Origin of the sequence: Coxiella endosymbiont of Amblyomma nuttalli, assembly GCF_018107685.1 — a bacterium.
GTDB lineage: Bacteria > Pseudomonadota > Gammaproteobacteria > Coxiellales > Coxiellaceae > Coxiella.
In genome coordinates this window covers 807,401-865,071 of record NZ_CP064834.1, presented here as the reverse complement: position 1 = coordinate 865,071, position 57,671 = coordinate 807,401, and the positions used below count along the sequence as shown (strand labels likewise).

Genomic DNA, 57,671 nt, shown 5'->3' with positions numbered 1-57,671 from the left:
CAGATCAGGTAAAATATGAATTTGTTGTCGGTATTTAGTTATAATTTATAGTTATAATACACACATCCATTAATAACACTTGGTAGATGTGTCTAGATTTTTAAATATGCGTGAACATACAGAGGCATGCATTAATGAGTTAGCACATCAGCTGATTTACTTTTAAGTTTGGTTGAAGATATTTTGGGTTTTACTTGTCTTGAAGTGGAAAAATTGGAATCAAGGCATTCTTTTAATTGCTTTATGATAAAAATTTTTCGTCATCAAGTAAATCATACAAAAGAATTAGCATTAATGTGCATCACATTTCATTCTAACTAGTTATTTATTCATGGACTTAATTATATATTTTGTCACATATGTCTTGATTTAGTTAGTAAATGCAGTTAAGTCCACAAAACAGGATAGGAAAGCAGTATTCATATATTTATTGATCTTGTTAAAAATGGGGAATAGTAGAATTTTACTAAAATTCTAGTAGAAGATTCTGGCGAATACCTAATGAAATAAGAATACTTAATGAAATAAATTAATACTGCTTTGACGTTTTAGTCGAACAATGTCAGCTTATATCAACGCTTATGAGGGATTGTAACTAGAAATTTAGGCGTTGTGAAAAACTTACTATCGATTTTAAGTGGAGAAATTTATGTTGCGCTTTATCAATTAAATGAAAAGAAGGAAAAGATTAGGATATAAATAAAGATGTGTCATGTACGTTTACGTGGATATCAAAACCAAATGAGTGTGGTTCTGTCTTGGTACGTGAAATGCAGCAGTTAAAGAGTAATGAAAGCATATTTCAATTGTTTCGATGGTATCTCATGTGTTGAATTTGGAAAAGCATAAGTGTTTAGAAGTTGAGATGGATGGTTTTTTTTAATAAGCTACTATAACGAGTAGATTATAAAGGGCATTACTGGATGGTATATTTAACCTTAGTTACTGAATTGTATGCTTTAACCTTAAACCAAAAATCAAGGAAAGTTTTAGTGTGTCCGATTCATTTTAGTGTATCCTATATGAATTAATAATTAAAATATAAGTTATAAATAATCATTTGATGCTTATATGAAGAAGAATGTGACATTAATGTTGGAGCTGAGGTTGCTAGTAATTTAGTTTAGGGTGATTTTATGAAGTGGAATATATGTTAGATCTATAATAAAGTAAGAGGTATAAAGTAAGAAGCGAGACATGCAAATGCCGATATTTAGATTTATTAAATTGTTTAACTTAATCTATTACTGTTATTACGGATAGATATCCTGGTGAGCTATCAGCGTCGCAACAAGATAAACAAGATTATTTGCAGTAATAAAGCGAGTGCGATTATCTTTACTAATTCAGCTGTAGATACATCATTTTCGGGAGGAATAAAAAGTGGGAATAGTTTCTCCTGGTTATTATTTCCTGTTTTACAATTCGAAAGAGATAGAAGGAACAGAAAGTTCAATAAAGAATATTCACTTCGGTACGTGTTCATTTCACTTCCTGTATTAATTTTATTTCATTTCATTTTCATACGAGTGTGTTTATTAATTTTTATTCGGTCTTTTTAAGGATTACAAATAGGTTGTAAGGTTGTTAATTTTGCATGCATTAATAGGGTTTGGTATTTTTAATGTTTTTATGTGCTAGACTAATATGTTGATTAATGCACTTTATTGATGAATACAGATCCTTTCCTCTAATGTGCTCTTTTAGTATGTCTTTTGTGAAGAATAATTTTAATAGTTGGAGGTTTTAAGAGTTTATGACTATAACTATAATTGGCATCGCATTATAAATTTAGGAGTGTAAGAAATTTAGGAGTGTAAGTGAAATTACATTGATACTTATACCTCCTGTTGAGTTAGTATTTTGCACTAGGGTTTTGTAAGCGGTTTTTATTCTAAGTTTAGAAAGTTATCAGTATATGGTGACGCAATACGCTTAACAAAACAGAATCTTGTATCGGAGGATGTTAATTGTTGTCTCGTTATAGACTAACAAAGATTTGCGTTTATTTTAGTTTATTTTACATTAATGAATATCTTTTAATGAATATCTTTATGGTTAGAAATGTATTTTAATTATTTTCTAGTAATAATAACTGCTTAATTTAGTATGGGCATTACAACACAACCCATAATGATACTGTTTTCAGTCATTCTAGAATAAGTATTTTGTAATGGGGATTACATCGTTAATAACAGTAGAAATTGATTTAGCTTACTTCCGAAAAATTTAATTTACCTCTCCCAAAAACCTAAAAGGTGACGTAAGACATATGGTTTTGTGGTTATGAAAAATCTTTCTGTGATCTTATCAGGAAATTACATCTTACCATTGTCGTGGTTAATATAGGATGGCGCGATAATTTTAATTGACCGACAATGGTTATTGTATCATATAGTGGATAGAGAATTAGTGGATAGAGAATAAAATTTTTAAGTGACTGTTGTGTTTATTTATTAGTAGTAGAGTGAGGCTAGAAATGATGAAGAGATTTTTTAGAAATCGGTGTTGCACTTGTAATGCTTCTTCCTGTACGGTATCAATTTCTTAGCTGAGAATATTTTTATTCCTGTCTAATGATATTTCGTTAATTATCTCAACGAGATGAGTGTGCGAGACAAGATTTTCCGTCTTATTTAATTATTTCTCGAGTATGTTTTCGCTTTGCCATTTTCTAAATCTGTTGCGCTTAACTCAAATGTTTCTTCTATAATGAGACAGAATTTTTGCATGGGCACGATCACTAAACTTATCAGTACTAGGCGATTGCATAGAATTATCGGATAGTTGCCATACTATCATGTAATTAAGAAAATGAGGAAAATTTTTACGTAAAGATATAATTTCTTTAAAAGTCACAATTGCTTGTTATTTAATATATTGGCATTCGAGAGCAATTAGAATCTAAATAGGTTTTGATAGCTCATTTTCTTAGTGAGCTCATCAAGAAATCCTTTGGTGTTCCAATGTTTGCGTGTGGTACGGGAGAAATTCCGCCGATGAAAAATTAATTGGACCAATGGTTAATTTTAATCTCACTTAGGCATGAGTAAAACATTTAAAAAATTATCCGTATCCAGTAACGTATCAATACGATAAATATGTGGGTCTTTATTGATATATTTTAGGATATTACCTGTTTTTATAAGGAAGATATAGGAGCAAAATTAGACTTTGACATGAGCTAATTTTAAGTGAAACATTAACACCTTTAAAAAGCGAGCAATTTCACCACCAGTTATCAGACGATGATCACTCGTTACAGAAAGTGGTAATGTTCGATGAGTGGTAGGGGTGCCGTTTTCCAAAACAACTTCATTTCGTACACGTCCAACACCAATGATAGTTACAATCGGTGGAAGCAATATGGGGTTGGTGTAACGGCCAGCGACAGTGCCGAAATTAGAGAGCATGATAGTTGCGTCCCGAAGATCTTCTGGGAGAAAGGTTCGACTTTGAGCTTGTTCTTTGAATCGATTAATTTGTTGGCGTAATTCGACATCATTATGGTGGACAATATCTTTTAATACCGGAACATACAAACCATCTGGTGTATCCACCGCTATACCTATGTTAATAGACTTTTTTAATTGATATCCCATAGCTTCGCCATTAAAATAAGCATTCATGATCGGCACTTCATTACAAGCCGCTTCAATGGCGCGAATCAATCGAATAGTGATATCATGTTCCCCAACCCAACCATGTAAATCTGCATCATCCATTAAACTTACTGGCACCACATCTCGATGGGATTGAGACATGCTTTGTACCATTGCCCTTCGAACGTTCGATAAAGGGGTTAATTTTCCCTCGTATTTTTGATGAGAAGTCGTATTAAGTGACTGGATTATTTGCTTGACTTCCTCAGCAGTTATCATATTTCCTTTGGGCGTGATATGAGACAGGTCAACTCCCAATTGTTTTGCCAGCATACGAACGGCAGGAGTTGCTTTGATAACTTTTTTTTTAGCAAGTTGTACAGGTATGCTATTTACGTCTTCCTGTAAGGTAGTTTCACCAGCTTCAATTGTTCCCACAATTGTACCCGTATCTTTTAGTGTTTTAGACTCTCCAGCTTCTCCTTCAAACCCGATCAACGGATTCCCCGTTTCAATCGTATCGCCAGCTTCACCATATAACTTTTCAATTTTTCCTGCGAAAGGAGAAGGTACATCAACTAATGCTTTTGCTGTTTCCATCGCTACCAACGGATGATCAACATCTACTTTATCACCCACTTTGATGTACCATTCACGAATCACAGCATCTGGCAACCCTTCACCCAAATCAGGTAATTTAAATATTTTCATAAGGAGAACTCCAACACTGATTGTGCGGCCTTAATAATACGATTAGTGCTCGGCATGTACTTTTTTTCTAATTTGAAGTAAGGCATCACCGTATCATAACCAGCCACACGTTTGATAGGGGCTAACAATGATAATAATCCGTGTTCAGCAATACTCGCAGCGATTTCTGCACCAACACCGCAATTAAGAGGTGCTTCATGGATAATGACGCAGCGCCCAGTCTTTTCCACAGATTGTAAAATTGTCTCTATATCTAACGGCTTGATCGTGGCGATATCAATGACTTCAGCTTCTATTCCTTGAGCAGCAAGTGATTCTGCGGCTTCCCAAGTTTCTTTGATCATAGCACCCCAAGTAATTAAAGTGATATCATCTCCTTCACGCAATAAAAAACAGCGATCGAGCGACAATGCTTTGCCGTCATCTGAAACTTCTTGTTTGACTAAGCGATAAATGCGTTTTGGTTCGAGAAAGAGAACGGGGTCTGGATTGCGAATTGAAGCTAATAATAGACCATAAGCTCGGGCTGGCGAAGAGGGGATGACGACGCGTAGACCAGGGATATGAGCGAACAGGGCTTCCATGCTTTCAGAATGGTGTTCTGGTGCGTGAATGCCACCTCCAAAGGGAGCGCGATACACGATGGGACAATGCAATCGTCCTCGTGTCCGATTACGCATTCTTGCAGCATGATTGAGAATATGGTCTAAACCGGAGTAAATAAATCCCTCGAATTGAAATTCGGCCACGGGTTTTAATCCTTGAGTTGCCATCCCTACGGCAATACCAGCAATCATGCTTTCCGCTAAAGGAGTCTCTAAAACTCGTTCTGCTCCAAATTTTTCAAGTAAACCTACCGTTGCACGAAAAACACCGCCGTTAATACCAACATCTTCACCTAGAACGATAACAGAATCATCTTGCATCATTTCATAAGTGAGTGCTTGATTAACAGCTTCAATCAAGGTAATTTTACTCATATTTTACTCTCAGTAAGTTCTTCACGCTGTTTTTTAAGCGACTGTGGAAGTTCCGCATATAAATAATCAAATATGTCTGTTGATTTTGGCGGCGGTATATTCAAAAATTCTTCAACAATTTGTTCGACTTCTTGAGCTAGTTCTTTTTGTAGTTCCGTTTCTTTTTCTCTAGACCATAAATGTTGGGATTCTAGGTAGCATCCGAGGCGAGCGATGGGTTCCATTTTCCAAGCGGCTTTCGATTCTTCCAATGGTGTATAACGTGTCGCATCATCGGCGGTAGTATGGTCGCATAAACGGTATGTAACGGCTTCAATCAACGTGGGGCCGCCATCATAGCGAGCTTTTTCCAAAGCTTTTGAGACAGCATAACGTACCGCAATGACGTCATTGCCGTCGACTTGCAAACCTTCAAATCCACCAGCAATAGCTTTCTGCGCCAATGTTTGACAAGAAGTCTGTTGAGAGCGAGCTACTGAAATAGCCCACTGATTATTGTTAATTACAAATACTAAAGGTAATTGCCAACAGCCAGCTAAATTGATAGCTTCATAAAAATCTCCTTTAGAAGTTCCCCCATCACCACAGATGGTTAATACAGCCCGTTTTTGTTTACGATATTTTACTACATAAGCTACACCCGCTCCATGTAATAATTGGGCTGCAATGGGCACACAATTGGGAAGATCTTCTTTTACTTGAGGATTTGAATAATAATTTCCTCGCTCATCTCCACCCCAATAAGCTAAAAATTCCGATAATTTAATTCCGCGCTCAAGACAAGCTCCTTGATCTCGATAGTAAGGACAAAAAATATCTTCTGCCTGCATAGCATTACCCATTCCAACACCAACAGCTTCTTGTCCACGCGCTGAAGGGAAAGTGCCGATTTGACCAGTACGTTGCAAGTTAACAGCTTTGTTATCAAAACGACGAATTAGAGCCATTTGGCGATAGAGATGCAGCAAACTATCTGGATTCGCAAATTCAGGAAAGAGCTGAGTAGGGCAGCCGTTTGCGTCGAGAAATTGTAAATAAGAAATCGAAAAACTAGCTACTGTTGTTTTTTTCTCTGTCATATCATACAGCCTCCAACTTGTTGGAGGCTACTGCCAGTTTTTCTTTGGCCATTAAATCCGCTAATTCGGCGGTGGGAATATTCTCTTTTATTGAGCGATCGAATAATTCTAGAAGACGATCATAAATATTATGAATTAATTGATTGGCAATATTAATGTCGTGATAACGGTGAATGGAAGCTGCTTGAATTAAGCCTCCAGCATTAATTACATAATCTGGCACATACAGCAATCCTCGTTGATGAGCGATAATTCCGTATTTTCGATGGGCTAATTGATTGTTAGCAGAGCCTGCGATGATCGATGTACGAAGACGATTAAGTGTATTTAAGTTAATGACTCCACCAACAGCACAAGGTGAAAAGACATCACACGAAACATCATAAATTATTTCTGGTGCGATCACACGCGCCTGAAATTCATCTGCAAATTGTTGAGTGACTTCTGGTTTGGTATCACACATAGAAATGGTGACACCAGCTTGATATAACAAACGAGCTAAGTTGTAGGCAGTTTTACCACCGCCTTGGAGTACCACGTGTAATCCCTCTATTGTGTCGCGATTTAATTTAAATTTAACAGCTGCTTTTATGCCAAGAAAAATACCGCGTGCAGTAAATGATGAAGGATCGCTTTGTGATTTATCAGTTCCTGCTGCACCAATAACATGTGGCGTGCATTCTGCAACAATGTCCATATCTTGGGTGGTTGTGCCAATATCCATAGCTGTAATATAACGACCATTCATGCTGTGCACGAAATCCCCAAAAGAGCGAAAAAGCATCTCGCGATTTTTAATTGTAGAATGATTTAAAATGACTGCTTTTGCACCACCATTTGGCAAATCAGTGAAAGCTGCTTTCAAAGTCATCATATAAGAAAGTCGAATGGCATCTTTTAAGGCTAGATTCGTGGAAGAATACGAGTAGAAACGACACCCGCCAATGGCAGGACCACGCTTCGTACTGTGAATAGCAATAATAGCGTGCAATCCTGCAGTTAAATCAATTTTGGTATGAATGTCGCCAAAACCAAGCATTCTAGCATAGCGCATCAATCCTGCATAGGTGTGATAATGGTGATTGAATGTTTTATACATATTTAACCTTATTCAAGGAACCTGAAAAATTGTCACAATATTAACAAGGTTTTTAGTAGGATGTATAGAGATATAAGGACTGTTTTTAAGAAAAACAATGAAACTTTTAAATTAAAAAAGAACTGCCCATCTAAGTGTCCCTATTTAGATGCACTTGAAAATATACTAACTTCTTTTTACGGAGTAAAAAGCTATATACGAAACTGCTATAGGGTTTAATATCTAATTAATGCTTTCGGTAAGAAGCAATCATTTATTTTTTAGATCGTGGTTAGAGCCTCATAACAACGCCTGGTATAATTTGACGTTGAAGGTGATCCTATGGGCATGAATGTATCACACGATTGATTAGGCGATTAGTTTTAGTATAATGTTGGCCAATGAGTACAGTATTTTTGCATTGGGCAAATATTTATAAAAGCGATAAAGTTGAAAGTGAGACTAACATTGGATTGAAAATCGTGGGTCCAGATCCAGATACATAATCGTATTTCCGTTCATCCAAATTGTAGATAATGAATGCCTATTGGTGTGATCGAAAACGCTATTTTAAAATTTTATATTTTAATTAGTGTATTTAGAGTTAAAATGTCAGTTAACTAATTATTTTCCTATGGATTTTCCTATGGGGTTAATACGGCTTTAGCGATCATCTGCAATTACTTTAAGGGCAATGAATAATTTTCTGGTTACTTATTTAAAAAAAGCCTTGTCTTTAGCAAAAACGCGGCGCGGGTTTTGTGCGCCTAATCCTGCGGTTGGTGTGGTGTTGGTAAAAGAAGGTACAATCATCGCAACAGGTTTTCATAAAAAAAGTGGTTTTCCTCATGCCGAAGTAGAAGCTATCCGATCCGCTGGAGAAAGTGCAAAAGGTTGTGATTTGTATGTAACCTTAGAGCCCTGTTGTCATTACGGAAAAACGCCCCCCTGTACTAATTTGATTATTCAATCCGGTATTAAATCAGTTTATTATGGGTTTCGAGACCCAAATTCTGTTGTGTCAGGTAATGGAGCTCAACAATTAGAAAAAGCAGGTATCCGTTGTTTCTTTATCGAATTACCGGAAATTAATGCATTTTACGAAAGTTATCATTATTGGACAAAATATAAACGCCCTTGGGTGACAGCAAAATTGGCGTTAAGTTTAGATGGAAAAATCGCAGGACCTAAAGGAGAATCCCTGATTTTAACAGGAGACGAGTTAAAACAATATACTTTTGAATCTCGTAAGAGGAGTGATGCGACATTAACCACGATTAATACTATCTTGAAAGATGACCCTCAATTAAATGTGAGACTGAATAGTAAGGAAATAAAAAAAACGATTTATATCTTGGATTCGGATCTTCGATTGCCACTTACTGCCATGCTCCATAAATCAGCAGAAAGAATCATTATCTTTCACAATAAACGAGTAGATTGGAAACAAAAAGAAGTGTTAATCAATAAAAATATTCGATGTATCGAGATACCTAGGTCAAAAAACGGTTTAAATTTAAATAAGATACTCAGTATTATTGGTAATGATGGTGTGCATGATTTATGGATTGAAGCTGGTGGGCATTGCTTTCAATCCTTTTTAAATAAAAACCTTCTAAATCGTGCTCTAATCTACATTGCCCCTAAAATTCTTGGCACTCATGCTACTTCAGCATTTAAAATTCCTTTTTCTTTTTCGGAACATTCTATCCAATGGCATCAATACGGGAAGGATGCTATTTGTGAAGTTCAATTTCAGTAACGTTTCTGTTTCTATTTGCTCCCATCAATATCATGATATTTCTAAAATCAATTTAAAACGTTATCATTGATCCAAAGGCAGATTACTTTTTTTAAAAGTGAAATCTAAAAGTGAAATCGATAATCTTTGCCTCAATTCTAATTTCTTCATCGAAACCGGAAATATTTGAATAATCAATATATTAATCTGAAAATAAATTGAGATGTTCATGAAATTAATACGATTTTTTATTTTTTTTAAATCACTTATATTTATCTTGCGTCTATTCTATATCATGAAATGAAATAATTTGAATAATCCCAGACTTCCTTCAGTTCGAGCAATAAGCCACTATCTTAGTCTTGCATGTTTTCCAAGGCATTCTATCTGTGATTTACTATTACACGTAGTAGTTCTTAGCGAGAATTTGTAGCGCTCAGTTTTTTGTGAACTTCAGGAGATGTTAGGCTATAACAAACTTGTCTCTGTGTTTTTCGTTCTAATTAGGATTTCATCTAGCAAGTAGATATAAATGTATTTGCTTCAATTGTTGCTTAAATGATTTATCTTTGTTACAGTAAATGTAGTAAAATTGCTAAGGTGTCTTAATTAAGAGCGGTGGGGGCATAGGGAGGCCCTAGAGAGTGATAGGGTTCTTGTTGAAATATAGTCCATAGGACTTTTCCTCTCGACTGAGGAGACAAAGGTCCGATGCCAACTATTATAGTCAGGTCAGCGAACTTCAGAATAACGGTTACAGTCCGGATGGAAGAAAGTTGAACATCTTTCTTTACCGTCGCCTCCCTGGTCTTTCGTAAAAAGCACTGGCTAAGAACAGCTGTTGATTGTAAAGGTTCCTTACCTAAAGAGGGATTGTGTTTACTGGTATTGTTGATCATTGTGGTGTTATACATTCAATCGAAGCATCGTTCGATCGCACGATTTTGTGGGTTGATAGTCATTTCCGCGATTTACAAGAAGGTGAAAGTATTGCAGTGGATGGAGTTTGTATGACGGTGGTACAGGTAAGCTTTGGTTGTTTCTCTTGTGATTTATCCACAGAAACACTCGCTTGTACAAAAGCAGGACATTATCAAATAGGGGATCGGGTGAATCTAGAACGTGCATTGCTTCTGACAGACCGATTAGGAGGGCATCTTGTTTCAGGACACATTGATCAGACCGCTACGGTGGAAACACAAAAAAAACAAGCAGGATTTGTGCAGCTGAATTTTGAAGGTATTCCAAATAAGTCGAAAATTTATTTGATTCAAAAAGGGAGTATAGTGGTTAACGGTGTGAGTCTAACCATTAATAACGTTATGAAAAGTGGTTTTTCCGTCATGTTAATTCCCCATACCCTGGGACGAACGAATCTAAACGATTTTAAATCTGGTCAATGGGCAAATATTGAATTCGATATGGTGGCGAAAATAATTATCAAAATCACTCAGGAGAAAATAAAGCATGCGCAAATCGTTTGATAGCATCAAAATTGCCCTTGAGGCGCTACAACAAGGCAAAATCGTTGTTCTAGTTGATGATGAATCACGTGAAAATGAAGGCGATTTAATCGTTTCAGCTGAACATGTTACATCTAAACATATCAATTTTATGACACTTCATGGACGCGGATTGATTTGTTTATCAATGTTGGCATGTGATTTTGAGCGATTAGATATTCCGATGATGGTAAGACGAAATCGCTCACGATACCAAACACCTTTCGGTGTATCTATTGAAGCTGCCTATGATGTAACAACGGGAATTTCAGCACAAGATCGAGCACGAACTATCCAAATTGCTATTGATGAGAAAAGTAATCAGGATGATATTGTGATGCCAGGTCATATTTTTCCTCTGAAAGCGAGGGATGGTGGCGTATTAATTCGTCAGGGGCATACTGAAGGTAGTGTTGATTTGTGTCGTTTAGCAGGATTAAAACCGGCAGCTGTATTATGTGAAATTTTAAAAGAAGATGGTAGTATGGCGAGACTACCTGATTTGTATCGTTTCTCAGAAAAGCACGATATGCCATTAATTAGTATTCAGGACTTAATTACTTATCGAATTAATCATGAAATATTAATCGACGAAATTTCTGCTTCGACGTTACCAGTTAAAAATCGTGGTAAATTTAAAATTAAAGCCTTCCGCAGTCGTATTGATCATTTAGAACATATTGCATTAATTAACGAAAAAATTGGATCTGATCAAACTTGTTTAGTACGAATGCATTCGGAATGTTTGACAGGTGATGTATTTGGTTCGGCACGATGCGATTGCGGATGGCAGCTACACGCCGCTATCGATGAAATTGCAGCGCAAGGGGGCGTTTTGCTTTATTTACGCCAAGAAGGCCGAGGTATTGGTTTAGCTAATAAAATAAAAGCTTATGCTTTACAAGAAGAAGGATGGGATACGGTAGAAGCTAATTATCAGTTAGGCTTTGGGGCTGATATGCGAGATTATGGATTAGCGGCCCAAATGTTACAGACGTTGGGCATACAGAAAATTCGGTTATTAACGAATAATCCCGATAAACTGAAAAGTTTGCGACGGTATGGGATTGAGGTTGTTGAACGAGTAGCATTGGAGACTGCACCGACATGCGATAATATCAGTTATTTACAGACAAAGCGTGAAAAGCTTGGGCATCTGTTAAATTTAGCGGAGGTAATCAATGAAACAGCCAATTAAACTTGCCATCGTAGTAAGTCGTTTTAACGAATTAGTGGTGAAGAAATTATTGAGCGGTGCTCTTACACGGTTGGTAGAATGCGGTATTTCTAGCCAAGTAATTAAAACGTTCTGGGTACCTGGCGCTGTGGAAATCCCGTTGATAGCGAAGCGACTAGCAAAAACAGAAAATTATGAGGTAATCATTTGTCTAGGAGCTGTTATTCGGGGCGAGACTAATCATTATGATTACGTGTGTGAGCAAGTGAGTTTAGGTTGTCAACAAGTTTCCTTAGAATACGAAATTCCCGTTATTTTTGGTATATTAACTACTCAAAATAAAGAACAAGCTTTTGCTCGAGCGGGTGGTAAACATGGTAATAAAGGGGCTCAAATGGCCGATGTGGCGCTGGAAATGGTTCAGCTGATGAAAGAGCTATCTATATAGAGCCCCAGTAGTTAGTAATGTGTAATAGTAACCCTATTCTGCAAAGCGTTTCTAATTGGTTTGTAAAACGTTTTTCAGATCCTGAGGCGTTAGCCTTGTTTTTCACTCTGCTTTTTGGTTTTTTACTTATTGAGTTTTTTGCACGGTATTTGTTACCTGTAGTAATTAGTGTGGTTATTGCTTATTTATTTACTTCCCCTGTTCGGTGGCTCAGGCGATGGTACTTCCCACACTACTTAGCTGTCATAGTGGTATACTTTTTTTTTCTAGGCCTCTTCTTGCTTTTGTTATTTGGTTTATTTCCATTGATGTGGAAACAGTTAGTTGGAATGATTTACGAGTTTCCAAGAGCTGTTGTTAAAGGTCAAGCCTGGATGATGGATTTTGCGCGCCATTATCCTAAATTTGTTCCTCCCAATCCATTAGGTAATGTAGCCACTTATCTGCAAGATCAATCAGCCCGAATTGGTCGTTTTATTGTATCTTTTTCACTATCGTCAATTCCCGGTGTTATCGAAATTATTCTTTATTTTGTTTTAGTACCGTTATTAGTTTTTTTCTTTTTAAAAGACGGCAATGTTATTAAACATTGGTTGAGTCGTTTTTTGCCAGAACGTCGTGGATTAATTCGAATTGTCTGGTACGAAATGAACCAAAAAATTGGTGCTTACATACGAGGACGGGTAATTGAAGTTCTCATTATGAGTGTGGTTGCTGTTATTACTTTTACGGCGTTAGGATTACAGTATGCGTTTTTATTGGGTGTTTTGTTAGGTTTATCTGTTATTGTTCCATATATCGGTGCGATTGTTGTTACGATTCCCATTGCTGTTGTAGGCTTAATGCAATGGGGCTTCTTGTCTTCACATTTTGCTTACTTAATGATTGTATATGCTATTATCATCATGTTGGATGGCAATTTATTAGTGCCCTTATTATTTTCAGGTGTAATGGATTTACACCCAATTGTGATTATTTTATCCGTATTAGTGTTTGGTGGTATTTGGGGATTTTGGGGTGTATTTTTTGCAATTCCGTTGGCCACTTTGATAAAGACTGTTTTAAACGCTTGGCCATAGTCGAAAAGTCATAATAGTCGAAAACACCCTGGAAAATTTTGAAGCAAAGCAATTTGCTTGTAGAATCTACCCGGAGCCTTGTAGAATCTACCCGGAGCGCTGAAGAGACGTAGTTTGTTTCTTTTAGTGTTTAATGATTTACCTCTTCTCTTTCTTTATTTATATCGCCAAAAGAGTTGCCAGCAGATATCATTTTTTCTTGAGTTATCTCAACAGCTTTTTGATTAGCATCGTTAAAAGCCGCTTTTATCAGATCTTCTATGATCTCTTTAGGCTCTCGAAATAATTCATCGGCCAGATTCATCTCAAGAATATCATGTTTTGCAGTGATTGTCACTTTCACTAATCCAGCACCTGATTCACCTGTAATGCGAACTTTGGTTAGTTCATCTTGTGCTTTTTGCATGATCTCCTGAATTTTTTTTGCATTCTTCATAAAATTGCTAATATTAAAGTTATCAGTCATTATTGCCTCGATCTGTTAGTTCATTTCAATTGGGACTCGAGAATGGAAGGCATGACTCAATGTACCGCCATCAAGATATTCTAATTCACCACCAATGGGTACGCCATAAGCAATGCGTGAACACTTTATTCTAGTATGATTGATGTGATTTGCAATATAGTGCGCTGTAGCTTTTCCTTCCATAGTAACATTGGTAGCAATAATCAACTCCTTAATATTTTCGTCCTGCAAACGGTGCAGTAAGGTGGGAATGCCTATTTCATGAGGACCGACCCCATCCAATGGTGAAAGATGCCCCTGTAATACAAAATATCGTCCTGAATAAACGTGTGTTTGCTCAACAGCTACTACATCAATAGGACTTTCAACTACACACAATAGTGTTGCATCTCGTTTAGTATTGCGACAAATATCACACAATAGTTGTTCAGTATAAATTTGGCACAATTCACATTGCCCAACTTTGTGGATTGCGGTTTCTAATGCGCGTGATAGAGCCAATCCTTTAGCTTGTCCAGATTTTGCAAGGAAGTAAAAAGCCATACGCTGTGCGGATTTTCGTCCAACGCCTGGAAGGCTTTGTAAAGTATCAATTAATTCTTTAGTTAGTGGACTAAACACCTGATCCACCTTTTCTTTAATTATTAATACAAAGCAAATTGACAAACATCATCAGGAATGTACATGTTTTGTAATAACTTTATTTTACACTATTTATTTACTTAAATTTTTTCATGCTCTTCAAACACACTACCTAAACTCTTTGACTTTATTTTGTAATACGTGTTCATCAAATTTGATGTCTCAAAAATTGCGGCCTCCGTCATGGTAACCTTAATAATTTTATCAGAAGATTTCCTGCTAATTTCAGATATGCCACGCCAGAATACACGCTCTGCATCTGTTACTGGATTCTGATGATACTATTTTGACATCTGCTAGTAAATAATTATTAACTTCTGTTGGCAGCGTTCTCTAAAATAGTACCTCCTGACTATTTCATTACTTTTCCTATTATCACGCTAACATTTTTTCTTTTTGCCACTTTTATCATTGCTACTTTGATTGTGAAATTCATCTCATAGGTTTCAATTTCATTAATTATCAAGGTGAGTAGTTACTTTTCATGAGGAACAATACTTTCCGTAAGGAGTTTAGCGTCAAAGGCTTGTATGATTCGTTGAACTTGTTCGTCGTTTATTAAAGTTTTTTCAGCTTTTAACAGACGATCTTGTGTTTTCTTTCTAGAGATTATAGCTGGTGTTTCACATTGATGATCATTGATATGAATTTTTATCCTTATGAAACGATTGAAAAGCTTAGAAAGCGCTTCACTTATTCGTTCTATCTGTTTTTGTCGCAATAACGGCTTTTGTTTCGAATGTAGTGTTAAATGTAACTCTGTCTCAGTCATTTCTTTAAAACTACATTGTTGAGCTAATGCTAAGGCAGCACCTGTTAAATTCAGTTGAGGTAACAATTGATGCCACGGTGTTTCTGATTTTTGAGTGGTTGAGGCAATTGGACAAGTTTGCAAAGTCTCCTTAGAATCTGTATAGAAAGCAAGCATTCGCAACAGTGTCATTTCGAATCCGGTTTGTGCCGATGGTGAATAAGGTAAATCTCGTTGTCCAATTAAACCAATTTGATAAAAAAGTTGCACATCTTCGCAAGAAAGCTTTTTTGCTAATTCTTGTAGTTGATTATTGTTATTTTCCATAGGTACATCCGGCACAATCTGAAGGACAGTTATTTGGTGTAATAACGATAATAAATCAGACAGTACATTAGAAAAATCAACCCCTTGCTGAGCGAATTCATTGATACACTTGAGTAAATGATTTCCCGACCTCAGAGCAAGTGCATCAAGAAGATTAAATAATAAGGTTGGTTCAATCATCCGAAGCATAATTTTCATGTCTTCGGTTATAATTTTTCCATTACCATAAGCAATTCCTTGATCTAGTAAGCTTAGTGCATCACGTATACTGCCATTAGCAGTACGAGCTAATAAATCAATTGCCTTGGTTTCGAATTCGATTTTCTCTTCCTGTAACACATGACAACAATGAGCAGCAATTTGAGATGGGAACAATTGTGTCAAATGAAATTGCAAACAGCGAGATAAAACGGTAATAGGTAATTTATGATGATCGGTGGTCGCTAGAATAAATTTAACATGAACAGGTGGCTCCTCGAGTGTTTTTAAAAGTGCATTAAAACTATGACTGGAAAGCATGTGCGCCTCATCGATTAAATAAACTTTGAAACGACCTTTTGTCGGAGTGTATTGAATATTTTCGAGTAGTTCACGAGTATCCTCGACTTTAGTACGAGAAGCCGCGTCTACTTCAAATAGATCAGGAAATCGGCTTACGTCAATTTCATGACAATTGTTACACTTGTTACAAGGATTCGCGCTGACTCCTTTCTCGCAATTTAGGCATTTAGCTAGGATGCGACTTATCGTAGTTTTTCCGACACCTCGTGTGCCGGTAAAGAGGTAGGCGTGATGAAGATATTGTTGGTTCAAGGCATTTCTTAACGCTTGAACCACAGGCCACTGCCCAACTACTTCCTTAAAATGTCTAGGTCTCCATTTTCGCGCTAAGACTTGATAAACCATACCTGACCTCAAAAAGAAAGGGCAGCTACAAAAGCCACATCTCGGCACCCAAATCTACACCGTTACCGTTGCTCCTTTCCAGGTCTAGCGGGATTCACGGTGATTTGCTGCGAGAGGACCTCATGTAGCCGCGCCGTCTACCTATATTTGTCGGAGAGAGAGGGATTCGAACCCTCGATACGAGCTAACGTACACACAATTTCCAGTCGTGCCTCTTCAACCACTCGAGCATCTCTCCTCTCCACAAACACACGAAAGCACAAAAGTTAATAATGATCCTCTTATTCGATGCAATCAATAGATCAACAGACAGATTATCGATTCATATAGACACCCATCTAGATGACCTTTATCTGTCCATTCCGTCTTTTGCAGAAATGACAAGGGTTTTTACTTTTGGATCTTTATTCCACTGCTGCATACTCGGCTCCATTCTAGTATATAATCTTAATTATGTTAAGAGTAGTTCAAGTATTCGCAAGTAAATTTCTGACAGTTTTTCTAAATCAATAACAAGAATATGCTCATTAATATGATGAGCTGTTTGGTTGGGTGGCCCTAATTCAACAACTTCACAACCTGTTGAGGCGATAAAGCGACCATCGGAAGTACCACCACAAGTGTTCAGTTCTGTATCGAGGTAACAAATTTCTTTAATGGCTTGTCGGCTAAGGGCAGCTAATTTCCCGTTTCCACTAAAGAACGAGGCACTTGAAATACTCCAACGTATTTTATAATTAAGTTGGTGATGATTGAGGATTTTTTCCAGTTTTTCTTGCAGCATTTTGGGTGAGTGAATAGGTGCAAAACGAAAATTAAATTTAGCGGTTAATGTCGCAGGAATTACATTAGCAACACCAGCCTCAATACTGTAAAACTGAAACGAAGTCGGATTAAAATGATCATTACCTTGATCCCATTCAGTTTTTATTAGAGCGTCGAATGCTTGAAAGCTATGGTGGATAGGATTGTCTGCTAGGTGGGGATAAGCAATGTGACCTTGCTTGCCAATTATCGTTACTTCCCCGTGCATGGAGCCGCGGCGACCAATTTTAATAGTATCGCCAAGAATCTGGTTACTGCTCGCTTCACCGATGATGCAATAGTTAAGCTTAATATTTTTTTTCTGTAAATATCCAACTACTTTTTTTGTACCATTTTCGGCGAGACCTTCTTCGTCACTAGTGACAATAAAGCCAATGCGACCCTTGTGTGTAGGATATTGTTTAATAAAATTTTCAGCAGCAACGACCATTGCAGCTAATCCACTTTTCATATCAGTCGCGCCGCGTCCATAAAGGTAACCGTCTTTTTCGATAGGAATGAAGGGTGGAGATTGCCATTGGTTTTCATCTCCAGGTGGAACGACGTCGGTGTGGCCCGCAAAAATAAGAGAAGGTTGTTTATCACCATGCCATGCCCAAAAGTTAGTAACTTCTTTAAATGGTAGACTTTTACATTGAAATCCTGCGGAAGTTAAGCGATTCATTAAAATTGCTTGGCAGCCTGCATCGTGAGGGGTAACAGAAGGGCGCTCAATTAATTGTTTGAGCAATTGCAGTGTGTCAGTCATTTTTTATACTTCACGTAATAATTTATTGAGTAAAGTTTTACTTCTAGTTTTTTCATCTACCTGTTTAATTATAATTGCACTATAACGATTATAATTTCCATCTCGAGAAGGTAGACTTCCTGGGATAACAACTGAGCCAGCGGGTACTCGCCCGTAAGTAATTTCTTGCGTTTGACGATCATATATAGGTGTGCTTTGCCCGATAAACACACCCATTGAAATTACAGAACCTTGTTCAATAATGACTCCCTCGACAATTTCTGATCGTGCTCCAATAAAGCAATCATCTTCGATGATGGTAGGCTGAGCTTGAATAGGTTCGAGTACACCACCAATGCCAGATCCACCAGAAAGATGAACATTTTTCCCAATATAGGCACAAGAACCTACGGTAGCCCAAGTGTCGATAAGTGTTCCTGAGTTGATATAAGCTCCGATGTTGATATAGCTAGGCATTAAAACAATATTTGGTGCCAAATAAGCACCTTTACGAATGAGCGCATGTGGAACAATTCGGATATTAGCTTGATGAGAAGTATCATCAGTATATTTCAAAGGCATCTTATCATAAAATGAGGTATAACCAGCACGAAAGACCTTACAGTGTTCGATTTTAAAAAATAATAGAATAGCCATTTTTATCCATTCGTTTGTAACCCACCGTCTACTTTGTTTTTCAACAACTCGAATCTTGCCTTTATCAAGATCTTCGATAACACGATAGATAGCTTGTTGAATGTCATCTGGTATAGAGTTAGGATGATATTTTTCTCTATCTAGATAGGCGTTTTTAATAATGGTTTTTAAATTACTCATGAATTACCGAACCTAATATGGAAATTTTATAAACTGTGAATAATGCCATAATTTGTGATCATTTTACATTAGATTCATCAAATTAGCTTTCTAGCTATCGTTGAGTATCTCAGATTTATATTTTTAGGTTATAAATTGCTTAATATCATTGTGATAACTATGCAGTGTACTAAATTGATTTTTCTAGAAGTGGCTAGTATGATGCCCCTTGTTTTCTTAAATTTTAACGGGGTATAGCGCAGTCTGGTAGCGCACCTGCTTTGGGAGCAGGATGTCGGGGGTTCAAATCCCTCTGCCCCGATTGCTCGTTTTCCTTTAGTTTTAGCTAAACCTTTTGTATGCGGAAGTCAAAAGACTACATTTCTATATTGTTAGGGAGATATATTTTTGGTTCCATGATGGACACAAAAACGGAAGTTATACTTGCTGTAAAATGTTGTAGCCACTCATTGCACTAGATTATTTAAGTGTTTAACGCAATCATTATTATAATTGTTTTTACATCAGCTCGTATTGATATTCTTAGTCAATAAGCATTCAAAAAATATGATCTTAGCATTTGAAATCCACGAAAGCCTAAACTAAAGACCTTTGTCATTGATAAGCAAAGTATTTCATCCATCAGACAGAACAAGTAAATTATATATAGCAGAAGAGACTCTGACTTAACTTAGAATATGTGCTAGCATACGAGCGTTTGTATGCTTACTTGGTAAGAACCGCTATGATATCTGTTGATATTCTGCTAAGTCCGGGGTAAATTCATAAATTCATTGAATTTTGATAGCACAGTATAGAAAACAGTTTTGCTATCCTGCATATCGCACCATCAGGAGATGCCAGTAGTGGTAAGAATAACTAAAAGACAGTAGGGAAATTTAGTTTAGAGAAACGTTCTTAGGCGCCCGTAGCTCACTTGGATAGAGCATCGGTCTTCTAAGCCGAGGGTAGCAGGTTCAAGTCCTGCCGGGCGCGCTTTTGGGATTGCTTTTAAAACTACATCATCTCTTCCCAAGTAGAAGAGACAATGGACGGTTTTGAATAGGTTATTAAGGGAAAATAATGTATTGAAAAAATCATAATTATAGAGGGATAATTATCTGGTGGGCGTAGCTCAGTTGGCAGAGCCCCGGATTGTGGATCCGGTTGTCGTGGGTTCGAGCCCCATCGTCCACCCATATTTAAGTTAAAAGGTGGATTAGACGTAAAAGTAATGTATGAATAATATATGATAGTTTGTTGACAATAGGAGTAGAAATTTTGAGATAATTACCCTGAAGGCGATAGATGCGTCTTGGCTCTGCGTTTGTTAGTTTTATCTTTGTAACCCATTATTTCCAATGATTAGACATTGTAGGTGGTGTTAAGAATACCATCATAGTAACCGTCAATCTTAGAAAATTTAACGAAAAAATAAGAAAATAAGTTAGTTACTTTGGAATCGAGTCGTATCATATTCTCTTAAATAATGTATCTGATGAAAATCGTTATTGTAGAGTGTTGAGGTGAATAAAGGTTTTGATTCCTATTAAGAAAATTTTCTCAGTTATGAGAAAATCGAAAAGATCGATGCAGTCATACTTTCTTTAAAAAGAAATTGGAATTAGAATGATCTTAATCATTGGTTATTGATGAGTGAAACTGTTGGAGGTGATAATAAAGGGAAAATACGTAATATTGTAACAGATAGGTATAAAAAGATAGGTACAAAAATTATCTTACTAATTTTCAGATAGAGCGAATATTCACTATTAGTGTTAAGGATAAGGTTGTAGTTAGTACCCCAGATGCGTTTTGTATCATTGATAAATCGTATCCGCAAGAAGTCAAAGTAATTGTCAAGGCAATGAAATTACAGCAAGATTTTGTTGGCACAGAGCACAAACAACGCATATATCGTCCGTGGGGATTTTATGAGAAATTAGTCGCAGGAATCAATTATCAAGTAAAGTATTTAATGATTAATCCAAAGTCTGCGCTTTCATTGCAACTACATTATTGTCGATCGGAACAGTGGGTTGTTATTAGCGGTGCAGCGGAGGTCATTAATGAAGGAGCTGTTTTTAGGTTGAACCATAACCAATCTACTTATATTGTAAAGAGGTATAAAGCATCAAGTAAGCAACTTAAGTGATGAGCTACTGTTAATGATTGAAATGCAAAGTGGTCAATATTTAGGGGAGGACGATGTGGTACGTTTTGATGATATTTATGGACGTTCCATTAGCCAAAAATCTCATGAAAGTGAGGCGTCCCGTAAAATAACAGAATAGATGAATGCGCCATCCCAATGGCAAAGATCTGTCTAAAAGAAAATTCAAAAAATAAAATATGATCCTTTTAATGAAGTCTTGTCTAACAATAAAAGTTGGGGTATAGGTTGCTGGGCTATCGTAACCACCATAAGATTTTAAACAGTATTGTGTAAGTCTATTCGCCTCTTGCTTTCTTAGTTGGACTAATGAAATGAAGGTTTCGTCATCTTTAAATCGATCGCGATATTTATAGGTTTCATCAATAAAAGAAATAAAAGACTTTTTATTACGGAAATGAAGATGTTTAAAACAATTTCTTTTAAAAAAAATACTCGATGTAAGTGGAGTTTTTTTAATCTCATAAAAATGTCATACAAGTGTAAATCTAAGAAAGAACCTTTATAGGCAGTTGGGAAAACGGCTTGGAGTGTTTTACAAGTGGTTCGAGACAAAATCGGAAAAGTAGGCAATGATTTTTTTATTCAAATTATTTGGATAAGCTAGGTAAATGGTATTAGGTTGCATGCAATGAAAGTCTACGATTTTTTTTATCCCAATTTACAGAACATCATCGTTAATGGCGATAATAATTGCTCCTTTAGAGACTTTAAAGCAGGTGATGTTGTAAAAACCCATTGTATTGCGCGGTTGAACTAATTTTTTTATTTTAAGTTTTTTGTATTCAAAATCGTGCATGGAATTATCATTACTGTCAATAAATAAAACGACTTCTATGTTTTCTGGATGCAGCGCAGTCTGGTGAGCAGAATTCAAAAATTACCTCAACCGTTGAGGACGTGCTCTCGTTGGTAAGAGTAGAGATAAATTTATTCGATCCATGATGATATTTCTTCTGTCTGTATCTTCTTTCGAAAGAGATAATAGTCTTCTGGAACACCAATACCAATAAAAGTACCTATGAAAGGGAAAACATGAAAAAATAGCGTTGGCAATGAGTATTTAGAAAATCATTTTCAAATGAAAACGGGTCTTGGCCTAAGCGAGATAAATGCCTAGTAAGTTCAGGAGAAACCAAGTAGATACCTGCATTAATCCAATTCAGCTTAATCTCAGCTGCCTGAAAAGAAACAACTTGTTTATTTCGTAACGTGAGGCGATTATAATGCCTGACTTGTGAGGTAGTAGTTATTTTTACCAATAATAGGATACTTTTTCACGGAAATATCTCAAATAAGACTCTCTCATCAAATTTAATGGGCAGGAAGAGTAAGTATCACCATGCAAGATCATTCAAGATAAAGATACATCTTGTTATCAACACTTATTGTTGGCGTGGTCATCATGGCGCTGGAGACGATTCAGTGATAGGGTATCGAGATGTTAAAGAAATCCAACATTGGATTCAACAAGATCCTATAGAAATTTTAAAAACAGCATTACAAGAACGCCAGATTTTAAATGCACATTTTGATAAGGGTTATAAAAATAAAATCCAAACAGAAATCGAAGAAAGCTTTCAATTCTCGTTAAAGAGCGATTATCCTACTTATATTACAGCCTACAGAGCACACTAGCTTCTTGGCCAATAACCAAATGTACAGGTAACTTTATTCGATCTTTTTGATAATCGTATTCGATAGCCTCTTCAATCATACGAATACGTCACATATCGTGATAGAGTTTTAATAAAAATTCTGATTGATACTGTTTAGTACGCATCAAAAATTCTGTTGGATTGATCATTGTACATGTAAATTTGATCATCTGCATTGCTCCTTATCCAAGTGAGATACATACTGGCTTGCTGTGATCCCAAATAATCTTACCTTTAAATCCCACTACATTTGCTATTATTTCCGCCAAGTGTTTGATATTAATGTCGTAATTGCAACTAATGTTGATAGGATTGATATTTTCAGTAGCATCGCTCGCTAACAACCGCACCACAGCTCTGATTGCATTATCTATAATATATAAATTCGCGTTTAGGTGATCCTGAGCCCCATAGTACCATTTGAGCATATTGATTTAATTTGGCCTGATGAAATTTACTAATTGAGACACTCGCCACATGAGCGCTGTCAGAATCAAAATTATCATAAGGACCATATAGAGTGTTAGGAATCGCGAAGATAAAATTCGTGCCGTATTGTTTGTTAAATGCTTCACGGAGTTGGAAAACAGACAATGCAGCAACTGTATAAGATTGGCTTGTTGGTTCTAAATAATTTCTAAAAAGAAAGTGTTCTTGTAATGGTTGAAAGACATTTGCAAGATACATACAAGAGGAGCCTAAAAAAACAGCTTTTTGAATATTTGACTGATGACAAGCTCGCATCACATTTAACGTAGTTAATAAATTGTCAATCATTAAGTCAGCGGGAATAGCTTGATTAAGATTAATTCCACCACTTTTCCCCAGTAGGGAGATGACCTGGTGAGGAGCATACTTTTGAAGTAGTAATAAGATGTCACCCAAATTATACCTATCAACCTCATTTTCCTTTATAGGAAGTAAGTCATTTTGGGTATCTTTGGTTAAGTACGAAATCAATGTATGACCTAACATTTTATCGGCACCAAAGATCAAAATTCGGCTATTTCTCATCAAAAACCATACGGCTTGTATAAGACAATTTGACTTCCTTCATGTTCAAAACGAAAAGTCACATGGATATAATGCTTAAGCTCCTCTCTGATACGTATTTGTGCCTTTGAATCGGCATAAAGTAGTAAAAATCCTCCCCCACCAGCACCGAGAATTTTACCACCTTTTGCACCAGCCTTTTTAGCTGTTTCATACATATGGTCAATTTCTGGTAAGGAGACTTTATCAGATAATTCTTTTTTACATTGCCAAGCTTCATCTAATAACTTTCCAAATTCATCTAACGAGGTTTGAGGATTTGAAATGATGGAGGTTGCCTCACCGACCATTGCATATATGGTACGCAAAAGATTTTTTTTCGTACTAAAATTTTTAACTTTGGAGGATTCAATTTCGGTGGCGTAATGCGAAAACCCTGTAAAATAAAGCATCAAGTTATCTTGTAGAGCGTTTAATCTTTCTTTATCGACAATAATGGGCGTAACTTTGTGATCATAGTCCTTTTGGAATATAATGTTGTTGAATCCCCCATACGCAGCTGCAATCTGATCTTGACAACCGACAGCCTCCTGAATAATTTCACGTTCAATATGGATCGCTTCTTGAGATAGTTGTTTTGGCTCAATCCGTTGACCGCGTAACGCTAATAAAGCGTGTAATAATCCTACAGTGAAGGAACTACTAGAACCTAACCCAGAACGTGCAGGTAAATCAGCGTTATAGTGAATTTCGACACCTTCTTCTTGCTTTAGGCGCGACAATACGGCTTTAACAGAAGGATGCTGAATATCATGATAACTTTTTGTGTTTTCTATGATTGAATAAACTACGCGATGTTTATGCTCAAAAAAGGGCGGCAGATGTCGACAAGAAATATAACAATAGCGATCAATACTTGCACTGATAACACTACCACCATTCTTCTCGTACCATTCGGGAAAATCAGTACCTCCTCCAAAAAAAGAAATTCGAAATGGTGTACGACTGATAATCATATAGCAACTACTTGCCCAATTAGTAGTTTTCTAGATAAAGTAATCGATAACATATCTTTAACATGATTAATCACTTTTTGACCAAATTTTGCTTTTATTAAATTTAGATAACGAGAATTTGAAAAATAGGTTTTGAATACTTGATCACAAAAAGTAAGAACTTCGGCAGCGGTTAGATATTCTGTGGATAAAGGCGTACATTCATAGCTATGTTGAGAATACCCAATCCATGAATTCGGTGATTGCCACCTATCGGTTGTCGTTATTGTATACAATTTAGATCCTGGATAAGCCATTGTACTATAGAAATTAGCAAATTCGCAATTCGCTTCGATGGCCAAGTTCAATGTTTCTCGCATTGATTTATGATCATCACCTGGTAAACCAAAAATATAATTTCCAATAACATTAATACCAGCATCTTGGATTTTTTTCACTACTTGCAGTATTTCTTTGCTCTCCAGTCGACCTTGTTTAATTTTATTGCGCACATACTTACTTCCTGATTCGATATCTAGCGTAAGCCAACGAAAACCAGCCCTTTTTAATTTATCTAAAAATTCGTCTTTAATGGTATCAACGCGAGTATAAACCCAAATATTTAGGTCATAATCACGTTGAATTATTAAATCGCAAATATCAAGGACGTGGTTGCGATTTAGTACGAACATTTCATCAGCAAACTTAATATTTCTAATTCCATAATTTTTTACTAATCTATCAATGTTTTTTAAAACGGTTTCCGGTGACCACACACGATAAGATGATTTACTAAAAAGTGCATTAATACAACAAAAGGAACATTTGTAAGGGCATCCTAATGAAGTGTACAAAGAAACATAAGGCTGTTGCTCGTCAATATGTTCAAAACAATGCCAATTATGTGCGCGGTAGCGATCCATTGGTAATAAGTCCCAAGAACCATGGGCCATAGTTGATTCTAGGTTAATAAGTAATTCTTCAGGTTCATTGCCAATAATGCGTTGCCCTTCTCGGTACCGTAAACTCTTTATTTTTGCAAATTGCGGAGATTTTTTGGTGAGTTCGAGAGCAGTTTGTAAAATGGTTTGTGATCCTTCACGATCACAAACAAAATCGACCTCTTCTTCTTGCATCGTTCGCGGTGGTAAAGCAGCTGGGTGAGTTCCAGTCATCAGGATTTTGTAATCAAGACTGGTCTTTCTTATTACAGAAGCAATTTCTCCTGATGCAGGCATGTTTTGTGTAGAAGCAGAAGGCTGAAAACTATAAATAACTAAAACAATCAAAGTAGGAAACAAAGTAGGAAATTGACTGTCCTGCTCTATTTTTTCTACTACCATCATGGGTGATAAATTTTCTGCCGATGCATCAATAAGTCGAACCTCACAACCGTGGTTACGAAAATAGGTCGCAAAAAGGGCAGCTAAAGAAGGGGACTCAATGGCTGAAAGTCGGTTATTTAATCTTTGGTAAACCGTTTGGGTGCTACCAGGATTAATGAGTACGATGGTTGGCTTTTTGTTCACAGAACCTCCCTTCGTTTTAAAATGCTATTATATGTTGATGTCATTATACGTTGGAGTATATGCTGTTCCTTAGCATAGTATAACCCTTTATCAATTCAATGATGCCATCGTTGATAGAATATTGTGGTTTATAACCTGTATTTTCTATTTTTTTATTTGAAATAACATAATTTCTTTGATCAGGATCTTTTCCATAAGAAGCTTCGATATAATGAAAATTAGGTAAATTAGCTTTGATTTTTGCACATAATTCTAGTTTGGACAGATTTGCGTTGGATAAACCAACGTTAAAAATTTCGCCTTTTAATAAATCAAAATGAGTTATGGCATGCGAAAATGCCCTGGCTACATCTCTGATGTGAATGTAATTGCGTCTAAAATTTCCTTCAAATAATACCAAGAAGCCATCATAAACAGCGCGGTAGGTGAAATCATTAACCAGCAAATCCAAACGCATCCTTGGAGACATACCAAATACCGTCGCCAATCGGTAACTGATAGCATTGGGATGTTCCATCAATGCTTTTTCTACCTCTACTTTTTCAATTGCATAATGAGAAATAGGATTTAGTGGAGAAGTTTCATCGCAGAAATTATCTGCATCTCCGGAACCGTAGGCGCTGTTTGTAGTTGGCATGATGATGCGTTGCTGAGAGCTAATGTTATCCAACATCATCAAAATAGCTTCCTTATTGACAGCTGTTGCTGTAAGAGGATCTTGATTACATAAAGGGGCACCTACTAATGCAGCAAGAGGTAAAATGTAGTCAACCTTTTTAATTAGAGGCAACATGGTTGATTTTAAACGGACGTCGCCTTTGATTATCTCGAAATTTTTGTGATGGCAAACAGTGTTTAGACTATTCTGTTTGTAACGGAAATTATCAATAACAGTAATTTTGTATCCTTGAGTTAGCAATTCTGGAACACACACTGAGCCAAGATAACCAGCGCCTCCCGTAACTAGAATAGTTTCCATCCTGCCCACTCCAATATTTTCGGAACTTAGGTAATATTAGTTTGAAGTGCATAATAAAGTCAAGCTGTGTTTTAATTTGCAACTATAGTACTTAATTAATGATATGAAAAATCTATTAATGATGAAGCTGTTAATACAAAACGGTGTTCAGGTGTTCAGAATACAAATGGACGTAAATTTTATTTTAGATAGATGTGAGGTGGTATAAGGAGATAATGCAAGGAAATTTGTGAGCCTTACATTAATTGGCGATCTCATGCCTAAATCTTATCGACGACCGAATAAAAAAGCAATGGTTATGTCACTCCGAAAAGTAAAGTTCCTCTTTCCTCTGTATAAAACTAATTATCTACAAAATAAAAGTTGAAAGGTAGTATTCGAATGAGTATTTATTATTGAGCGAAATGAATTCGTAAGAAATTTCTGTCATTATTTAGGATATTCCATTAGTAATTTGAAAAGCATTTTGTTTGAGACACAAGATAGTTTTTTAATCTGATGTAGTAGAAATAAAAATATTTGCTATCAAAGTAAATTTTTTTATACTTCATAATGAATAAAGCAATCTAATGAAGTCCGACTGATTACATGATCAGTATTTTCTTACAAGTGCAGTGACACTGGAAAAAGAAGTTATCTTTCTAGAAGATAGAATTTATATGTATGAACTATTTAGTAAACAATTCTAACAGCAAGATAGATCAATGGTATGGAATATGATCGCTAATACTCTTATTGAATAAGAAATAAAAATATCTACTTCTACGGTTTTTTAAGACGTGAGATACAATCGTAATACAGAATCGCGATATATAGATATAGTGGATTTCCAAATTTTTTTTTTAAATAATTCTGGTAGATGTAATTTTTTGAGAAGGAAAAATAGCTGCAATTTATTAAGATATTAAGAAAGTATTTCAAATTTCTAGAATAAAAAATATATAATTTAGTGGTACAAGAATTCATCTAGTTTCTATTATTAACACAGCTACTTAATTCATCTGTGATTATTTTTTCTATATTAAAAAATGACCAAAATCCTGAATTAGATGTCATGCTTAATAAAGACATTATGCACTACATTGCACAGTTAAATGCATACTTGTGTGTTTTTCCATTTTAAGAAAATTTTCTTCTCAGAAATAGTTATCTAAGTATTAATTAATCAAAAATGATCTATAAAAGAAAAACTGCACTGATACTTGTGATCCTCTCTAAAAAATACTTTGACAGAGACCGTTAGAATAGTATCCATCTTACGATACAATCTAAATCAAAACTTCATTATAGTTCTGAAGACATAGAAAACATATATTTGAGAAATTTTCACCAATAATTTCTTTAGCAATAATTTCTTTAGAATACATTTAGAACATATTTAAAAAATGCATCGTTAAATAGCTTTCTATCAATACAACTGATTGATAAACATAAAATAATAAGTAGCACTTCATTATAAAGATTTATCATTTTTTCCTTCTCTTCTAAGTATTTTTAAAATAAATCCATCAAAAATAAACATATTAAGATGATGATGGTAGCAACGTTAATTTAAGCCTATTTAGTAGAATGCTGATGACTATTTCGTATATATTTTCGATCTTAAATGAACTTTACTAGTCTGAATCTATCTAATTAATAGATAATAAAAGTGATTGTATTGACAGATATATTTTACCTTCTTACTAATTATCTTTAAATATTTTATCAGATGTTTCTTCGGTGTTAGCTTATTCATTAGGTAACATGTATCGTTTAAGTAATGTATTTGCGTTACATAACTTCTCATAGTTCGATAGTATATCATAAAAATATAGCATTGCTATTGACTCAACTTATGCATTTAATCTTTACTTTTAATTCAGATATAATAATCAAGGATAGAAAAATTGATATTGCTTTCCGTGATACTATAAGTATTTGGATACTATCCTACATCACCATTATGATGTATATGTTATACGAATTACTATGGCCTACTATGTAGAACCTGTATTTTCTTGCTAATACTGTTGTATTTGCTGATAGAAACTGGTGATCCGTATTGTGGTTGTGCATTCTTAGGGATATCAAATTATTAAATTATATTTTTTAAATTTTTAGAGCTCCTGAACTGCCTAACTCTTGGAGAATTGGAGGAGAAGTTTGATCTTTGTACCGATATTATTGTTAACTATTTAAGCGATTAGCTACAATAGTTACCAAAACTCTTTTCAAAATATTTAGTTAAATAATATCCGTACTTATTTATTACATAATCTGTTGGATGCAATTAATCTTTTTGAGATATATTTAATCTTTCTAATCAGAGATTACATGTGGAGAGTTACATGTAACTACTTGAATAAAATCAAGTTATTGGCTGTTTCACGTTTTAATATTTCTATTTTTATTTGGATTTTTACAAATGTAGCTTTATTGAAAGTCAAGTCATGAAAGTATATGAAATTTTATCAAAATGTGGAAATATATTGGTTATGATGAGCTCTATGGCAGTAGATTTCGTATGTATTGATTATAAAGATTCGATGTTTCGTTTTTTATTTTTAAGGTAGTTAGTATATAGTTATATTTTAAATATTGATTGACGGAGAACATATGTTTAAAGCTTATTTACAACAGGAACAATTACAACTTGCTCGAAAAGATTTTATAGAGGTATTTTACATGGCTCGCTTTTGGATCTATTTAGGTTGGGCTGAAATTAGGTGGCGATATAAAAGATCAGTATTGGGACCTTGGTGGATTACAATTAGTATGAGTGTTTTTATTGGGGCCATTGGCATTGTATATAGTAAGTTATTTCAGCAGCATACCAGGTCTTATTTGCCTTTTCTTGTTTCAGGAATGTTAACGTGGACATTCATATCTTCGCTCATTATAGAAAGCACCAATTTATTTCAAGAAGCAAAAACTTATATTACTCAAATGAAAATACCCTATTTATTACAAGCTTTTAAATTAGTTTTTCGTCACTTAATTATTTTTGCCCATAATTTTGTAGTATATCCGCTCGTAATGTTGATTTTTCACAAAAATCCATTTTGGCAGTTTCTTGTTTTTATTCCAGGGATATTTTTAGTTACACTAAATATGTTATGGATTTCTGTTTTCGTTGGTATGGTTGGCACCCGATATCAGGATTTTGCCCAAATAGTTGGGAGCCTTATTACCGTAGCATTCTTTGTTTCTCCTATTACTTGGCAGCCTGAACAGTTGCATCAGCATCTTGCGGTTTTTTTATGCAATCCTTTTTATTATTTTTTAGATTTAGTAAGATCTCCTCTTATCGGAGTATTACCGCAAAACTCTAGCTGGGTATTTGGGATTGCTTTCTTATTCATAGGTTCTGCCATCACATTTTTATTTTTTACAAAATTCCGAAGAAAAATCGCTTTTTGGATCAACTGATGGCTAATATTCAATTAGAACATGTCGGTTTAAATTTTCCAATTTATGGTTTTGGTAGTCGTTCTCTAAAAAAAGGTTTGTTGGAAATCGTTGCTACAGGAGGAATGTTAAAATTTACTGATTCTATCATTACCGTAGAGGCTTTAAAAGATATTAATTTGTCGCTTTGTGATGGTGATCGTATAGCTTTAATAGGACCCAATGGTTCTGGGAAATCGACTCTGTTGAAAGTATTAGCTGGTATTTATGAGCCGCAAAAAGGCAGGATTAAGGTAGATGGTAGAGTTGGCAGCATTTTAGATATCCCTTTAGGCATAGATCACGAAGCTTCTGGTTATGAAAACATAAAAATTAGAAGTATGTTGTTACGTCTGTCCCGAAAACAAATACAAGTGTTAATTCCTTCTATTGAAGAATTTACTGAACTCGGAAGTTTTTTAAAAATGCCTGTACGTACTTATTCTTCTGGTATGTTAATTCGTCTTGCATTTGCTTTATCTACTATGCTTGTGCCTGATATTTTACTTATCGACGAAGTAATTAGTGTAGGAGATTCTACCTTTATGAAAAAAGCTCAAGCAAGGTTAGAAAAGCTCGTATATAGATCCAGAATATTAATTATCGCGTCGCATTCAACTCAAGAGCTCAGACGATTTTGTAACAAAGCACTATGGTTGGAACATGGAATAATGAAAATGTATGGTCCTCTGGATGATATATTTTTTACTTATCAAGAATCATTAAAGCGCGTTAACACATTGATAAAAATATGAGAGGAAGGTTTAGGGTAATTTATAATATAATTTAAATATTAAAATGCGAATTTCTGGACATTTTTTTAGCATAATCTAAAAATAACAGTCGATATTGTAGATAACATTGATTAGTCACTATAAAATAATTTATATTTTTTCTTTTACAACTTTTTTAGAAAAGATTAAATAAGATATCTGGGTTTTTTATTTTTCTAATTTTTATAGATTTTTTATGTTTGCATAGGATAAATAAATAAATGATCAAATAGTCTAATAAGGAATTAGTTAGTAAAAAAAACTTTTTTTATTTTAACTCTATTAATTATTTCGAAATTTAGTCATGCTCCAGCTAACCAGTTGAGATGTAATTTACTTTTTCGTGCTAATTTTAACAATTCTTTAATAGTTTTTTATCAGACTATTGATGTTTTTATTCATATTAATTATGTTATCGAATGATTTTATTCGATTTTTCTTGTAGATCACCTTACTATTAAGGCTTTCATACCGATTTTGTGGAGTGAAGAATGTGGTAAATTTCGATTTACTGGCATGTCTAAGGAATTTTTTTATGCAATGACTAATATAAAAAGCTGAAAAAAAGGATATAAACAAAATTGTCTGATTAAATTTTGTTGTTAAATCATACGTTTAATCATAGCAATATCTTGATCTTCAATTACAAAAGATTCGCTACACAAAGTATCTAATAAAGGGATTGCGCGATATAGATTATTCTTTTTAGTGATTAAAAATCCCGAATAAATAAATTGTGAGTATGTTATTTCTCCTAATTTTATTGCTTTATAGCTTTCTAAAAAAAAATCTTTTTATAGAAAAGAAATTTTCTGTAGAGATTAACAATGATTCCAATTCAAAATTGGATAGATTTGTATTACCTATATAGAGCAGCTATAACTCGATTCGTAACATTTGGGAAAATTCTTGAAGAGTAAATGGATCCTAAGGCAGTTGTAGATAGATGCTGACCATCATACGCGGTCCAAGATAGTTGTTACTCCTGCTTCACCAGGATGTCAAGTATGGTACAGAAATTCATCGGGATGCCACATTTCCTGTTTGCCTATATTTGCCTAAATTAACTAAGCGAAATGTTAAGTCATACGGACTGCAGATATAACCAACAAAGTCAATGTGTTTATCAGCACCTCTAATATTTATTTATTGAATCCTCGCGTTTGACAGATAGACAAGCACCATAATTACGATGATGTAGAGCATCTTTGATAATACCGTTGTTTTCCCATTTAAGTTGTTAATACAATCGTCTCCCAACACTTCTTCGAAGCTGGGATAACGAAAAGGATATAAGTCCTTTCGATTATTACAAAATTGATCCAAGTGCAAAACGATATGGGGATTTTTTTAAATTCCATAGACATGCTTTCTAAGTAACTTGGTTTTACCATCACGCCAGAATCACAAATAATAATAATATCTTCCTGAGAAGAAGTGATACCATGGTTTTTAAAAAATTATTTAAATCTATTATAAAATATTAATTAAAATAAATACTTAGATATCTAGAAAAACTAGATATGATATATCTTTCATGTCAACTATTACAAATTATATTAAGTTATTAAATTTAGTAGAATTTGGTAAATCGTTTTTATAATCTACCTTTTTATAATCTACCATTATGTCATTGTTGAATTGGCAATCTCATTTGTTTATTGCGCGATCATAAATTCCATTTATTTTCAGGTCCAAGTTAAAAGGAGAAGACGATATTAATTAATGGAGAATAAAAATTCTAATCAACTGAAATTAAATAGCCTTGATAAAGATTTAAGCAAATTTAAAAATAGAACAAAATTAATACAAATAGATTTAGATATAGTGTTTCCATTCTACCATTACTATTAGTGTTTTTAGATCTATTATGTTGTTCTTGCTTTTATGATTTTGAACTCTAAATTTTATTAGCAGATACTATCTTTAGTATATTTTATGATAACAATGCATTCTTTTTACATACATAAACCTTTTTAAAAAATACATTTTACAACATAATTCGGTTTAATACAGGCAGGTAGGTGTTTTAATCCTAGAACATCTAGATTAACTTATTTTTATGATTATAAAACTTAGAAATCAATTAATTTAAACTGAATATATGAATTATATATTAAAAATACGGATAAAACTTTAAATATGAAAAGATTTTAAAGGTTCAAATTTAGACATTGATTCATCTTTAGAATCTTTCAATATTATTTTAAAGTAAACAATTAAATTTTATTTTCAGTGTTTCCGGTGAAACAGGATTCGCTTTTACAACTGTCTACGAAAGTCAATATTGATCAAAATTCTCATTATATAATAAGGGGATATTTGAAAGGAAAAAAGTAATAAGACTACTGGAGAAGTAGAAAATTTGTTTTTCATACTTTTATTTATAAGTCATAAATTAACTGTTTTTACAGTTATTTCTTAATCTAAGATAAAGCAGCTTTCGTTGTGTTAATTACATTTCAAAATATAGTTTGTTGTCGAGTTAAAGCAAATATAAAGATTTTATTCTTACTAATTTCTTCTATTGTTTCTCCGTTTTGCAAGAATGCAAGCAGAGTACTATTTTATTGATATGATTTTTTGATTTCATAAATTTCTTAATTCTCTAAAGTAAATTCTATATAGATACTTTTATAATAAAAACGGATAATCCCATTTTTAATTATCACAAGGGAGTCATGCATTATACGATTCATCACTCTTCATCATTTTTTGATAATATCCTTCAAGAATTCAATATAACTATTTCAAGATATAAAACGATATTGAGTCGATGAGTAAGACATTGACAAAGAAATTTTTATTAATATAAATATATATTTATTGCTTTAATATGTTGTTATAATGATCAAAAGTTTACAACGTTCATTTAAAAAATACTTTAATACAATGAATGCAAAGTGAATAATTATAAGATTAATTATAATATGACTGAAAGTTTTCAATGAATTAACATATAAGAGATTATATGGTTGACGATATTTACCTGTTATTTTAGTAATATACTTTACGTAAAGTAAAACAAGATGAACAAGATGACATATATTAAAAATGCAATTATTGTACCCAGATATAAGTATATTATTGTTTATTGATGAATTCAAACATATTAATTAATACTTAGAATTTTTTGGTTTTTGAAACGATATCAATAAATCTTGATTGTATCTTGAAAATTCAGAAATTTAGAATGCCTTACTGAAGTGGAAAACTATCCTTAGTTAATGTACTTACAAAAGGAAGTACAACCGCAGAACTATAATACAACCTAATCACCTGTATATAAAGATCAATTTCCTGAAATTCATGCATATTTAAACCAGTTCCTAGATAATTGAAGCTAATTTTTAAAGACCATACTGTCACAATCATTTCTAAAGACGTTGACTATCATTGTTAATATTAAATATGATGCATTATTTTCCCAGGATATTTTTATCAGCTAAAGATAATTTTTATCTATAGTTGAGCAAAAGATTTGAGACGAAGTAGAAGTACTTATTGCGGTGCTTGCATAAACATCGGTACACAAATATATTGATTTTAATATAAAAAATAAACTACGAAGAAATTGCAGAATTTTTTAGTAAGTTTAGTGTTTAGTAAGCAATAGCAAAGGGTAAGTTTTATGAAAATATAAAAAAAAATTATTTATTTTATTACTAAAAACTCGCATCAAAATTGAAGATGAAAATACGAGTACTAAAATTTCTTGTTTTCATCATAATTAATTTTATGTTTCAAAAATATATTGGAAAATTTAGTGATAAAAATTATCTTATTATATTATAGAAATGGAACATAATGAAAAATATGTGCAATTGTAATTAATATCAAAAACGTCAGCTAAAATACAAAAAAATAGTTGGAATCTGTAAAGAAGATTGAATTTCATGAAATTCAATCATTATTTTACTAGTCGGTTACAAAAGTTTTATTGTATAATGATCTAATATAATAATTTAACCAATCAAAAAACGAATAGGATATATTACACTAAAGAAGTTGATCGTGATGTAATCGAACAATAATGAATGCATTTAAAATAGAATTAAAAAGTAAATTATCTGTCTTGTCATGAAGATTACTCTTAAATAAACTATTTCTGATATTACTCGCTACTCATTAATATTTTGATAAATGATCTTCCTGGGTAGAGATTTTACTCATGTTCGTTTATAGAGATTAGCCTAATAATTCTTGTGATACTAATAAAATAAAGACTAAAAAAGCATTTAGCGATAATTTTTCTAGTAACTATTTCTCTCGTTTCCACTGCAATCACGATATTAATTTTTTAACATCAATAAATTTATTTTTATCTCGAGCAATCCGAACATCCAGTAAAGCATCTAAGAACATACGATGACTAAAAAGTCCATAGATTTTGACCTAATGCGAGAGTATTCACAAAAAATTAGTACTAAAACTTGCAATAAATTTAATATTTCTTAAATATTTTGTTCTAGGGTAAAAACCGAAATAGCAGGTATAACGTTGATACCGAATAAGATGTGCAAAACAATAGTATTAAGGTAAAGGGATGATTAACAAGGCAGAAATGAGCAAAAGTAATTTTAAAGGTAATGATTAAACAATCATTTGCATAATCACTTGTATGGAAAAAACTAGTAATACCAACAAGCATCTTTTCAAGCATTTGCGTTTAACTGGAAACAAATTCACTAGCAATAATTGCGTTGAAAGATAATCACCACTAATACTCTAAACCTAAAAAACTGAGTTTATGATGAGGTTATAATGCGGGGAATAGCATACTCAGAATAGAGAAAAAAACATTTTAATGCCATACAAACGCTTTTATCATATGGTTCAAAACATAAAGAATAATAAAGATAGCATCAATAGCTTGCAGCAAGCAAGTGCAGCGTGATGTGTAAATACTATATATAAACAGTTAAATACTACAATGTAATCAAAACAAAAATTTTGGCATCAATAATAAAAATCATAAAAGTTTGTGGGAAAGATTTGTTCTTATAGAAAAACAATTCGCTGATGCAATATTGTATTTAATGGTCTACATAGATGTTTATTTACTTTGATGTAGAGAAACGATTCATTTATATCAATGACGTTCAAGATCATGAACCACTTAAGGCTTGGAGGATAAGTAGTTGGAATATGTATATCATTTATCCTGCTGTTGTTTCGGAGAAATTTTTCCTACTTGCTAGAAATACTACGACTTTATTTATGGTAACGCTGATAAGCGTATCTATTAAATTAGGCTCAAGATTATCGATGCTCATTTTGAGTACCAAATAGATAAGATCACCGTTGATGATTAGCAACAAATTTGCCATTATAAATCTTTTTTGCAAAGTTCATCATGCTGTTTAGAACTATCGTGCTTTCTTTGGTGTAGAATTTATGACATACGCCATAATTTCATGAGTTATTAACGAACCTGGACCAAACGAAATTGTTCTATCTTTCTTATTAGTAAATAAAGATGATTGCATAACTAAATCAGGGTGTAGAGATATAGAGGAGATAACATGTGATGGAAGGATAATATTTTTAATTGACATTGGACTAGATCTGATATATTGATAGGCGAAAATATTAGTTATACTCCCAGAGTAGGGCAGAATAGGTTTTATATGCAGAGATGAAATTTCAAACTATCGCTTCCATTGCTGAGAGCAGGCCCATAGAGCCTGTTTTTGCTTTTAGGCCAGCTGCTTTAAATCGCGCGGTCGATTATTTTTGCACTAAATTTAGTGGGCAGGTTTTGTATCCTGTCAAAACTAATCCGGAAAAACATATAATTCAGGCTGTCCATACACAAGGCGTTACTGCGTTTGACGTTGCATCTTACGAAGAAATTCGTGTCATTAAAAAGTATGCCTCGAGCGCTGAGCTTTATTTTATGCATCCCGTAAAATCTCCTCGTGTGATTCGAGAAGCGTATTTCAAGTACGGGGTCCGTCATTTTTCGTTAGATTGTGTAGATGAACTGGATAAAATTATACGTTCTACCGAGAACGCAAAAGATCTTTGTCTTTATTTGCGGTTAGCGATTCCTAACGCTTTTGCCGAATTTAATCTTACAGAAAAATTTGGCATTGATTTGCACGAAGCTCCTGCACTATTAAAACAAGTCCGTAAAGTATCTTACAAACTCGGTGTTACATTTCACGTGGGTTCGCAATGTATGCATCCAGATGCATATCGCATCGCGATTCGAATGGCAAATAAAGTTATTAACGAAGCACAAGTAGATATTGAATTTTTTAATGTAGGTGGTGGATTTCCTTCAATTTATCCGGGAATGATCCCACCCATGTTAGCTGTTTATTTTGATGCGATTCATGCCGAGTTAGCTAAGGTGGTTCAGAAACGCCCGCATATTCAATTATTGTGCGAGCCGGGACGCTCATTGGTAGCGGAGAGTACATCAGTGATTGTTAATGTGGAGCTTAGAAAAGATAATATGCTTTATATTAATGATGGTACTTACGGTAGTCTTTTTGATGCTGGAATTCCACATTTTATTTTTCCAGTTCATTTAGTACGAGTTAATAATCCCACGACAACAGTAGATCTCTTACCCTTCAGCTTTTATGGTCCTACATGTGATTCTTTAGACTATATGAAAGGTCCTTTTTATTTGCCCAATGACGTAGAAGCAGGAGATTACATTGAGATTGGTCAAATTGGAGCATATGGTCGAACACTATCAACCAAATTTAACGGATTCAAACAAAAAGAAGGTGTTATTATGGTTGCAGATGAACCACTGATGACGATGTATTCCGATGACTATATTACACACGAGCCATTAGAAGTTATTGCTGCCTAAAATCACTAACCCTAAGGAACACTGATGAAAAGCCAAACTTTGCCAACATTTTCTTCCTTGAAATCAGAACTTTTGCAACAAGCTATTGAACACATTGATATCACGCACTTTGATGCACGTCCTTTGATCGATTCAATGGCTCATATGTCCTTTACATCGCGTGATCTTGCGAGAGCTACACGTATTTTTAATCAAATGCTTCAAGACAAAGAATGCAGTATTATTTTAACGATTGCGGGATCATCATCGGCAGGTGGCTGTATGAAACTCTATGCAGATATGGTGAAGTACAACATGATGGATGTTATCGTTGCAACAGGTGCAAGTATTGTGGATATGGATTTTTTTGAAGCATTGGGTTTTCGGCATTATCAAGGTACTCCGTCATTTGATGATCGACAATTGCGTGAGCTATACATTGATCGCATTTACGATACCTATATTGACGAAGAGGATTTGCAACGCTGTGATCGTACTATTTACGAAATTGCTAATAGCCTTTCTCCACGTCCTTACAGTTCTCGAGAATTTATTCGTGAGATGGGGGCTTATCTTACAAAGGGCAATGCTAAAAAAGAAGAATCATTGGTACAACTCGCGTATGAGTATGATATTCCAGTTTTTTGTCCCGCTTTTACCGACTCTTCAGCAGGTTTTGGATTAGTATTACATCAAGTGGAAAATCCAGATCGTCATTTGACAATTGATGCGATTCGTGATTTTCGCGAATTGACAGATGTTAAAATCAAAGCAGGCACAACGGGTTTGTTGATGATTGGTGGTGGTGTACCCAAAAACTTCGTGCAAGATATTGTCATTTGTGCGGAAGTGATCGGCAAAGAAGCTGATATACATAAATATGCTGTCCAAATTACCGTCGCGGACGTGCGGGATGGTGCGTGTTCTAGTTCAACGCTAAAAGAAGCTTGTTCCTGGGGAAAAGTAGATATTACTGATGAACAGATGGTTTATGCCGAAGCCACTTCCGTATTGCCGCTTTTAGCAAGCGATGCTTATCATCGAGGCTATTGGAAAAGTCGTCCGCGTCGGCACTATACACAATTATTTAAAGCTGAATGATGAAATGCCTACCTTCTAAAGAAGCATTTTTGGGCCTCGAATTTGAAAACTCGGTGAGTTATGAGCATGCGAAAGCAGTAATTATTCCTTTTGGGCTTGAGCGTTCTGTCAGTTATGGTGCTGGAACTGCTAAAGGGCCTGCGGCAATGATTCAGGCCTCTCACGAACTAGAATTATTTGATGAGACGCTTTGGTGTGAGCCTTATCATCACATCAATGTAGTTACGCTTGAAGAGCCAATAATTGAAAATGATGTGTCACAAGCATTGAAACAATTAGAAACATTAGTGGGACGGGTTCTCGATGATAAAAAATTTCCTTTTGTTTTTGGTGGAGAACATTCTATCACTGCAGGATCTATTCGTCCTTTCGTTAAAAAGTATGAGCATATAGCTATTTTACATTTTGATGCACATGCTGATTTACGTGACGGGTATCATGGCGAGTATTATTCACATGCTTCTGTGATTAGACGATGTTTAGATCATCCTAATGTTGAGGTTGTTTCAGTAGGTGTTCGCAACATTTCGATGGGAGAAATCTCTTTCTTTGAAGCGAATCGTAATCGTATTCACATTTATTGGGCTAAAAATAAAAAGTCCTGGAATGTACATGAAATGACTTCTCATTTAAAAAATCGGCCAATTTATCTTACTTTTGATGTTGATGGATTTGATACCAGTCTAATGCCAGCAACAGGAACGCCTGAACCAGATGGTTTATTTTGGCATGAAGTCCAGGAAATCATTACAGTAACAAGTAAGATGGGGACTATTGTAGGTGCTGATATTACTGAACTCGCACCTATCCAGAATTTCCATAGTTGCGATTTTTTAGCGGCGAAATTGGCCTATAAAATTCTCTCATTAGCTTTTACAACTTCTATATCGAATGTTTTTACCTAAGCCTTTACATATATTCTTTAAACAATACAGCAAAAAGAATATAGCAGAAAGACCAGCGATTTATGTTTCGTATACTTGATAGTAGCTAGTAATAGCCAGAGTGTTTCTGATAGCGAAACATTCTTTATCATCAACAATAGGTCTGATGTATTTGGTTTCCTCAAAATCTTTGATATAACTTCATGATGATGTAGCCTAAGATTTTTTCAAAATAATCAATGTATCATAATGAAAAGATAAGAATAATTAGGTTACAAATGAGTACAAATAGTAGGATCAAATTATGTGTTAAAGTGCAAATATGGTGAAACACTGAGTAAATCTTGGGATAAATGGCATCAATACATAACACTGGGTAAAGTGAAACATTTGTGATCATTTATTTTGTATGTTTTATACTAACAGTGTTAAAAGCATATCCTAACTGTTAATGTCGATTTAACATTGCTGCACACTTGTTTTTACACTACGGGTAGAAAAATTTGTTGCTGTGAATATAACATGTGTGTCAAGCTGCTTTATTTTCTTTGTAGCCACCACAAATACCTACGAATTAAAGCTATTACGAATGTAATACCTTATTTTCGTCTACTTCTCTAATTTATGTTAGTGGTAATTTTCATTCATTTCACTAGCTTCTATATAAGTCAGTAATTTGCATCTTAGAATATTTTTGCTTTGTACTGATAGACTCCTTCCATTGTTATTAATTCAAAGACTGATACTATATCGTAACTAATTGATTAAAGAAAAAAGTATATCTATGTCGAGTAACGAATGTTGAGTTTCTGATTTATTGCTTGTTTGATTAAACATCGTGAAATTAAAAATTATCATTTTTGCAAGGTGTTGGATAATGTAAATAGAGAAACAATAAAAAAGTGACGGAAAAATGACTGATTTTTAGGTATATTAGTTCTAACTATACTCAACTATGATACTTAGAAGAAAAGGATGCTCTCATATAAAAAGACGAAAATCTTTTTAAGGTTTTTATCAAGGAACAATCATCTTACTTAGGTGAGTTGACGTGTTAGTCTAATAGCTAACTAATCTTAGTGTTAAGAAAATGTATGCTTATATTAGCTAGCTAATATAATCTTTTCACATCGTGTGATAATAACTTGTTTTCGAATAACATCAATATGTTATCGGTTAGTAATCGATCATGTTTGAATTTCACGAGACTTGCAGAACCTAAGCTTAATCTATTAGGAATACATGGCAATTGTAGGATTAAAAACATTTAGTTTCTATTAAATTTCATTGTGAAATAAAGAAAAACTATTTATAAACTCCTGCTTCTTGCTAAGGAGAAGGAGTTTGTACATGCATTTAAGGAATTGGTGCTTATCAAATAATAGGTTAGTGCTGATTGATTTTTTGGTTTTCTCAGGAGAATTTGCGAGTAGGGAATCTGCGACTGTTATCAATTGCAATGTTTTATCGGTCATGATTAACACGTGAAACTAGCTGTGATTAAATAACCATGATATGGATATTTTGTGGTAGATATTACAGAGGAGGCACTATTATATGTGTGTTTGCTCCTTGCATTATCGCGATTGCTTCAATAGGTTGTATGAGTACGGCGTTTGTGGAGATTAATACGACGAAAGTTAATCAGTAAATGACACTCTACTTGAATCAATACCTTAGTATTTTGGAACCATAATAGTATCTAAAAATATGACTCAATTTCGATATATTCGTTAGGTTGTTATAATTCTAATTAAAGCGTTATCTTCAACTCTCTCCATAATTGTATGGAGGTTGCTTTATATTTTCAAGGTTCCAAGTGAGGTAATACTGGCTAATAGCCTCGAATAAGACCACCTACACTTGGATCTATTTTAATTATATTATTTTAATTATTATTATTATTGATGCTATTGTTCTATCTCATTTAATTGGTGGAGTATAGGATGGTGATTATCAATTGAAATTTACGATTTGATGATAAATTAGGTGACTAATTGACTCATGATAGTTTTAAAGTTTGCTGTAAATCGACGCTATTGCTATTGTTGGTCAAGTACCGTATCTATAATATTTTTGGTAATTTGAGCACTATTAAGTATTTTATTAAGATAGCAATATTTTGTATACGATTATTTGCAGCGGAATAGATGATCAAAATACAAATACAAATGTGAAAAACTCATTCAACTGGGTGAAAAAGTTTTTTGAAACTTTGGAGTGTCAAAGTCTCTGCAAGCTACAGGTAATTAAAACAGTATTAGCATTAGAACAGGTGACGTGATCATTACAACTAGTGCGGTTTGAAAATGTGTGAATTATATTTGTGCTATTTATTAGCTAGCTGGTTAACTGGTTTTCGGTGACTACAATTGATTAATTACTCCATTTTTTTCAAATCCATTTTCCGAACAGCAGCAATATCGACTATTATTCGAGAACTTATTTTTTTGTTGCCTGAAAAATAGACGATGGGCATTAGTATTAAAGTAATACTACTGCTTGCACTTACTTCTATCATTGCAAAAACACTCAAATAGACTGGCCTAATGGATAACAAATTTATAATGACACGAGTGAGATGGAGATACTTTTATCAATAAGAAATACAAGTGTAAATATTAGAGATAGATAAATATGGATATGGTGTTGATGCAATCCTATATTAGTCTCGATGATACTCATTTCCATTTAAGGTAGGTACCTAGACGAGAGAGGGCAATGCTGTCTGTGTGTGCATCTAGAAAAGCAGTATTTTGGAATGTTGATGGTTGATGGACAAAGCCAAGAATAAAAGCGTTAAAAATGGCCTTCGTTGCACAGAGAATTCTGATATGATAATTAAAGATAGTCTGATGAGAAGTGCAGCAATAGTATTAAATCTGGCCAGCAAAATAAGCGATTGAGTCACATATAGTATTAGTGCTCAAGAGGATTGATTATTATCATATCTAATTGTTTATGATACGACAGCGAGAGTGGCGGAATTGGCAGACGCGCTGGATTTAGGTTCCAGTAGGTTACCCTATGAGAGTTCAAATCTCTCCTCTCGCATTATAGAAAGAATAAAGATAAAGAAAGAGCAAAGAAAATCTTCTATGGAAAAGATTAGGAACATTAGGACAAGAACTGAAAACCAAGGTTGTAAGACGAGATGGAGAGAACTATCTGACCTAGATGGAAAAATCGCTAAACTAGGTGTTATAGCACAAAACTACTAGAATTGGTACTTGAAAGGTGTTGAATGATCTTATGGAAAGTCTATATGGTTGGTGTTGGGATTATTTAGTAGCCAAGCTAATCCGGGAAAGTATTGAGGCTGTTGTAAATCACTGGAGTGTCGCAGATTGAGAGTAAAATCGATGTAAAACCCATCGAATATGTTGTGTTGATTGCGCGATTATCTGTGTACTAAAAACTTCACTCGACTAAAAATGAGATTATCGAGTGCTTAGAGTACGATGTTACGCTGATAAAGATATTGATGAGATGCTTTTGATGCTGTGTAACAAGCATGATGAATGAAAAGAAGTGCAACTGGATAGTCTTAACCAAGTAGCTTTAGGCACTTTGTCTCTGTGCAGAGAAAAAGTTCTCTATATCATAAGCCTTCGCAATCAATATTCTCTATATCATAAGCCTTCGCAATCAATAGATAAACATACGTGCACACTACAACAATGAAAAACCATCGGATGGTAAAGGGTAAAATAAAGGATAAATTGAAAATTTTATGTTTATTAATGTCCATAATGTCTGCTGGATAAACTGACAGAATCCAATTTTATTAAAGCTATTGATGTTTTAGATATAAAATTTTGAAACTAATTATTTTTGGCAAGTAATGTGTCAGAAAATTGCCATATACATCAGAAAGCCTTAAGATATAAAAATAGGATTATCCCACGAGCTTTGTTGAGCATTATAGAACTGAGTATTGTAGAAAAATCGAGTCATTTCAAAAGTCATCTTAAGATTATTGTTGGCTGGAGTATTGGCTAAAGCAATTAAAGAACATAAAATTAAAACAGATTTTGATGGAGTTTGGGTGTGAGTGTAAATTGAAATATTAAGAACTTAGCGTGAGCAAAAAGAGAAAATTTTCTGCTATTATGTAAAATAAAAAGAGTTACTAGCGCGAATATCTTGATTGGTTATTCAAAGATTAAGCAGTGGTAATGATTTTAAGCTGAATTAAAACCAAAGATAAAGCCTCGAAGCCAAAGATAAAGCGTTTCTCTATTTAAGAAACAGTTCAAAAAAACAATATAAAGGTATACTAACTAATGAGTATTCTAGTTCCTATGGTAGTTGAACAGACATCACGAGGTGAACGAGCTTATGATATTTATTCTCGTCTTTTAAAGGATCGGATTGTCTTTCTCGTTGGTCAAGTAGAAGATCGTATGGCTAATTTAGCTATCGCGCAGATATTGTTTCTAGAGTCAGAAAATCCTAACAAAGACATTAACTTATATATAAATTCACCTGGTGGGGTGGTAACATCAGCAATGGCTATTTACGATACCATGCAATTTATTAGGCCAGATGTGCGTACCTTGTGTTTCGGTCAGGCGGCTAGTGCAGGAGCGATATTATTAGCTGGTGGAACCAAGGGAAAACGACATTGTCTTCCTCATGCTTCTATCATGATTCATCAGATATTGGGTGGTTATCAAGGGCAAGGAACGGATATACAAATTCATGCTAAGCAGACTAAACGTGTGAGTGAGCAATTGAACCGAATCCTATCTAAGCACACAAGAAAAACGATTGAACAAATCGAGAGAGATACCAATCGAGATTATTTTTTAACACCAGAAGAAGCCCGAGATTATGGATTAATTGATTCTATATTTGTAGAACGGTCGTAAGTGTTGAAATAAGTAAAAATAATCCCAATAAATAATACAAGTGGTAGTTGGAGGGTTGAATGAGCGCTGAAAAACCACAAATTTTGCATTGTTCGTTCTGTGGGAAAAGCCAACATCAGGTTCGTAAATTAATTGCAGGTCCCGCAGTTTTTGTGTGTAATGAGTGTGTAGATTTGTGTAATGATATTATTCGTGAAGAAGAAATTGCTCAAACGATCGAAACTCGAAAAAAAATATCAACACCTCCAGAAATTCATTGGATGTTAAATCAATACGTCATTGGCCAGGATTTTGCGAAAAAAGTTCTTTCAGTAGCAGTTTATAATCATTATAAGCGACTCAGCAGCCAAATTAAGATTAATAACGACGTCGAGGTTAGTAAAAGTAATATTTTGTTAATTGGCCCAACTGGTTCCGGGAAAACTTTGCTAGCACAGACGTTAGCAAGAATATTAAATGTACCTTTTGCTATGGCGGATGCTACTACTTTGACTGAAGCGGGATATGTAGGCGAAGACGTTGAAAATATTGTTCAAAAATTATTACAAAAATGCAATTACGATGTAGAAAAAGCAAAAACAGGTATCATTTACATCGATGAAATTGATAAAATTGCCCGTAAGACGGATAGCCCGTCATTAACCAGAGATGTATCAGGTGAAGGTGTGCAACAAGCTTTGTTGAAACTTATCGAAGGTACTGTGGCGTCAATCCCACCTCAAGGAGGTCGCAAACATCCGCAACAGGAATATCTACAAGTGGATACTTCGGATATTCTATTTATTTGTGGTGGTGCATTTGCTGATTTATATAAAATCATTCAGCGTCGAACGGATAAAAGTGGAATTGGTTTTGCAGCACAAGTCCGCTCCCAGGAGGATTCTACGAGTGCTTCTGAATTAATTAGACGAACGGAACCAGAAGATTTAATCAGGTATGGCCTCATTCCCGAATTTGTGGGACGTTTGCCTGTGATTTCAACATTAGAAGAATTAGACGAAAACGCTCTAGTACGTATATTAACCGAACCTAAAAATGCGTTAGCCAAACAATACCATAAATTATTCGAATTGGAAGGAGTGGAAATTAAGTTTCGCGAAGATGCGTTACGACAAATCGCAAAACGAGCTATCCAAAGAAAAACGGGTGCACGTGGACTGCGTTCAATTGTGGAGCACACGCTGTTGGATTTAATGTATGAGCTTCCCACTGTAACGGGGTTGAAAAAAGTAATCATTGACGCAGGAGTTATTGATCAAGTTTCATCACCGTTATTTATTTATGAAAATGAAAAGCCCCTCGCAAAGTGGGGCAAAAGTAATTGAATAATTAAATTAATTGAATAATGAAGGATTTCCCGTGACTGAACAAGTGGAGAAAAAGTTTGAATTACCATTATTACCTTTACGGGATGTTGTTGTTTTTCCACATATGGTAATTCCTTTATTTGTTGGACGTTCGGAATCGGTTAAGGCACTTGAAGCGTCGATGGGGAATGACAAACGAATTTTCCTAGTTGCACAACGAGACCCTAGTCATGATTCACCTACTCAAAAAGATCTCTATGAAATTGGGATAGTAGTTACCATCTTACAGTTGTTACGGCTGCCAGATGGGACAGTTAAGGTGTTAGTTGAAGGCTCTAAGCGGGCGAGATTAATTCAACTCCATAAAAAAGAGTTTCTATCTGCTAAAATTGAATTATTAGAAGGAGAAGAAGGCAATGTGGATCAGACTAAAGTGAAGGCTTCCATGCGCGCGGTGTTAGACCAATTTGAACAATTAATAAAAATTAATAAAAAAATCCCTCCTGAATTGCTTCTGTCGTTGGCGAACATTGAGGATCCAGAACGTTTGGCAGATAGTATCGCCGCTCATATGACGATCAAATTAGATTCACGCCAAAAAGTCCTAGAAGCTATCGAAATTCAAAAACGCCTGGAATTGTTGGAAACACTTTTAGCGCAAGAGTTGGACCTAGTTGAAATCGAAAAACGGGTCCAAGGGCGTATTCGACAACAAGTTGAAAAAAGTCAGCGCCAATATTATCTAAACGAGAAAATTAAGGCGATTCAACAAGAACTAGGTGAATTGGAGGAAGGTAACTCTGTTGATGAGCAGCAACAATTGTTTAAAAAGATTCAAAAAGCTAGCATGCCGAAAGAAGCTAAAGAAAAAGCGATAGCAGAGTTGAATAAATTAAAAATGATGCCTCCAATGTCTGCTGAAGCAACAGTTAGTCGTAATTATTTAGATTGGTTGTTGCAAGTTCCCTGGAAAAAGCGCACTAAAATTGGCAAAGACCTGAAACAAGCAGAAGAAATTCTAGAAGCTGATCATTACGGTTTAGCAGAAGTCAAACAACGAATCCTGGAATATTTGGCTGTCCAACAACGCGTACGAAAATTAAAGGGTCCTATTTTATGTTTAGTAGGTCCACCTGGTGTAGGTAAAACTTCGCTTGGTCAGTCCATCGCAAATACCACCGCTCGGCAATTCGTTCGCATTTCATTGGGCGGTATTCGCGATGAGGCTGAAATTCGAGGACATCGCCGTACCTATATTGGTGCTTTACCCGGAAAAATCATTCAAAAAATGGCAAAGGCAGGTGTGCGCAATCCACTATTTATGTTAGATGAAGTCGATAAAATGGCCATGGATTTTCGTGGTGATCCAGCTTCGGCACTTTTAGAAGTATTAGACCCTGAGCAAAATTACACTTTTAGCGATCATTATTTAGAAGTTGATTATGACTTATCAGACGTTATGTTTATTGCAACGGCGAATTCTCTAGATATACCACCGCCTCTGTTAGATCGAATGGAGGTTATTCGATTAGCTGGTTATACAGAAGAAGAAAAATTAAATATCGCTAAACGCTACTTAATCCCACGACAACTCAAACAAACTGGATTAAAGAGCAAAGAAATTCATGTTTCAGATGGTGCAATTTACGAGGTGATTCGTTGTTATACGCGAGAGGCAGGTGTTCGTGCTTTAGAACGGGAAATTGCCAAGATGTGTCGAAAAGTGGTTAAAGAAATTCTAACTAAAAAAGAGGGGGTTAAACGAACTGAAAGAGAAAAAACGGTTAAACAATGGAAAATTACAGTTCGTAATCTTGAAAGATATTTGGGAGTTAAACGATATCGATTTGGTTTAGCTGAGGAGAAAGATCAAATAGGACAAGTAACAGGCTTAGCGTGGACGGAGTTTGGTGGGGAGTTGTTAACCATTGAAGCACAGGTGATGCCTGGCAAAGGAAAATCTTTACACACAGGGCGATTAGGTAGTGTGATGCAAGAATCTATCCATGCTGCAACTACAGTAATCAGAAGTCGTATAGCTACTATGGGTGTTCCTGAAGATTATTTTCAATTACATGATTTTCATATTCATGTCCCGGAAGGAGCAACACCTAAAGATGGCCCCAGTGCCGGTATTGGCATGTGCACGGCATTAGTTTCAGCTATTACTCGCATTCCTGTTCGAGCTGATATTGCTATGACCGGTGAAATTACTTTGCGTGGAGAAGTATTACCTATTGGTGGGTTAAAAGAAAAATTATTAGCAGCACTCAGAGGGAACATTAAGCACGTTATTATCCCGGAAGAAAACAAGCTAGATTTAAAAGAAATCCCAGCAATCGTCACACATGATTTAAAAATTCATCCTGTAAAATGGATTGATCAGGTATTTGCATTAGCATTAACTCGTATGCCAGAAATCCATGCATCCGTTGAAGAACCTGTGATAAAAATACAAGGTAAATCGTGTAAAGAAGACCATGGAGCTAGAACACATTAATACTGGATATAAAATGAATTACTATAATCTAACAACTATCTTTCATCTGCTTGATTGGGTAGAGAGCGCGTTTGTTAAATTAAAATGGCGTCCTTTTAGAAATCAGTTTTCAATCAAGTTATGCAAGCGATGTAGAAATACCCAAATATTGGGGGGAATTCGTTTTAAACAAGAATCCTTGTGTCCAATTCGGATCTTCTGTAAAACAGATAAACCGAATTACCCTAATTTAGATATTTTCTCATCCTTAATGAGTGTGTGGAGCTCTTTAGAGTTTCTTTTTTGAAACCTCTTCAGAGGTTTCAATTTACATGATAAGAGGTAATCATCTGGTGCTTCAGCTATGAAGTTATTTAAAGTAGTAAGCTGGCATCCGGATTTTCACTATTTTCATTTAATGAGTAATGCGTGAATCTAGAAGACAAAACTGTCATCTTTATAATCTTTATAATCAGCTCTGTATCTAATAAGCATGTTTATAATTAATTGGGTTTTGTAAGTAATCGAACAAGCTTCAGAACAGTATGTCTGTAACCATTAATATTGATTTTCCCTTCTTCATAGTACAAGGAAATAAAACCTCTTTAGATATCTAACTCGTTTCATAAACGCATCTTTTTCATTCTAAACCCGGGTACTAATACATGAATGCAGTAGGCAAAACTCATTTACGATCTGAAATTTGAAACTTTTGATTTTCTCTTTCCCCGAAAAAAGAAAATCAAGTGTATAACTCTATTCTGCTTCACCAAACTTGTTATTGATTAGTTCTTCAATTGCTGTAGCAGCTTCTTTTTCGTCTTCACCAATGGTGGTGAGCTCGATTTCGGAACCTTTGTTGGCGGCTAAAACCATGAGGCCGAGGATGCTTCTAGCGTTGATGTCACGTTTATTAAAGTGAATAAAGATTTTGCTTTGATATCGCGAAGCTAAATTGGTAAGTTTAATAGCGGCTCGGGCATGTAATCCTAACTTATTAACGATTTTAAGTTTTTTGTGAATCATGCTTATTTTTCGCTTTTTGCAAACGCATGCTGAAATTAACACTAGGATCATAGCCCTCCTTTTTTAACCGATGATTACGAACTAATATCTCAATTAAAAGTGGTAGATTTCTTCCGGTATGAATAGGAAAAACAATTTTAGGCAGTGACACACCTAGAATAATTTCATTTTGATAAACTGGATTAAGCGGATCTTTAATGGATACTCTGTCTTTTAGGTTGACCAGAGCAATAGATAAATGAATTTCATGTTGAACAATTACGGAATCTAAACCAAAGAGTTTTGACACATCAATAACACCAATATCAGTAACTAAAATATACCCATTGGTAATCGTGGGGCAACTACCAATTAATTTATTATTTTGTTGTACCACATCCACCACATCATCACAGACTAATTTATGACCTCGATCAAACAAAGCTAATGTTAACTCACTCTTGCCAATGTCGGGTGCGCCGGTAATTAAAACGCCTAATGTATCGATAACGAGTAAATTGGCATGTAATGTTTTTTGTTGCACATGCCCAAAGCTTTTTTTGGAGTTTTCTAGTGATAACATCAACGGCGTTCACCTTTTTTTGTTTTATATTTAGCTGATTGTATTTGTGTTTTTCTCATTAAAAGATCGACCGTTTTGTACACGTATCACCAGATTTTACTTGTGCATTAATGGCACTGTCTGGTAGTTTTGATATTAGCATTGTCAATCTGACAATTTTCATTGATATAGGAAAAATCATATAAACGTTGATAATTTCATCAAGATGATTTATGTGTTGCACCGTATCAATTCACGCCATATGGATGAAATATCCAAGTTTTGTCGGTTATTTGGATTTGCATGATACTTCTCTCCTTTTTAGTTTTCAATACGTTAAAATATAGTCATTTCTATCAGGACATAAATAATGAAAGTTTACAAATTAAATTCCTCTCCTAAATAAACCTTTCTTACATTTTGATTGTTTAATATCTTATATGGTGTGCCGGAAGCGATAATACTGCCTTCGTTTACAATATAAGCACGCTGACATATATCAAGTGTTTCTCGCACGTTATGATCGGTGATCAGAATTCCAATTCCACGCTTTCGTAAGTGAATAATGATCCGTTTAATATCAATAACCGAAATGGGATCAATGTTTGCAAAAGGTTCATCTAATAAAATAAATTGAGGGTCCATCGCTAAGGCTCGTGCAATCTCGACGCGACGTTTTTCTCCGCCGGACAAACTGTATCCGGATATATCACGTAAATGGCCAATATGAAATTCTTGCATTAAAGATTCACATTTTTCATAACGTTGTTTTTTTGATAAATCATGCCGTAGTTCAAGAATAGCCATAATGTTATTAGTGACAGATAATTTTCTGAAAATGGAAGTTTCCTGAGGAAGATAACCAATACCTAAACGGGCGCGTTTGTACATTGGATATAAACTAATATTCTGGTTGTTTAAATACACTTCACCACCATCGGGTATGACGAGTCCAACAATCATATAAAAGCTTGTAGTTTTCCCAGCACCATTGGGTCCTAGTAAACCAACGACTTCATTGCTGATAGACAAGGAAACATCTTTTACTACCCATCTGGATTTGTAATTTTTTTGCAATTGTTTGGCACTCAAAGTTGCTGTCATGGTCGATATACCCTTAGTCTTACATTCTATTTTAGTATGGTTTATCGCAATCATAGTTTGCTTTTTGTATCATATTTTTATATCACATCAGACATTTTATCTAGTGAAGACATTTGATGCTTGGGTAATTTTTCTTTTGATTTAGAATGTTAACCTTAGCGAGGAAATAGACAATACATAATTGTGTCGTTGTTAAGGCTAACAATTCTAAAGTATCAAGACAAGAATTTGTTCGGTATTCGAACGTTTTGGATGTAATAGAATTTAAATTTAAATCGATCTTTGGATAGATAACCAGCTAGGTAAAGAAAAATGATGATAAGCATGATTAATAACGTGCCGTTTCATGTTATTTAATACTTTTAACAACAAGGTCTGGGTATTGGGTATTGACAAGGTCATATTGCTAAGGTCAAGTTCTGCCGAATGGAGGTGGGTACGAACTTTATGATTTCGTTTTTCCCTGTCTTGTCTGTTTTTGAGAGTGAGTCATTTCGTAGATTCCCAGAGAACGAGAGAGTAAATGAACTATCCCTTTTTTCAAATCAGCAGTCATACCAGTCGATCGTATAGTGGCATCGGGTCGAATGATAGTTACATCTTTATCGGTTTCAGCAAAAGAACGATTGGGGAAAATTGTTAAAGTACGAGCGATAATAGTGGTTTCCGGTTCTGTAGTTTGTCGAGATTCATAAATTTTCACATGATCCCATAGATAGACTCGACCACTTCCTTTTTGGCTTTTTCCTTTATTAGCCACGATTGTCCAGGATACTCGTTTATTTTTTGTGTAGATCAGATAGTCCGGATGATTAAAATAAAAAGAATCTTTCCATGGACAATGTATGATTAAAGAGGTATTGAGATGACCATGTAAAAGACCTTGATCGTCATACTGAGAATAACTAACATTGTATATGAACGTATCCGGCTGATGACCTAATTGTTCCTTTGCAGTATAATGGTGATGATGTATACTTTGTAGCACCATAGCAGTACTGAAACACACTAGTATAATTAATAAAAGACTTAAGCTGACACTCTTACTCATACATTGTCTTCATTTAAAATGAGGTATTTTAGATAAGTTGAGAATACAATCGCAAACTTCACGAACAGCTCCTTCGCCACCCGATTTTTTTGTTTTCCAATGAGCTTTGGCTTGTACGATAGAGACAGCGTTAGGAACGGTAATAGCAAGGCGAACACATTGCATGATAGGTAAATCCGAAAGATCATCACCCATATAAGCCACCTCATTTTCGCTCAGCTTCAAATGCGATAACAATTGCTTAAAGGGAAGCAATTTGTCACACTTCCCCTGAAAAACGTACTGAATTCCTAACTTAGTTGCACGAAAGGAAACAGCTTTATTTTTACAACTCGTAATGATAGCAACATGAATGCCTGCCTGGAGCAGTTGTTTAATTCCTAATCCATCGTGCACATGAAAGGCCTTAAGTATTTCTCCATTCGCGGTGTACCAAAGTCTCCCATCTGTCAATATGCCATCCACATCGAGAATTAATAATTTAATAAAACGAATTTTATCTTGCAGGGACTCCTGCATCTTAAATCACTCCTGCACGTAGAAGATCGTGTATGTGAATAACGCCCAATGGATAACATGCACTATCAACTACTACTAAAGAAGTAATTTTATGTTTATGCATGACTTTAAGTGCTTCTGTAGCTAACAATTTTGGAGAGATAGTGATACTACTATTTTTAGTCATAACTTCTTTAATTGGTGTTCTATGAATATCATAGCCCTTGTCTAAAGTTCGACGTAAGTCACCATCTGTAAAAACACCTAATAAATGACCGCTATCGGCTACTACCGCCGTCATACCTAAACTCTTGCGAGTAATCTCAACGAGCGCTTCATCGAGTAGACAATCAGGCTTTACCATAGGCATGTGATCTCGAAAATGCATGAGATCATCAACGTGCAACAAAAGTCGTCGACCTAAAGATCCACCAGGATGGATGCGCGCAAAATCATCGCTTGTAAACCCTCTGGCTCCTAGTAAAGAAATAGCTAGAGCATCCCCCATAACTAGGGCAGCAGTAGTACTGGAAGTCGGAGTCAAGCCTAAAGGACAGGCTTCTTCTGTTATACTGACGTTAATAACGATATTTGCAATGCGTCCCAAACTAGAGTGGCTCTTTCCAGTAAAGGCAATCAAGAAAGCGCCTAAACGTTTAATAGTGGGAAGGATGTTCACGACTTCTGTGGTCTCTCCTGAATAGGAAATAGCTAATACTAGATCTTGTGCGGTTATCATCCCAATATCTCCATGACTTGCTTCACTGGGATGTACATAAAATGATGGCGTACCAGTACTTGCAAGGGTGGCTGCAATTTTTCGGCCTATATGTCCCGATTTACCTATTCCAAGGACAACTACTCGGCCTTTGCAATTAAGTATGGTTTTACAGGCAGCAACAAACCTTTCATCAATACGATCTTGCAAGGATCGTATTGCTTGTAATTCAGTTTTAATAACTGCTTTTCCTAGAGTATAAAAATTTGTGCTATTTATCATAATTTATTGTATGAACTTCGATGTAAGAACTCCAAGAGGGTTTGTCTAGATACTAAAGCTTCCCGCCTGGGCACTGTTTGTTTTAGGTATTATAAAGCAAATGCGTTTAATGAGTCACGACGTTTGTAAATATCACATAAAATCTAGGCTGCAACATATTTTTAAGGGGACATATGGTCATCCTTTCAACATCAATCTTACCACTGATAACTACTATAGAGAGGTTAGTAAAACGAAATTAGACTCAGTGAACAAATCAAATTACAGCGGTTTATGGCAGGAGTTGAGAATCAATGATATCAAAGATAATCTTGTTTTTGAAACACAATCTGCATCAAGTGAGTGGTAAAATGAGAGTATTTTTTCAGTCAAAGTGTGTTTTCATATCATATTATAGCTCTCTCTTGCAGGATATGGAATTTGTTCGAAAAAATGAACTGGAAATCGTGTAAGATTAATTGTATGATTAATTTAAGAGGCAGATTAAAAAAATGATATACGGCTTTGCCTCCTTAGTGAGCACTTGTTAATTTAAAGCACATGTACCCATGGTGATCTTTTCTGAAGTAGTAGTCGACAATAATACTTCTAGACCTTGGTAACACTATAACTTAATAAAAAATTAGCTAACTTACTAAATATACTTTACAGCTTCCATTTTTATCCAAAAATTATTTGGCTCAGTTACATTGAATTTAATCTTTATGATCAAAAGTATGATTAAAAATGATGATGGTACTGAAACCGTATATTCATGTCTTGATTTTAAAATTTTTTTGTACAGATTTTTAATCAAGTGAAAAGATTGGAGTTTTTAATTAAAGTTAAAGTTTCTATATTTTATCTCTAGAAATCTTTTCTGGCATGGATTATATTCGCAGGTAATGCTCCGATTTTCTTGTTATGAGATGTTGCTAATGCAACGATTATTTCTTTGCATTAATATTACATCGCATGAACATTACAATAAAGAACTTATAGTTGTTGATAACAGACTTGTATATCAGCGGTTTATTAGCAAAGTGTGATCTTACTTAGCGTAAAAACGCTTTATCATAAATTAGAGTTAGTGATTTCCGCTTAATTCCTCTATTATAGCTTCTAATAGCATAGCTTTATGGCTTGCCCATGAAGAAGATCTGGTGCAGTTCTGCCCTGAGTTTGAGAGTAAAGATATCGTTAGATAAACACTAACAACAATTGACAGAGCATGTAAAGCCACCATTCTTAGTTTGTGGGAAAACACTTGCTTAAAATGGTCTTACTACTACCGTGTTGAAACGATTGATTGCTCATAATCAAAGTTCAGGTGCAATTGGTTGGTTATATTTAGTAATAAAATGATTAATTTTAAAACGGCTTTGGCTTTGTGAGAATAAGATGATAACTGGGTTAATGAGCAAAAGACATTGTTGTTGATTTTCAAGTTATCAATCATTATAACGTACTGATTTAATTTATTTAATTTTGACGATCGATTGGATGATATAGTACACATAAAATGGTTTAGAAAGCTCATTTGTTTCATTAATGTGATATCTATGTTGCGAGCGATTGTCAAGATGCATGATATAGTGAAAATTTAGTAGGGATATGGACAAAAGCTATGGATAAACTCATCATTGTTGGTGGAGTGCCTTTAAATGGTACAATACGCATATCTGGTGCTAAAAACGCCGTCCTACCTATTTTAGCAGCATCATTGCTCACCGAAAAGCCTGTTACTTTGGGCAATATTCCTCATCTTAATGATGTGACGACCATGATTGAATTATTAGGACGCATGGGAGCACAAATTATGGTGGATGAACACATGGATATTGAAGTTGACTGTTCAAAAATTCAAAACGTTCATGCTTCTTATGAGCTTGTAAAGACCATGCGTGCGTCCATTCTTGTATTAGGCCCATTATTGTCTCGTTTTGGTAAAGCAAAGGTTTCACTTCCAGGAGGATGTGCTATTGGTTCACGGCCAGTGGATGTACATATCGAAGGTATGCGTGCCTTAGGAGCAAATGTTGAATTAGTGAACGGATTTATTCGAGCTAATATCAGTGGACGTTTAAAAGGAACGTCATTAAATTTAGGGAAAATTACTGTTACAGGAACCGAAAATCTAATGATGGCAGCTACTTTGGCTGAAGGTCGAACCATTATTCGTAATGCGGCTTGCGAGCCGGAGATTCAAGATTTAGCTAATTTTCTCAATAAGATGGGAGGACAAATTTCCGGGGCAGGGACAGATACTATTGTTATCAGTGGTGTGGATCGTTTATCAGGAGGTAATCATTATCGTATTTTACCGGATCGTATTGAAGCAGGTACTTATTTGGTTGCAACAGCAATGACACGAGGACATGTGAGAATCAAAGATGTTTTACCCAAAACTTTGGGAGCCATTTTAGAAAAATTGCGTGAGGCCAATGCACATATTGAAGTTGGAAAAGATTGGGTAGATTTAGATATGCGTGGTAAACGGCCTGAGGGTGTGGATATCATCACGGCGCCTTATCCCGAAATGCCGACCGATATGCAAGCGCAATTTATGGCACTTAACGTAGTTGCCAAAGGGAAGGCTATCATCACGGAAACGGTATTTGAGAATCGTTTTATGCACGTACACGAATTACGCCGAATGGGTGCAGATATTAAATTACAAGGCAGCAAAGCACTCATTCGTGGTAAAGAAAAGCTAATCGGTGTACCAGTAATGGCAACTGATTTACGCGCCTCAGCAGGGCTGGTGTTAGCTGGTCTTATGGCGCGAGGTAACACCACTGTCGATCGAATTTATCACATCGATCGGGGTTATGAATGCATCGAAGAAAAACTGGCACAACTCGGCGCTGAAATTCGTCGTATATCTTCTCATATGTATGTAGCAAAGTATGATCAGAAAAATCTCTAAAAATCGAATCTATATTTACCTATATGACAAGATTAAATGTCGATGTAAATGTTTTAAGATTCTGATAACATTTATAAGGATAGCAATATGTTATCGCAGTATTAACACATAACTAATAGAATAATTGCTTAATGTCATATCATGACATTATGACGGCAGGAAAAGGTATCTTCTGAATGTAAGTGATCGTAGGTTATAGGGTATAATGATTATCTGTAAAACACAGGTATAATTGTGATTAATCGCTGGCGGGATGATTTAAAAAAATACTGATATTAGCTATACTAATAGACGATGTTTTCTTCTCAAAGTTTTCTTTTCGAATCGCGTAAATATTGTAATTTTTCTATTTCAGATTTTAGTATAACGATTGAAATTTTACCATCATCATAGAGAGACCATCATGGTATTACTGCCAATATACTTTCGATATCATTTGGTAATTGCGCTGCTAAATACGATTATAATCGTAATTGATGTCGTCACCGTTATGTAACATTGTTTTACCCACCTGAAAAGATTAGGATAATCTCAATTTTACATGGTATTTGTAGCTGCATAACAGCTCACACTCAAATAAAACCATAATAAAGATTACAAGTTACACTATATGTAGACACACGAAGATAAGATATGAACTCTGTGACATTTACATTTATTAATCCTAGAGTCTATTAGATTTTATCAGTTACTTTTTTGCT

At 34.8% G+C, this 57,671-nt stretch carries 36 protein-coding genes, 5 tRNA genes and 1 other RNA gene; 21 read left to right on the top strand and 21 right to left on the bottom strand.

Translation table 11 applies throughout. From position 1 onward, the window contains the following. Positions 1 to 3,167 precede the first annotated feature (3,167 nt). Genes CEAn_RS03150 through CEAn_RS03135 form a run of 4 tightly spaced genes read right to left on the bottom strand, consistent with a single transcriptional unit; the run spans position 3,168 to position 7,471 of the window. The gene (locus CEAn_RS03150; protein WP_211923748.1) at positions 3,168 to 4,313 is read right to left on the bottom strand and encodes a dihydrolipoamide acetyltransferase family protein; all 1,146 of its coding nucleotides are present in this window, start codon (positions 4,311 to 4,313) and stop codon (positions 3,168 to 3,170) included. Then, positions 4,310 to 5,293 carry an alpha-ketoacid dehydrogenase subunit beta gene (locus CEAn_RS03145; RefSeq protein WP_211923747.1) on the bottom strand — a complete coding sequence of 328 codons (984 nt, stop codon included), beginning with the start codon at positions 5,291 to 5,293 and terminating at the stop codon, positions 4,310 to 4,312. The genes CEAn_RS03150 and CEAn_RS03145 overlap by 4 nt, the downstream gene beginning before the upstream one ends. Next, the gene (pdhA, locus tag CEAn_RS03140; RefSeq protein WP_211923746.1) at positions 5,290 to 6,372 is read right to left on the bottom strand and encodes a pyruvate dehydrogenase (acetyl-transferring) E1 component subunit alpha; all 1,083 of its coding nucleotides are present in this window, start codon (positions 6,370 to 6,372) and stop codon (positions 5,290 to 5,292) included. Before pdhA ends, CEAn_RS03145 begins: the two co-directional genes overlap by 4 nt. Position 6,373: 1 nt before the next feature. Beyond that, positions 6,374 to 7,471 carry a Leu/Phe/Val dehydrogenase gene (locus CEAn_RS03135; protein WP_211923745.1) on the bottom strand — a complete coding sequence of 366 codons (1,098 nt, stop codon included), beginning with the start codon at positions 7,469 to 7,471 and terminating at the stop codon, positions 6,374 to 6,376. A gap of 673 nt (positions 7,472 to 8,144) precedes the next feature. Between CEAn_RS03135 and ribD the strand changes: the two genes are divergently transcribed. The 5 genes from ribD (at position 8,145) to CEAn_RS03110 (ending at position 13,397) form a co-directional block, all read left to right on the top strand. Then, complete coding sequence (gene ribD / locus CEAn_RS03130) at positions 8,145 to 9,212, top strand: bifunctional diaminohydroxyphosphoribosylaminopyrimidine deaminase/5-amino-6-(5-phosphoribosylamino)uracil reductase RibD (RefSeq protein WP_211923744.1); 1,068 nt, start codon at positions 8,145 to 8,147, stop codon at positions 9,210 to 9,212. Positions 9,213 to 10,066: 854 nt separating this feature from the next. Continuing rightward, positions 10,067 to 10,675, top strand: coding sequence for a riboflavin synthase (locus CEAn_RS03125; RefSeq protein WP_211923743.1), 609 nt, complete (start codon positions 10,067 to 10,069; stop codon positions 10,673 to 10,675). Beyond that, positions 10,659 to 11,891, top strand: a complete 1,233-nt coding sequence (gene ribB / locus CEAn_RS03120) for a 3,4-dihydroxy-2-butanone-4-phosphate synthase (RefSeq protein WP_211923742.1) — start codon at positions 10,659 to 10,661, stop codon at positions 11,889 to 11,891. The genes CEAn_RS03125 and ribB overlap by 17 nt, the downstream gene beginning before the upstream one ends. Then, entirely contained in the window at positions 11,875 to 12,318 is a 444-nt protein-coding gene (gene ribH, locus CEAn_RS03115) for a 6,7-dimethyl-8-ribityllumazine synthase (protein WP_211923741.1), read from the top strand. Before ribB ends, ribH begins: the two co-directional genes overlap by 17 nt. A gap of 17 nt (positions 12,319 to 12,335) precedes the next feature. After that, positions 12,336 to 13,397: an AI-2E family transporter gene (locus tag CEAn_RS03110; RefSeq protein WP_211923740.1), complete on the top strand. Its 1,062-nt coding sequence runs from the start codon at positions 12,336 to 12,338 to the stop codon at positions 13,395 to 13,397. A gap of 130 nt (positions 13,398 to 13,527) precedes the next feature. Here CEAn_RS03110 and CEAn_RS03105 read toward each other — a convergent pair whose 3' ends face one another. The 7 genes from CEAn_RS03105 to dapD form a co-directional block, all read right to left on the bottom strand. Then, on the bottom strand, positions 13,528 to 13,866 hold the full coding sequence (locus tag CEAn_RS03105; RefSeq protein WP_211924183.1) for a YbaB/EbfC family nucleoid-associated protein: 339 nt from the start codon (positions 13,864 to 13,866) through the stop codon (positions 13,528 to 13,530). A 12-nt stretch (positions 13,867 to 13,878) separates the two neighbouring features. Beyond that, entirely contained in the window at positions 13,879 to 14,484 is a 606-nt protein-coding gene (recR, locus tag CEAn_RS03100) for a recombination mediator RecR (protein ID WP_211924182.1), read from the bottom strand. Positions 14,485 to 14,980: 496 nt separating this feature from the next. Continuing rightward, positions 14,981 to 16,489: a DNA polymerase III subunit gamma/tau gene (gene dnaX, locus CEAn_RS03095; protein WP_211923739.1), complete on the bottom strand. Its 1,509-nt coding sequence runs from the start codon at positions 16,487 to 16,489 to the stop codon at positions 14,981 to 14,983. A 25-nt stretch (positions 16,490 to 16,514) separates the two neighbouring features. Then, positions 16,515 to 16,613: signal recognition particle sRNA small type (ffs, locus tag CEAn_RS03090), an RNA gene on the bottom strand. Positions 16,614 to 16,640: 27 nt separating this feature from the next. Continuing rightward, positions 16,641 to 16,727, bottom strand: a tRNA-Ser gene (locus tag CEAn_RS03085). 213 nt (positions 16,728 to 16,940) lie between these two features. Beyond that, positions 16,941 to 18,062, bottom strand: a complete 1,122-nt coding sequence (dapE, locus tag CEAn_RS03080) for a succinyl-diaminopimelate desuccinylase (protein ID WP_211923738.1) — start codon at positions 18,060 to 18,062, stop codon at positions 16,941 to 16,943. A gap of 3 nt (positions 18,063 to 18,065) precedes the next feature. Further along, the gene (gene dapD / locus CEAn_RS03075) at positions 18,066 to 18,878 is read right to left on the bottom strand and encodes a 2,3,4,5-tetrahydropyridine-2,6-dicarboxylate N-succinyltransferase (RefSeq protein WP_211923737.1); all 813 of its coding nucleotides are present in this window, start codon (positions 18,876 to 18,878) and stop codon (positions 18,066 to 18,068) included. A 227-nt stretch (positions 18,879 to 19,105) separates the two neighbouring features. Between dapD and CEAn_RS03070 the strand changes: the two genes are divergently transcribed. From CEAn_RS03070 to CEAn_RS03045, 6 genes are all read left to right on the top strand, one after another. Beyond that, positions 19,106 to 19,179: transfer RNA gene (locus CEAn_RS03070), tRNA-Pro, on the top strand. 600 nt (positions 19,180 to 19,779) lie between these two features. Beyond that, positions 19,780 to 19,853, top strand: a tRNA-Arg gene (locus tag CEAn_RS03065). Positions 19,854 to 19,981: 128 nt separating this feature from the next. Then, positions 19,982 to 20,054: transfer RNA gene (locus tag CEAn_RS03060), tRNA-His, on the top strand. A 670-nt stretch (positions 20,055 to 20,724) separates the two neighbouring features. Then, complete coding sequence (locus tag CEAn_RS03055) at positions 20,725 to 21,012, top strand: phosphomannose isomerase type II C-terminal cupin domain (RefSeq protein ID WP_244670058.1); 288 nt, start codon at positions 20,725 to 20,727, stop codon at positions 21,010 to 21,012. A gap of 13 nt (positions 21,013 to 21,025) precedes the next feature. Continuing rightward, positions 21,026 to 21,151 (top strand): hypothetical protein, encoded by a 126-nt coding sequence (locus CEAn_RS03710; RefSeq protein ID WP_211923736.1) that lies wholly within the window; start codon positions 21,026 to 21,028, stop codon positions 21,149 to 21,151. Positions 21,152 to 22,347: 1,196 nt separating this feature from the next. Then, positions 22,348 to 22,668, top strand: a complete 321-nt coding sequence (locus CEAn_RS03045; RefSeq protein WP_211923735.1) for a thiamine pyrophosphate-dependent enzyme — start codon at positions 22,348 to 22,350, stop codon at positions 22,666 to 22,668. Between the two features lie 386 nt (positions 22,669 to 23,054). Here the strand turns inward: CEAn_RS03045 and CEAn_RS03040 are convergent, their stop codons facing one another. From CEAn_RS03040 to CEAn_RS03025, 4 genes are read right to left on the bottom strand one after another with little or no spacing between them, the layout of a single operon-like run. Continuing rightward, positions 23,055 to 23,663 carry an NAD-dependent epimerase/dehydratase family protein gene (locus tag CEAn_RS03040; RefSeq protein WP_244670118.1) on the bottom strand — a complete coding sequence of 203 codons (609 nt, stop codon included), beginning with the start codon at positions 23,661 to 23,663 and terminating at the stop codon, positions 23,055 to 23,057. Between the two features lie 38 nt (positions 23,664 to 23,701). Next, positions 23,702 to 24,697 (bottom strand): GHMP family kinase ATP-binding protein, encoded by a 996-nt coding sequence (locus CEAn_RS03035; RefSeq protein ID WP_211923733.1) that lies wholly within the window; start codon positions 24,695 to 24,697, stop codon positions 23,702 to 23,704. Next, positions 24,694 to 26,205, bottom strand: coding sequence for a B12-binding domain-containing radical SAM protein (locus CEAn_RS03030; protein ID WP_211923732.1), 1,512 nt, complete (start codon positions 26,203 to 26,205; stop codon positions 24,694 to 24,696). The genes CEAn_RS03035 and CEAn_RS03030 overlap by 4 nt, the downstream gene beginning before the upstream one ends. A 43-nt stretch (positions 26,206 to 26,248) precedes the next feature. After that, positions 26,249 to 27,184, bottom strand: coding sequence for an NAD-dependent epimerase/dehydratase family protein (locus tag CEAn_RS03025; RefSeq protein WP_211923731.1), 936 nt, complete (start codon positions 27,182 to 27,184; stop codon positions 26,249 to 26,251). Between the two features lie 2,598 nt (positions 27,185 to 29,782). Between CEAn_RS03025 and CEAn_RS03020 the strand changes: the two genes are divergently transcribed. The 9 genes from CEAn_RS03020 to lon all read left to right on the top strand — a co-directional run bounded on the left by CEAn_RS03020 (position 29,783) and on the right by lon (position 48,863). Further along, on the top strand, positions 29,783 to 30,595 hold the full coding sequence (locus tag CEAn_RS03020; protein ID WP_211923730.1) for an ABC transporter permease: 813 nt from the start codon (positions 29,783 to 29,785) through the stop codon (positions 30,593 to 30,595). Further along, positions 30,595 to 31,368: an ABC transporter ATP-binding protein gene (locus tag CEAn_RS03015; RefSeq protein WP_211923729.1), complete on the top strand. Its 774-nt coding sequence runs from the start codon at positions 30,595 to 30,597 to the stop codon at positions 31,366 to 31,368. The genes CEAn_RS03020 and CEAn_RS03015 overlap by 1 nt, the downstream gene beginning before the upstream one ends. A gap of 5,656 nt (positions 31,369 to 37,024) precedes the next feature. Continuing rightward, positions 37,025 to 38,218: a type III PLP-dependent enzyme gene (locus tag CEAn_RS03005; protein WP_211923728.1), complete on the top strand. Its 1,194-nt coding sequence runs from the start codon at positions 37,025 to 37,027 to the stop codon at positions 38,216 to 38,218. A gap of 24 nt (positions 38,219 to 38,242) precedes the next feature. Next, positions 38,243 to 39,298, top strand: coding sequence for a 1,9-bis(guanidino)-5-aza-nonane synthase (locus CEAn_RS03000; RefSeq protein ID WP_369804511.1), 1,056 nt, complete (start codon positions 38,243 to 38,245; stop codon positions 39,296 to 39,298). Continuing rightward, positions 39,298 to 40,203, top strand: coding sequence for an agmatinase (speB, locus tag CEAn_RS02995; protein ID WP_211924178.1), 906 nt, complete (start codon positions 39,298 to 39,300; stop codon positions 40,201 to 40,203). Before CEAn_RS03000 ends, speB begins: the two co-directional genes overlap by 1 nt. A 2,951-nt stretch (positions 40,204 to 43,154) precedes the next feature. Then, positions 43,155 to 43,236, top strand: a tRNA-Leu gene (locus CEAn_RS02990). A gap of 1,232 nt (positions 43,237 to 44,468) precedes the next feature. Further along, complete coding sequence (gene clpP, locus CEAn_RS02985; protein ID WP_211923727.1) at positions 44,469 to 45,056, top strand: ATP-dependent Clp endopeptidase proteolytic subunit ClpP; 588 nt, start codon at positions 44,469 to 44,471, stop codon at positions 45,054 to 45,056. A 59-nt stretch (positions 45,057 to 45,115) separates the two neighbouring features. After that, positions 45,116 to 46,381 carry an ATP-dependent Clp protease ATP-binding subunit ClpX gene (clpX, locus tag CEAn_RS02980; protein WP_211923726.1) on the top strand — a complete coding sequence of 422 codons (1,266 nt, stop codon included), beginning with the start codon at positions 45,116 to 45,118 and terminating at the stop codon, positions 46,379 to 46,381. 34 nt (positions 46,382 to 46,415) lie between these two features. After that, complete coding sequence (lon, locus tag CEAn_RS02975) at positions 46,416 to 48,863, top strand: endopeptidase La (RefSeq protein ID WP_211923725.1); 2,448 nt, start codon at positions 46,416 to 46,418, stop codon at positions 48,861 to 48,863. 735 nt (positions 48,864 to 49,598) lie between these two features. Here the strand turns inward: lon and CEAn_RS02970 are convergent. From CEAn_RS02970 to CEAn_RS02945, 6 genes are all read right to left on the bottom strand, one after another. Then, positions 49,599 to 49,868, bottom strand: a complete 270-nt coding sequence (locus CEAn_RS02970; RefSeq protein WP_211923724.1) for an HPr family phosphocarrier protein — start codon at positions 49,866 to 49,868, stop codon at positions 49,599 to 49,601. After that, positions 49,849 to 50,430: an HPr kinase/phosphorylase gene (locus tag CEAn_RS02965; RefSeq protein WP_211923723.1), complete on the bottom strand. Its 582-nt coding sequence runs from the start codon at positions 50,428 to 50,430 to the stop codon at positions 49,849 to 49,851. Before CEAn_RS02965 ends, CEAn_RS02970 begins: the two co-directional genes overlap by 20 nt. A 357-nt stretch (positions 50,431 to 50,787) precedes the next feature. Beyond that, on the bottom strand, positions 50,788 to 51,513 hold the full coding sequence (lptB, locus tag CEAn_RS02960) for an LPS export ABC transporter ATP-binding protein (protein WP_211923722.1): 726 nt from the start codon (positions 51,511 to 51,513) through the stop codon (positions 50,788 to 50,790). A gap of 445 nt (positions 51,514 to 51,958) precedes the next feature. Then, positions 51,959 to 52,564: an LPS export ABC transporter periplasmic protein LptC gene (gene lptC / locus CEAn_RS02955; protein WP_211923721.1), complete on the bottom strand. Its 606-nt coding sequence runs from the start codon at positions 52,562 to 52,564 to the stop codon at positions 51,959 to 51,961. Positions 52,565 to 52,573: 9 nt separating this feature from the next. Next, positions 52,574 to 53,083, bottom strand: coding sequence for a KdsC family phosphatase (locus tag CEAn_RS02950; RefSeq protein ID WP_211923720.1), 510 nt, complete (start codon positions 53,081 to 53,083; stop codon positions 52,574 to 52,576). 1 nt (position 53,084) lies between these two features. Further along, the gene (locus tag CEAn_RS02945) at positions 53,085 to 54,062 is read right to left on the bottom strand and encodes a KpsF/GutQ family sugar-phosphate isomerase (protein ID WP_211923719.1); all 978 of its coding nucleotides are present in this window, start codon (positions 54,060 to 54,062) and stop codon (positions 53,085 to 53,087) included. Positions 54,063 to 55,668: 1,606 nt separating this feature from the next. Between CEAn_RS02945 and murA the strand changes: the two genes are divergently transcribed. Then, entirely contained in the window at positions 55,669 to 56,970 is a 1,302-nt protein-coding gene (murA, locus tag CEAn_RS02940) for a UDP-N-acetylglucosamine 1-carboxyvinyltransferase (protein WP_211923718.1), read from the top strand. The last annotated feature ends 701 nt before the right edge of the window (positions 56,971 to 57,671 follow it).

Coding starts and splice junctions, on each gene's coding strand:
- CEAn_RS03110 (WP_211923740.1), top strand. CDS start 12,336: ATGTGTAATAGTAACCCTATTCTGCAAAGCGTTTCTAATTGGTTTGTA.
- CEAn_RS03135 (WP_211923745.1), bottom strand. CDS start 7,471: ATGTATAAAACATTCAATCACCATTATCACACCTATGCAGGATTGATG.
- lptC (WP_211923721.1), bottom strand. CDS start 52,564: ATGAGTAAGAGTGTCAGCTTAAGTCTTTTATTAATTATACTAGTGTGT.
- murA (WP_211923718.1), top strand. CDS start 55,669: ATGGATAAACTCATCATTGTTGGTGGAGTGCCTTTAAATGGTACAATA.
- ribH (WP_211923741.1), top strand. CDS start 11,875: ATGAAACAGCCAATTAAACTTGCCATCGTAGTAAGTCGTTTTAACGAA.
- CEAn_RS03005 (WP_211923728.1), top strand. CDS start 37,025: ATGAAATTTCAAACTATCGCTTCCATTGCTGAGAGCAGGCCCATAGAG.
- CEAn_RS02945 (WP_211923719.1), bottom strand. CDS start 54,062: ATGATAAATAGCACAAATTTTTATACTCTAGGAAAAGCAGTTATTAAA.
- CEAn_RS03145 (WP_211923747.1), bottom strand. CDS start 5,293: ATGAGTAAAATTACCTTGATTGAAGCTGTTAATCAAGCACTCACTTAT.
- clpP (WP_211923727.1), top strand. CDS start 44,469: ATGAGTATTCTAGTTCCTATGGTAGTTGAACAGACATCACGAGGTGAA.
- dapD (WP_211923737.1), bottom strand. CDS start 18,878: ATGAGTAATTTAAAAACCATTATTAAAAACGCCTATCTAGATAGAGAA.
- dnaX (WP_211923739.1), bottom strand. CDS start 16,489: ATGGTTTATCAAGTCTTAGCGCGAAAATGGAGACCTAGACATTTTAAG.
- speB (WP_211924178.1), top strand. CDS start 39,298: ATGAAATGCCTACCTTCTAAAGAAGCATTTTTGGGCCTCGAATTTGAA.
- CEAn_RS03055 (WP_244670058.1), top strand. CDS start 20,725: ATGAAATTACAGCAAGATTTTGTTGGCACAGAGCACAAACAACGCATA.
- CEAn_RS02970 (WP_211923724.1), bottom strand. CDS start 49,868: ATGATTCACAAAAAACTTAAAATCGTTAATAAGTTAGGATTACATGCC.
- lptB (WP_211923722.1), bottom strand. CDS start 51,513: ATGACAGCAACTTTGAGTGCCAAACAATTGCAAAAAAATTACAAATCC.
- CEAn_RS02965 (WP_211923723.1), bottom strand. CDS start 50,430: ATGTTATCACTAGAAAACTCCAAAAAAAGCTTTGGGCATGTGCAACAA.
- CEAn_RS03035 (WP_211923733.1), bottom strand. CDS start 24,697: ATGATTATCAGTCGTACACCATTTCGAATTTCTTTTTTTGGAGGAGGT.
- CEAn_RS03025 (WP_211923731.1), bottom strand. CDS start 27,184: ATGGAAACTATTCTAGTTACGGGAGGCGCTGGTTATCTTGGCTCAGTG.
- dapE (WP_211923738.1), bottom strand. CDS start 18,062: ATGACTGACACACTGCAATTGCTCAAACAATTAATTGAGCGCCCTTCT.
- CEAn_RS03150 (WP_211923748.1), bottom strand. CDS start 4,313: ATGAAAATATTTAAATTACCTGATTTGGGTGAAGGGTTGCCAGATGCT.
- CEAn_RS03045 (WP_211923735.1), top strand. CDS start 22,348: ATGGGCAGGAAGAGTAAGTATCACCATGCAAGATCATTCAAGATAAAG.
- pdhA (WP_211923746.1), bottom strand. CDS start 6,372: ATGACAGAGAAAAAAACAACAGTAGCTAGTTTTTCGATTTCTTATTTA.
- CEAn_RS03710 (WP_211923736.1), top strand. CDS start 21,026: ATGATTGAAATGCAAAGTGGTCAATATTTAGGGGAGGACGATGTGGTA.
- CEAn_RS03040 (WP_244670118.1), bottom strand. CDS start 23,663: ATGTTAGGTCATACATTGATTTCGTACTTAACCAAAGATACCCAAAAT.
- CEAn_RS02950 (WP_211923720.1), bottom strand. CDS start 53,083: ATGCAGGAGTCCCTGCAAGATAAAATTCGTTTTATTAAATTATTAATT.
- ribD (WP_211923744.1), top strand. CDS start 8,145: ATGAATAATTTTCTGGTTACTTATTTAAAAAAAGCCTTGTCTTTAGCA.
- ribB (WP_211923742.1), top strand. CDS start 10,659: ATGCGCAAATCGTTTGATAGCATCAAAATTGCCCTTGAGGCGCTACAA.
- CEAn_RS03020 (WP_211923730.1), top strand. CDS start 29,783: ATGTTTAAAGCTTATTTACAACAGGAACAATTACAACTTGCTCGAAAA.
- CEAn_RS03015 (WP_211923729.1), top strand. CDS start 30,595: ATGGCTAATATTCAATTAGAACATGTCGGTTTAAATTTTCCAATTTAT.
- CEAn_RS03000 (WP_369804511.1), top strand. CDS start 38,243: ATGAAAAGCCAAACTTTGCCAACATTTTCTTCCTTGAAATCAGAACTT.
- clpX (WP_211923726.1), top strand. CDS start 45,116: ATGAGCGCTGAAAAACCACAAATTTTGCATTGTTCGTTCTGTGGGAAA.